Below are 57,671 nucleotides of genomic sequence, written 5' to 3'. Positions count from 1 at the left end.
ATGGGATTAAAAACCTTTGGTTTTGCCGGTGGCCGTGAAGATATTTGGCATCCAGAAAAAGACGTTTATTGGGGCGCAGAAAAAGAATGGCTTGCGCCAAGTGATGAGCGATATACCCACGTTGATAAACCCGATACCATGGAAAACCCATTAGCGGCAGTGCAAATGGGTTTAATTTACGTAAACCCAGAAGGGGTAAATGGTAAACCCGATCCGCTTAAAACCGCAGAACAAGTGCGCGAAACCTTTGCGCGTATGGCAATGAACGACGAAGAAACCGCAGCGCTAACGGTCGGTGGCCATACAGTAGGTAAAACGCATGGTAACGGCAAAGAAGAAAACTTAGGCCCAGAGCCAGAAGCCGCCGATGTGCACGAGCAAGGCCTTGGCTGGAATAACCATAAAACCCGTGGCATTGGCCGCGATACCATGACCTCAGGTATTGAAGGCGCATGGACAACCCACCCAACTAAATGGGACAACGGCTACTGTAAACTGCTGCTTAATTACGAGTGGGAGCTAACCAAAAGCCCTGCAGGGGCTCATCAGTGGGAGCCGGTTAATATTAAAGAAGAAGACAAACCCGTTGATGTGGAAGACCCATCGATTCGTTTAAACCCAATAATGACCGATGCCGACATGGCAATGAAGCTCGACCCAGCTTACCGTAAAATTATTGAGCGTTTTAATGACGATTTTGAGTACTTTACTGACGTATTTGCCCGCGCATGGTTTAAGTTAACCCACCGTGATTTAGGGCCAAAATCACGTTATTTGGGCGCCGATGTACCAAGCGAAGATTTAATTTGGCAAGATCCTATTCCTGCAGTTGATTACACCCTAAGCGACGCTGAAATAACCGAGTTAAAAGCGAAGCTACTTAATTGTGGATTAAGTGAAACCGACTTAATTAATACCGCATGGGATAGCGCACGTACTTATAGAGGCTCCGATCACCGTGGTGGTGCAAATGGCGCCCGTATTCGCCTTGCTCCGCAAAATAGCTGGCAAGGTAACGAACCAGAGCGTTTAGCCAAGGTACTTAGCGCACTTGAAACACTGCAAGCGAGTTTAACTAAGCCTGTTAGTATGGCCGATTTAATTGTACTTGGCGGCACCGCTGCGGTTGAGCAAGCGGCTAAAAAGGCAGGGGTTGATATAACCGTACCGTTTGCCCCAGGGCGTGGCGATGCTAGTGATGACATGACCGACGCAGAGTCATTCGAGCCATTAGAACCAATTCATGACGGTTTTAGAAATTGGCTGAAAAAAGACTATGCTGTATCCGCCGAGGAGCTATTACTAGAGCGCAGCCAATTGATGGGGCTAACCGCACCAGAAATGAGCGTATTACTAGGCGGTATGCGCGTACTAGGCACTAACTATGGCAATAGTGAACATGGTGTATTTACCGACAAGGTAGGCGTACTGAGTAACGACTTTTTTGTTAATTTAACCGACATGAACAACCGCTGGGAGCCTGCAACTAAAGGCGAGTACAACATAGTCGACCGCGCTAGTGGTAAAACTAAGTACACGGCTACGCGGGTTGATTTAGTGTTTGGTTCAAACTCAATACTCCGTGCATTGGCAGAGTTTTATGCTCAAGACGATAACAAAACTCGTTTTGTACACGACTTTGTCGCCGCATGGGTAAAAGTGATGAACGCCGACCGGTTTGATATTAAATAAACCTAAGTAAAATTTAAAAAGGAGCAGCAATGCTCCTTTTTTGTATTATTTAGGTTAAAGGTTAAAGGTTAAAGGTTACGAGCTGCGGGCTGCGAGGCGCGGGTAAATGCAATGCTTATAAAATCGCTGCTGCAGGATAGTAGTTGGCTTTTTTATTTCCTCTAAAAGCGCAGCGTCTCTTCGCCCTCTTTGTGAATAAATCACTTAAAAATTATTTGAACAAAGAGAAGAAAATGAGGAGAAAATGAGGAGAAAATGAGCAGCCAACAGGCTTCGAGCTGCGAGGTGCGGGTAAATGCAATGCCTATAAAATCGCTGCTGCAGGATAGTAGTTAGCTTTTTTATTTCCTCTAAAAGTGCAGTGCCTCTTAATCTCTGTGGTGAATAAATAACTTAAAACCTATTTGCACAAAGAGCAAAGAATGAGAGCAAATGAGCAAATAAAAAATACAGCTTTTCTTTGCCTTTTTTATAAATAAATTACCAATTGCGTTTTAATTGATACCAAGCATAATTCTTCCGAACCCCGAACCCCGAACCCAAACTACAGGCACAAAAAAACGGCGCTTAAACAAGCACCGCTTTTAAATGGTTTAGGCTATTTCTTTAACCTTTAACCTTTAACCTTTAACCTTTAACCTTTAACCTAGCTCTTAAGCTACTTTATTTTCTTCGCAGCTTGCTAGGTATTCGTCAAACGTACCTTGAAAGTCAATTACCTGCTTGTCTTTAATATCAACAATACGGGTTGCCAGTGACGATACAAACTCACGATCGTGGCTTACAAAAATAAGCGTGCCTTTAAAGTCTTTTAGCGCATTGTTAAGTGCTTCAATGGCTTCCATATCCATGTGGTTAGTTGGTTCATCCATTATCAGTACGTTAACGTCTTGCATCATTAACTTACCAAATAACAAACGGTTTTTTTCACCACCTGAACAGTTACGGGCTTTTTTATTTGAATCGTCTGCGGTAAACAATAAACGCCCTAACATACCACGTACCATTAAATCGTTGTGCTTAGCGGTACGCCATTGCGACATCCAATCAAATAAAGTTAAGTCGTTATCAAAGTCTTTGGTGCTGTCTTGTGGGCAATAACCAAACGTGGCGTTTTCTGACCACTTAACTTCGCCCTCGTTGCTTTTAAGCTCGTTAACTAAACAGCGTAAAAAGGTGGTTTTACCCACGCCGTTTTCGCCGATAACCGCCAGTTTAGCACCGGCTTCGAGTAGTAAATCACCACCAGTAAATAACGTTTCACCGTCAAACCCATGGCCAAGCTTGGTTAACTCAAGCGCTTGGCGATACATTTTTTTGCCCTCATCAAAGTTGAGTGATGGGCTCATACGACTCGATGACTTAACTTCATCAAGCTTAATTTTATCCATTTTTTTAGCGCGCGAGCTGGCTTGTTTCGCTTTAGAGGCGTTAGCACCAAAACGGTTAACAAAGTCTTGTAACTCGTCTATTTCAGCGCTCTTTTTCGCGTTTTCAGCAAGTAATTGCTCGCGTTGTAAGCCTGAAGCTTCAAGGTATTTTTCGTAGTTACCTGGGTAAATACGCAGCTCACCGTAATCAATATCGGCCATGTGAGTACATACCGAGTTTAAAAAGTGACGGTCATGGGAAATAATGATCATGGTGCATTTACGTTGGTTAAGCTCATTGGCAAGCCACGTAATAGTATGAATGTCCAAGTTATTAGTAGGCTCATCAAGTAGCAAAATATCAGGATTTGCAAATAACGCCTGTGCTAACAGCACACGTAATTTCCAACCTGGGGCTACGTTTGCCATTAAGCCATAATGAAACTCTTTATCGATACCCGCATCAAGCAGAATTTCTTCTGCGCGGCTTTCTGCGGTGTAACCGTCCATTTCAGCAAATACGCTTTCAAGCTCGGCTACTTTCATGCCGTCTTCTTCGCTCATTTCAGGCAAAGAGTAAATACGGTCGCGCTCTTGTTTTACTTTCCAAAGCTCCACATCACCCATAATTACCGCATCAACCACGCTGTATTGCTCAAACGCAAACTGATCTTGGCTTAGGTTACCTAATTTTAGCCCCGGCGTAATAGACACATTACCTGCACTAGGCGTAAGCGCACCGCTTAAAATTTTCATAAATGTCGACTTGCCGCAGCCGTTAGCGCCAATTAAACCGTAACGGTTACCGTTACCAAATTTAGCTGAAATGTTTTCAAACAACGGCTCTGCGCCAAACTGCATCGTAATATTTGCGGTGGAGATCAAAAAAAGTAATCCTAGAAAATTAATGGCAGGGTTAAGCTGCAGCAAGGCGCCGCATAAATAAACAAGCAATAGAGTAAATAATAGGCCGCGAATTATACAGATCCGCGCTTCAAGATGAAAGGTAAAAGAATAATCTACGGGTTCAGTAATTTGGGTAAATGGCTTGTATAGCGGATTTATTTTGCTTAATTAACTCATTTATAGCTTGTAACTCTATTTGGCTAATGGTTTTTTTACTTAGCATTAAATGAATAGAACTCTTATTGATGGCCGCCATATTAGTAACCGCTTCTATTGCTGGGTATTGGTTTATAAAATATTGCGCTGCTAGTTCGTCTTCAATTGCGTAATCAACTCTATTTTTATTGAGCATTGCAAAACGTTTCTCGGCGGTAGGCATCATAATAACGTTAGCGGGGTGGTTCTGTTTAAACAGCTCAAACGCAACGCCATAATAACTGCCACGGTTAACCGCCAAGGTTAAATCTTTATAAAAAATATCGCTAATGTTATTTAAATCAGGCGATTCGGTGTATTTATACAGGCGAACTACTTCATCACGATAGGCATCGCTAAAATAGGCAAAATCAGCTCTTGCTGATGTTTTACTCGCGGCAAAAATAACATCAATACGGCCTTCTTTTAATTCTTCAAAAGCGCGCGATGAGGTAGGCAGCAACATAAATTTTAAACAAAAAGATGAGCCGTTAAAAATCGTGTTTAACACGTCAATTTCAATGCCCGTCAGGTTACCGTTAACGACAATTACATAGGGTGGCCAATTGTTTTCATTTGTGCCTACTTTAAGTGTTTTAAAGCAAGCAAATACGTTACAGCTGCTAAGCAGTAATACAACAAAAGCGACTTTAAGCATTTTATTACTCGAGGCTACAGCGTTATCATCACTAAAGTATAAACCAGACTACAAATTTAGCCCGTTTTACATCAATTAAAGCAACAATGCTGGCTTCCTATGTTTTATCTAATAATGGCAAATACGTTAAATAACACTATCACTAAGGGGTTGGTACTAATCCTAACGACGCCCTATAAGCTTTAAGCTGTTTGTCGCGACCAATTTCATCGGTTAATTTATTCCAGCCGGCCTCAATGTTTTCAACCGTTTGGTCTACGGTTTGGGTGTGCCTTAGGTATTTAGCCACTTCAGTGTCGAGTATGTCTCTAAAGTAGCGGTTGTTTTCAAAAATTCTCAAATCAAGAATAATATTGGCGTTATTAACGGTTTTAGAAATAGAGCCCAAGTAAAAATGCAGCGTACTTTTACTCATGCCTTGTTTAAGCCAGTTTTTGTGGTTAACCAATTGAGAGGTACGATACGGGTTCATACCGGTGGCACCTATGGTCACATCTTCATTCGATTGCAAAGGCTGAGTAACATACGACAAGTAGTTATAAGCGAGGTTTTTTTTGTGTTTTGAGCTGGCATTATTAATTGAGCCTACCCAACCACCAAAAGCTGCATAAGGAGCATAATTAATATCGCCAATGGCAAACGGGCATAAGTTAGCATTGCAACGTTCAAGCTGGCCTGTTTTACGGTTTAATACCTCAGTAGCTCCGGGCAATATACTCACCCCAGTTTTGTTTTTCACTTTAGACTCAGGTAACACGGCCATAGTACCAATGTCGCCCCATTCAATGGCTAAGGCGCAGCGCCCGCTTATAAACGCATACCTTACATCATTGGTATCAAAGTTAAGCTCATCAGCAGAGCCAAATTCAGTGGTTTTTTTATAAATTTTTAAGGCTTTTTTAAAGGCATCGTTATTCACTAATGGCGCCATAGTTCTTGTATTAAAAAATATGCCTTGAGAAGTGCCTTTGCTTTGCAAAAAACTGCCCGCAATCGAAAGCAAAGACCAATACGATTGCTCATTGGCTTTTTTAGAAATACACGAGCCAAAATCGCCCTCGCCATCTCCGTTCATATCAACGCCATTTAATTGCTTGGCAATAGCAAGGTAATCATCCCAGGTTCTAGGTGGAGCCAAACCATATTTTTCTAAAATATCGAGGCGGTAATAAAGTAAATGTATATCACCATCGAGCGGAATCGAGTAAATTTGGCCGTTATATTTAGAGCTAAAGTCTCTAAAAAAACGCGATACATCATTCCATTCAATTAAAGAGTCGGAGGCTATGTAATTATCTAAACGCGCTAAGTAATTATTTTCTGCAAAATCCACCATCCAGAGTGAGGCATAGGCAATAATATCGTATTGGCTCGTTGGCGAGCTTAAATCTTTGTTTATTTCGTTATATAACTGGCCAAAAGGCACTTTGGTGACATTAACTTTAATACCAGTTTGTTGTTCAAACTCTAAGCCTCGTTGAATTAAAGGTTTACTAATGAGGGTGCCTAAATCAACTGTAAGCACATTGAGCTGGGTAGTGGCTTGTTGTGGTGTGCTTGGTTGGCTTTCTATTTTAGAGTGGGGCAGGGTAATTTGTGCAACGCATTGAAAAGCCAACATTAAGCTTATAACTAAAGCAAATACAACTCTCATAAAAAACTCAACCACAGCAATATGTAATTACTACTCTAGTCTATATTTTGCGGAAAGGGAAAAGGCAGGTAATTGTAAGCAATAAACAACGCCTCTAACTCACCACTGGCAAGTAGTTTTGCAAATCCGGCGTCAAAAATTTGTGCTAACTCGCGGCCTTTGGCGTTATCGGTAAAGGCAATGTATTGTTTTACAGGCACAATGTTTTCGATTTGATACTGCTGTGGGTCAAAATTCATTTTTGATAACTCAGTGGCGTTAGCAATCAGGGTTTGCTGCAGCGCTTTACGGTTATCTAAAAAGAAATCAAGCCTATCGAGCTTAAGCATCTTAACGCCTTCAATTCGCTGGGTAACCTGCTGCAAATCAATCGGCACATACAAATAATTATTGTAGTTAGCGCCCCTTAACGTACCCACCGATCTGTTTTGTAACGAATACTCGCCTTGCCAATTTTTAAACCGATCTTTTTTAAACATCGCCGACACAAAAGTAATATCGTAATGCCACACCGGAAAGTACAAGCCTTCCACTTCATTTTGCCTTGCGCTTAACATGGCATCAGCATTGCCATTGGCCGTCCATCGATAAGCACGAGACTGAGGTACAATCATAATATTAAGTTCAATCGATTGCGCAGCAAAAATTTTAGTAAGCATATCAACATAAAGGCCAGAGCCGTCTTTTTCTACCAGCCCGTCAATGGTGTCGGTAGCCAGTACAATTTTTTTAATATCGCTCGACGCCCAACCACTGCTAGGCACGCCTAAACAAAGCGCTAAAAGTACAGCTAATAACCACCTAAACCTAACATTCATTGTAAGTAACACCTCGGTACTTAAACACAGCAACACCAACAGTATATTCATACTAGAAAAAGTTGAATAACGATCTTATGGGTAAACATAGCACACTATAATGACCAATAAGTGAACGGTGCAATACGTGCTCATACTATTACACTGCAGGATAAATAACAGCCATGTTTTTAGTGTGGATTAAGGTAAGAGTTTGATTATTGCTACTCATTCAAATAGCGCCGAGGCGTTTATATAACTTTAATATTTTCAAAGATGTAGAGTTAATAGGTAAAAGTGTAAATAACATTGGTTTATAGCCGTTAAACAGTGCTTTTTTGTAATAAAAACATACTACTTAGGGCGTATATATTGCCGTAGCTCTATATTTTTAAATGTTGATACTGTAGATTAGTTATAAATGAATACCAGATTAATAAATAAACCAAGGAGCGGTGAATTTAGTGCCTACTAAAACACTCAATTACTACAATCAACATGCGCAAACCTTTAGCGATTCAACGCTTAATGTTGATATGTCGGCGCTTTACGCTGAGTTTTTACCGCTTATCCCTAAACACGGCCATATATTAGATGCAGGCTGCGGTAGCGCCCGCGATGCTATGTATTTTAAACAGCAAGGTTTTACTGTTAGCGCATTTGATGCAAGCGAAAATATTGTAAAGTTAGCCAGTAATTACTTACAACAAGCTGTAGAGGTTAAAACCTTTCAGCAGCTAAATTGTACCAATAAGTACGATGGCATTTGGTGCTGCGCCAGTTTATTGCATGTGCCAAAAGTAGAGTTACCGCAGGTGTTTTTAAAGCTGCAAAATGCCCTAAAACCAAACGGTGTTTTGTATGTGTCGTTTAAGTACGGCACGCAAGAACGCGTGCATAATGGCCGTGAATTTACTGACTTAAATGAAGATGGCCTAACCGCGCTAATTACCCACCACACCGAGCTTAAAATACTAAAACAGTGGCAAAGTGTTGATCAGCGCCCAGAGCGCGAGAGTGAAGTGTGGCTCAATGCATTATTAACGCGCAGCGAATTAATAAATGAATAGCTTTAACGAACAGCACCAATTGCAAAGTAATAAGCAGCAGCTTATTACGGGTGCCGATGACCCGCTATTACCTAATCTTGTACATGCAATAAATAATGCCACAGAGATTGAAATCACAGTGTCATTTATCCAACCCAGTGGCTTGGCTTTGTTATTTGACCCACTCAATGAAGCTTTACAAAGTGGCGCAACACTAAAGCTGTTAACCTCCGATTACCTTGATATTACTCATCCTAATGCGCTCAGAGAGCTAATGGTATTAGTGGATCGTGGTGCTGATGTGCGTATTTACCAAACACAGAGCAACCAAAGCTTTCACATGAAGTCGTATATTTTTGTCAAAACAAATGACACCAGCGAAATTATGTCTGGTTGTGCCTTTATCGGCTCAAGTAACATTAGCGCCAGCGCACTTACTAAAGGTCATGAGTGGAATTTTAGACATGATTACATGCAGCCAAAAACAAGCCAAGCAGCGCAGCAATTTTTAAGTATTCGGAATGCTTTTTACGCTATTTTCAACCACGAGTTTGTCAGCAATTTAAGCCATGAATGGATTAATAACTACATTGCTAGGCGCAAAACACAGCAGTTTGTAGCGGTAAATCATGCCGATACAGCGGAACAAATTATTGAACAAAGCGAAGCTAAAACACCAAGGCCAGCTCAAATTGAAGCGCTCAATGCTCTAGCGCAAACTCGCGCTGAGGGCTTTAAACGTGGCTTAGTAGTGTTAGCAACAGGCATGGGTAAAACATGGTTAAGCGCGTTTGATGTTAAACAATTCAAAGCTAAACGGGTATTATTTGTCGCGCATCGTGAAGAAATACTTGTACAAGCACAACGTACTTTTGCTGAACTACTGCCGCTTTCAACGGGATTCTATAACGGTAAACACCGCGACAAAAACGCCGACTGTTTATTTGCTTCTATTCAAACCATTGGACGAAGTAATCATTTAAAGCAATTTGCACCAACGGCGTTCGACTACATCATTGTTGATGAGTTTCATCATGCCAGCGCACGTGTTTATCGTCAGCTATTAAACTATTTTGAACCACAGTTTTTACTCGGTTTAACCGCCACGCCAGAACGAACCGACCAAGCCGATATTTTAGGGTTGTGCGACAACAATTTAGTATTTGAGCGAAACTTAACGCAAGGGATAGATCAAAAAACGTTAGTGCCGTTTCATTACTACGGCATTTGGGACGAAAACGTAAACTACCAGGCCATTCCATGGCGCAATGGTCGATTTGATCCCGCAGCACTAGAAAACAAATTTGCGACACAAAAACGAGCCGATCATGCGCTTGCACAGTGGCAACAATATAAACAAAAACGCACCTTAGGATTTTGTATTTCCACTAAACATGCCGATTACATGGCTGATGCGTTTAATAAAGCGGGTGTAAAAGCGCTATCAGTGCATAGCCAGTCAAAAGTACGCCGTAATGATGCACTAAAACAATTAGAACAGCGTCAAGTTGAAGTATTATTTACCGTTGATTTGTTTAACGAAGGGACTGATTTACCAAGTATTGATACCATATTAATGCTGCGCCCAAGCGACTCTAAAATACTATTTTTACAGCAATTAGGGCGGGGTTTACGCACACTCGAAGGTAAAACACATTTAGTGGTGCTTGATTTTATTGGTAATCACCACAGCTTTTTAAATAAACCCTATGCACTACTACATGAAACCACGCCAAGTGGTGTAGTGAAAAAGCTTAAAAAGCCAAATCTAGCTGATGGCTGTTTTATAAATATTGATTTAAAAGTCACCGACTTCTGGCAACAGCTAGCTAAGGCGCAGCGCACCACTGCGCTTGAAGATATAACACAACTTGCTGAGCAACTTGGGCATTTACCCACCTTAAGTGAGTTTTACTACCACTATGGGGATATAAAAAAGGTAAACAGCAATTACACTAGCTGGTTTGAGCTAATTGCTAAAACACAAAACATTGATGATGAGGCACAACAAGGTGCTGAGCAACTAGCGCTGTTCTATGACTTTTTACATAAGGGCATACAAACAACCAGTATGACCAAATGCTTTAAAGCTATTTTGCTTGAAGCTTATGTGGCATTAAATGGTTTTACCATTCCCCCAACAGTTGCAGAACTTGCAGCCATGAGTGCTAAAGTATTAGCGCGCCATCCAAATTTAAAACAACACGATTTATCAGCCAAAGAGCAGCAAGCTGCCGCTGATTCACAAACATGGCAAAGCTACTGGCGTAAAAACCCAATCAAAGCTTACACCAATAAAAATAAAGATGGCACGCAGTGGTTTACGCTAGAAAACGACACAGTAAAAGCCACGTTTGACGTACCCGCAGATAAACTCGAATTACTAAACAACGCCGTATTAGAGCTGGTTGAATACAGCTTAGCTAAATACAGCCAACGGCTAAAAGTAAACGTAGCAACAACTGAACAAAATACCGAGCAACAAGCTGACAATGTGACCCAGCTAGCGTTTAAAGATCGTGCCGATACAGCAGAAGAGAAAGATAACACATTAAAGCTGCCGTATTTTCCCAATATAAAAATTGCCTGTGGGCATTTTAAAACAGGGGATGAAAGCGATATGGAATTGATGGACGCGCCACTTGGCGCAGGTAAGCTCGACCCGCAAGTGCATTTTTTAGCACACGCATCGGGTAACTCAATGAATGGCGGTAAACACCCAATACTTGATGGTGATTTACTGCTACTTGAGCTTATAACGTCCGATAAAGCAGGATCGTTACGCGGCCAAATAGTGGCAATAGAACGAGATGATATAGGCGGGGAAGGGCAGTATTTACTGCGCAAAGTTAATAAATTACCCAACGGGCAATATGAGCTGATTGCTCAAAACCCCGATTACGAGGTAATGATTGCAGATGAAAGCATGCGAACATTCGCACGGTTTAAACAAGTGGTTGCAGAGTAGTTTGTAGTCGCGCTTTAACTTGTAGGCGCAGAGCTTGCTCGCGCGAAAAGCGCAGCTTTTAAAATTGTAGGTCGTGCCGTAGGTGGGAGTTTACCTCGCGCTTTTAAAGTGTAGGAATTGGCTTGAGCCGTGATTTTTACATGGTTTTGGGAAAAGGGATTAAAACCTCTATTCGAGGTTTTATCGCGTTGGCGATGGCAACCAAAGGGCGGCTGCCGCCGACCGCCCTTTGGAATCCCACGGCGCGCCCGAGGATCACACTGTGTCCTCAAGTTAAAAATTGATGTGAACGTAATCGCCGTGTATTCGCCATCCATGGCGAAGTCACGGCTTAACTTGCATCCATGCAAGTGATTACTCATCAATTTATAACTTTCGGGTGTGATCACGGGGAGTTGGAGTGTGTTGGTAGATTGGCTTTCTGAGGTAAAGATTTGTGACTATATCTAGTTTGTATAAGCGAGTAACTTTAATATGAGTAATGCATCATCTAAAAGCATTTTGCACGATGCGACACCCTCTTGGAATGGTTATAACTACCAAGGAAAAGTAGGCCTCTATGTTTGTTTAGTAAATATTCTTAATGAAGGCCGTGCAGGAGTTGATTTATCTGCTTTCGATACCTTCCTAGATGAGCACCATATTGAGTATGAATGGATTGAAGATTTTGCCATTAAAAGAGGTGAGGATTATTTATCTCTTCACCAAGTAAAACATAAAGGCGAAAATAAATTTAAAGACCATGTTGAAGCTATCGCAACAATTTTACATCGAAAGAATGGTGTACTGCCAGACACTGATATCTTTAAATACTTTACATTTAGAAGCAAAAAAAAAGGTGATAGTGCAGCTGAAAAAGAGAAGCTAAAAGCAGAAATAACTAAATGTATGCTGGTTAATGATAAAGGTTTATTAGATAGTAATTGGAAAGCTAATATTCAATCTGCCAATATTGAGTACCGCAGTAATCTTACAAAATGTATTACCGATTTTGAATCACTTTCGCAAAAGGCATTTAGCATCTCAACCACCTACTTTCATACTGCAGATGAAGTTGAACCACCTCTGGAAAGTATTACCAATATTGCAGGTATACCTAGCCATCTAATTCCAAATTTAGTTCAGCCGATGAGCCTTTCTTGCCAACAGGTTTTTCTTAGTTTTGATAACTCTAAAGTTTACAAGCTTGCACTATCTGATGATGCACTGAATCTGGAGCTAGATACTCTAATAAAGGAACTTTTAGCATTATTTCATCCTGGAGAAGCTTTTTCAGAAGAAGATATTAAATTATATAAAACAGCTTTATGTGCTTTGATTGATCAAAACTTAGTTATAAGACATAAACACATTAGAGATAAGCAGGATAATCACCTTCCTTACTTGCAAAGGACTAAGCCAAGTATTTCTTTTAATGAAATTGTACAAGAGTTAAAAAAAACTTATCGAGTTCAAGATGCTGCTTATTGGAATCAAGTTTGTCGAGAAAACTTTGAAAAAGCTTATAAAGAACAGCTTGATGAGCTCTATGATGACATTAAATATTCGACATCTGATGAAGATATCGAAGAATATCATCACTATATTGCGAGGTTAGAATCTGTGCGAATCAATATTATCGATAATTACTTTCCTAGCGAATGCGTCAGTTTCTTACGGAAAATATATCCTCATACCATAAAAAATACCAATATTCGTGAGTTTTATGAGGCAATATCAGAGCCACAAAAAATTAAGAGTGTTTTTCTAGATTTTATTCAAGAAGTTAAAAAACCATCAGGGAAATTAACACTTGCATGCAAAAATGACATTTTTGAATTTCAACCGAGCTGTATTGACTTCAATTTTACAAGGGCAAGGCGGAAAGATAGGGCGATAGATACAGTCAGGAAAGGGTTGGCTGACAATTATGGCAACCAATCGTTTATTCTTTCCAATGTTGATTACATTGTAGTTAACTCGACTGATGCTGAAGATGTTATTCCTGCAGGTATCGAGAAGATAACTCAGGTCGAAAGTTATGAACATACAAACTCAAATCTAAAAAGTTCAGACAAAATCACTCAACAGAAGGAAGTCAGCTTTATGGATAGTCGTAAAGCATTAGGAGAAATTAATGGATAAGTTATTTGATAACTTGATGGAACGACTTTTCATTGAATCTAACTTTTCTTTAACAAGATCAGAGTATGTTGAAGAAGATTATAAATGTTCAACTTTGCTTTATATTGGCCAAAATCAACAAGGCGATTATTTCATCTACCTCCAATTGCCTGAAAGATTACTGCCTTATGTTAACAATGACATTCAAATAAGATTAGCAGCGTTGATTAAAAATCAAGCTAATAATTTTGAGAAAATGACGGATGGTGAAGTGAAGATATCATCTTCATTTGATAAAAATGCAACTTTAATTATTTTCACTACGCATGTAGCCGGTGTTAATGAAAATGTAGTGAAGCAAGCTATTTCAATTGAAGAAGATCCTTACTTCTTCAAGAAACAAGTTTTATTGATATCTGATAAAGAGACTCCAACCCTTGCAATTAATTTTTCTGAAAATAAAGATAGTTTTATTGCTTATGTGCAACGTTTAATTTCAGATACAGAGCGGTTTAATGAGTTTACCAGTACTAATTTGTTTGGGCTAACTGATAAGGGAGTTGAATATTCCTTTATTGCTAGGCTTTATGAAAAAGTTCCTTTTTTGTCTTTAATGGTTACTCCTTCTAATCAGGAAGTCTTACAACAAAAAATAGATAATAAGTTAACTGCTGAGCAGTTAAGAGAGTGCGAAAAATTGCTAGATCTTGATTTAAATGATCTTGAAAGCTGGGTTACTGAACTTGTGAAGGAAGATAAAAGTAATGATTAAACTAGGAAGGATGCTAATTGATAACTTTAAATCTTTTAAAGAACCGGTTGAGTTTGATTTCACTGGTAATGATCTAGTTCTTTTTGATGGTCCAAATGGTTTTGGAAAGACAACAATTTTTGATGCTATTGAACTTTGTTTTACTGGAAAGATATCTCGAGTTAAGCATACTGACTCAAAGAACAAAGAAGATCATATTCTTAAGGGAGATAATAGTAAGTCAACGACTATTCAGTTAGAGCTTTTGGATGATACAAGTACCTTACTAGTTATTGGTATTCATATACCTGCAAATATCTCAGGCGAAGCAGGAAGGGTAGCAAAATATCAAAATGCCATTGAGCGTTTTGAAGCTGAGATGTGGCAGAATGAATCTGTTTTTCGTGAGTTAAGTAAAAAGAAGCTGGATGAAGGCAAATTAAATAATTTATTAGAGAATGAAAAATTAGAGAAAACTTTTACTTTGTTTAATTACATCCAACAAGAAGAGACGTGCCACTTCTTAAAACTTGATGAAAGTAAACGCCACCAAGAAATAAGTTACCTGTTTGGTACGATAGAAGAAAAAAATAAAGCAGATAAATTAGATGTACTTTCAGCCAAGCTGAAGAAAACAATAGATGACTATACTCCCTTAATCAAAAAAGAAGAAGGAGAGTTAGTACAGCTATCAAAGCCGACTACTGAGGCTGAAGATTCTGAAAGCATACTTAGCAGTGGGAAAATTGCTCTATTTAGTGATTTATCATCTAGCACTTTAGAGCAGCTTGAAGCTTATAAAAATAGTTTAGAGGGTGTTGAGTGGCTTATAAAAAATAATTCAGCTTATGAAAAGCTAAAATTTAATTATTTTTTGAATAAAATGACAACAGAGCGGACTGAACAACTCGAGAATTATTTAAAAGTTGGCTTAGTTGAAAATTATGAAGAGCTAACAAAAAAGCTAAATAAACATAGCTTGATTTGGCGCAAGGCGAAGAAAAAAGCTGATGTCTATAGTAAGTTAATTAGATTGTTTGATGATAAACCAAATAGCCTTAGCGAAGATATTTTAGATATTTACAAAGAAAATTTTTCTTCAAGCTATGATGTATTCACAACTGATATAGCTACATTTTTAAGCTTATCTAAGTCAAATAGTTCGCTGGGCTCTTTGCTTATTAAAATTGATGACAGTCGTAAAAATTTATTATCTCACTACAAAGAACATATTGGCTACGATGAAGCAAAAGAATATCAAGATATACCTTGTCCACTATGTGGTGATATGAAACCAACAGGACAAGCTTTACTTGATGAATATGAAGAACAATCGAAGTTTTTCTCTGATCAATTAGGAGATAATGACAAGTTACTTAAGATAATAACTGAAAAATTAATAACAGGCCTTATTGTCCCTTCTATTACTAAAATGCGAAACTACCTGTCTAAGTATAAAAATTACTTAAACTTTGATTTAAATCGTGTGAATAAACATAAAAATATAGAAAAGTCCGATTTCGAAAGTATGACTAAAATAAGAACATGGCTTGAATCCAATATTGGCGATTGCACACGTTTTATTGATAACAAACTACTTGTAGTTAATCAAAATTATGATGAAACCCAAGAGCAGCTCATTACTTTTATTAATAGTCATAAAAAGCAACTTTCAAATGAGCCGTTAAAAGAGTATCTACAATTAAAACAGGATCTAAAAACGTTAGGTTTAGAGTTTGATGAAAATGAAAAGTTGTCTATTGATTTGAATGATATTGACAGGGACTTTTCACTATTAACTCGATTGATTTTGCAGCAAAGCTCCTCATCTTACAAAGCAAAAAGTTTAAAGGTATCTCAATTAAAAGCTAAATTAGAAAAGTTAAAGCTAAAAAGGAAAGAAATAACGGCAATTAGTAAGGTCTATAGAGATGAAATTAAAGCTTATGAAAAAGGTGTAGCAAAACATATTGCAATACCGCTTTTTGTTTATAGCTCTAAAATATTACAGTCTCGTCCTGAGGGGAGCGGTATATTTTTAATTACTCCCACTAAAGGAAACGAAAAAGGCTTTATGAAGTTTAGCGCTACACCTAATGATAGTCATGATGCATGGAATACAATGAGTTCTGGGCAGCTGGCAGGTGTTGTTATCTCGTTTATGCTCGCTATGAATAAAGTTTACCCTTCTAAGTTATCTACTTTGATGATTGATGACCCAGTTCAAACTATGGATGAAGTTAACATGGCTTCTTTTGTTCAAATGATGCGATACGAGTTTCCTGAATTGCAAATTCTGTTATCAACTCATGAGAGTAAAGTCGCGAATTACTTTCATTATAAGTACAGTCAGGCCGGTTTAAAGTCTTTTCCTATAAATATGAAGAATAAGAGGCTGGAATCTATCAATTAAAATCACCCAACCGCTAATTTCGCAGCCTCATGCCACATGTCACTTGGCATGGGGTTGGTTAATTCCCACGTTATATTCATCGGCTGGCTGCCGTTGTGGCTTTGGTATTTAACCTCGCCGTAGTTTACAAACCCCATGGTTCGGCCGTTTTCGTCTTTGCCTTGTTCGCGCACAAACAACAGGATGGTTTTGCCTGTTTGTTGGTGTTGAATATAGCTTAGGCCGCGGCCGTGTTCTGGGCGGGCGCTGTTTTGCGTTTGCCAATGGAACAGAGTAGGGCTGATTGCGTAGTCGTGATACAGCGTGGTGGGCGAGTAGGTTTTTTCGCACTTGTTGAGTGTTACAAATAACAGCTCTAGGTTTTGGTTTTTAAATTCTAAAACGCCTTCGCGAGCGGTCGATTTTTTATCAAACGAGTGCGCCCCAAACGCGGCGAGTATTTGTTGGCGTGTGTAGCGGCTGTGTAATTTTATTGCGTGATTAGGTAAGCACGTTAAATCGCTTTCTTGCTGGTGAATGCGATTTATTAACAGCGTAATTACTTGCGCAAGTTCCTGCTGTAGCTCTTTGTGTTTAAGTGCCTGTAAGCTTTGCTCAAGCGTTTTAAAGTCTAAACTTGTGCCTGTGTTATCCCAAAAATTGTAATGCGCCATAAGCGCGTACTGTTGATTTTGTGGCGTTGGAGTAAAGCTAAAGTCGTTTTTACATAAATCACGTAAAAAGCATAAGTAACTGAGCGAGTCGCAGCCGAGTAATTGGGTGTTGATAGCGCGGTAATACGCGGCGTAAATATCGGCTTGCTCTGCGGGTATTTCATCACCTTTTAGCCAATGCCAGCCACCGAGCTTTCTATCTTTTGGTTTGTATATATCTTCCAGCGTGACTTGCGGGTTTATGCGTAAAAAATTACTGAGCGTAAGCGCATCATTAGTATGTTGTGAGTAGCTATTTATCAGCTGCTGTAAACGGCGTTTAGAGTTTATAGCTTGCTGAATATTTTTTAATATTGTTTGTTGTGTGCGCTTTTGTAGCTCTATACGGCAACCCAGCGGTAAATGCGGGAAGTTGTTTTCAATCTCGGTTTTTATCGGTTGGTTGCTTTTACCAATTAGCGCGCGGAATTTACTGGCAAAGTCGTATTCTGGACGGGCATTTCCTACAAAGTCGAGAACGGTGCAGCACTGTTTTTGACTGTTGTCGGGCAAGCGAAGGCCACGGCCGAGTTGCTGTAAAAATAGCGTTAAGCTTTCAGTTGGGCGTAAAAATAAAAGTGTATCGACCTCTGGAATATCGACCCCTTCGTTAAAAATATCAACCACGCAAAGTATTTGTATTTCGCCTTGGCGTAGTGCTTGTTGTTTGGCTGCGCGCTCATTGGTGTTTTTGCTGGTGAGTACATCGGCGTTTATGCCAGCTAAGTTAAACTTAGAGGCCATAAACTCTGCGTGCTTTTGGCTTACACAAAATGCCAAGGCTTTAATGTTGTGAACATTAGTCACTATATCAGCCAAGCTGGATATAATTTTGTTTGCGCGGCTGTTCTCGCCTGTATAAAGGTTACTTAGCTCGGTTATATCGTAACGGCCGCCTCGCCAAGTTATTTGGCTTAGGTCGGTGTCGTCATCTAATCCAAAGTATTGAAAAGGACATAAATGGCGTTGATTAATTGCCTCTGGTAAGCGAATTTCAGCGGCTATTACGCCACAAAAATCATCGAGTATATTTGCGCCATCTTGTCGCTCAGGTGTGGCGGTTAAGCCAAGTAATATTGTGGGCGTAAAGTGATTTAAAATAGCGCGATAACTTGCAGCGCTTACGTGATGTACTTCGTCTATTACTATGAAGTCGTAGTAATCATGCGTTAAATTGAGCGATTCAATTTGGCTGTTTAATGTTTGGATTGACGCAAATAATTGGTTGTAGCGTTGTGGTTTGTAGTTACCTACCCACAGCTCACCAAAGTCGTTATTTTTAAGTACACCACGGTAAGCACTTTGCGCTTGTTTAAGTATTTCTTCACGGTGGGCTACAAACAAAAAGTGTGTGTTTGGGTTTTTATCGTAAACGGTTTTAAAGTCGAACGCCGATATAATGGTTTTACCCGTGCCCGTTGCAGCAACCACTAAATTTTTAAAGCGATTATGCACGCTACGCTCAACGCTTAGTTTTTCTAAAATAGCGAGCTGATGGGTTTTTGGTGTTATATCAAAATAAAACTGGCTGCTTGCTTGGCCAACACCACGTTGTTCCTTGAGTGAATTAGTGAGCTTTTCTTTACATTCAGCTTTGCCTGTAAATAGCTCGAAATCTGGCGATTGCCAGTAAGTTTCAAAGGTACTTTTGGTTTTGGATATAATGTGCGGAATTTCTTGCGCGGTAATTTTTAAGTTCCACTCAAGGCCGCTGGTAAGCGCTGAATGCGATAAGTTAGACGAGCCAATATACCCAGTATGAAAACCTGTATTACGCATAAACAAGTACGACTTTGCGTGGAGGCGTTCTTGCTGATTGTTATAACTTAGCTTTACCTCGGTATTTGGTAGGTTTGCTAAAAACTCAACCGCCTTTGCATCCGTTGCACCCATGTACGAAGTGGTAATTACTTTGAGTTTATTACCGCTTTTGGTAAAGGCTTCAAGCTCGTTTTTAAATATGCGCAGCCCCGTCCATTTTATAAATGAGACAAGCCAGTAAATAGTGTCGGATGACTTAATCTCGCGCTTTAGCTCGGTTTCGAGCGATATTCCCGCATTCGCGCCGCTAAACAATTCACTTTGTGTAAGCCCTGTTAACGGAAAAATATCGTGAGAGTAATCTTTAAGATTTGCCGCAATAGGGTTTTGGGTATTAAACAACGCGGTGAGTATTCTGCCTTGGCTGTCGATAAGATTTTCATTGATCAGCTCGTCATCGCGAATATGATCTTTAAGCCAAAGCACAAGGCTGTTTGCGAGATTAATTTGCTCTTGTAAACGCTCGCTTGAATTAGGGATTGCATCGATTACATGTTCAACAAGCTTGCCTAAAAAGCGCGAAAGCCACGTAGCCGCCTCAGCTGATTCTAGTTGGCGTTCGCCCACATAAAATTGGTCACGATTTAAGTTTTGCTTAATTACTTGTGTAATTAACTGCTCGTAAATACCAATCTGTTGCATTAAATCGCTCCCTGTTTGCGAGCTTTCAGTTTACTAAAAAATGCAATGTAAACAAGCATTAACTCATTATTGAATTAAAGACCGCTGCCAAGAAAATTTCCCCGTCATTTTGCCCAAAAAGACTCAATTGATGAGTAATTAAATGCATGGATGCAATTAAAGCCGTGACAGGCATATGGATGTGCCTTACACGGCGGTTACGTTCATATCAATTTAGGCTTTGAGGAAAGTGCAAAATGCCCGGGGCGCCGTGGGGTTCCAAGGGGCGGTCGGCGGTATCCGCCCCTTGGTTGCCGTCGCCAACGCGACATTTTCTTTAGTTAATTAGACTATTTATTAATTTCTTCAACAGTTCTAATTACAGCTTTTTTTAAAGCGCTGCGCATAACTTCGTTAGTTAATTGATCCAATAATGTCTTATGGAGGACCCCCATACCCTCATTATTGGCCATAGTTGCATCAAATAATTCACGTGTAATTAATTCTTCCCCTAGCTTATTTACTAATGAAAGTGAAAAAGAAACATTTCTATTGCAGTCTAAAGTCCACGCACCATGACAATTAACATCAAAACTCATCAGGTCTGCAGAAATTAACATTTCAACTTGATTATTTATTGCAATATTACTTAGTAGTTTCGCTTCGCTAGATGCGGGTATTATGTCAATCTTTTTTGCATTTACACCTAATGATTGAAGTTCATCAATAAAGGCATTTCTTATAAAGTCGGCAACTCTAACAAATTCCTGTCCATCACTTGTCATGCCGATTGTTGCAGGGCCCATTCGCATAACTGCTTTTTCTGCTAATTCATCTTTAACAGTGGCAAGGTTTCTTTTATCTCTCCATTGGGTTACACCAATAGAGTCGATGTTTTTAACCTCTACACTTTCGATTGTTTTTTTATGGTATTCCACAGGGAATGAGTTTTGTATAGTACAACCAGATAAAATGGATAAGAAAGTGGCAGTTATAGTAAGTTTTTTTAACATATATTTATTTCCATATAAGGCTAAATATCGCACTTTTATCAAGTGCAAACCTAAAAAAGTTTAATTACTTACAATGATACACAAATTTTTATGAAAATAAGATCAATACTTTCAAATGGCTAAGTTATATTACAAATATAATAAACAGGTAAAAATTTGTAGGGGTCATTTCTATATAACTAAAAAGTAGATACAAACTCTCATCACAAACTGCTACAACAATCCCGCTCAGGCATGATTTAACAATTTGCTTAAACTATCTGTTTCTATTTTAGATTCAATCCTCTATATTCAGTCTAGGCGCTCAAATGAAAACAGCACTCAATTTAGGGATAAATAATGATTAAATGGATTTTATTGATACTACTTTGCCTATTTACTTCTCTCCCGCAAGCATACGAGCAATACTCGCAAGAACATTGCGATAGTATTGTAAAAGAACGTGAAACAATACGTTCACGGTTGCGTCAAAGCTATAAGGTGAAAGAAGGTGAGCGGTTAAAAGCACGGTTTAAATATTTGTTTGAAGAACTTGCAAAGCATTGTGATAAGCCCAAACAAACCAATCGAACATATCAACGCTCTTCGGCTTACAGCTCAAGTAACAATGCATTATTGCACACGCGGATGCCTAATATGAAATTGCATAGCGACAGCTATAGCGATCCCGAAAAGCTAGCTGCATGGTCTGAATTTTATACTTTACCAAAGCGATGCCGTTCGAAAGGAATGCAATCATCCGATTTCGTGTGGTGCAGTGAATACCGTGGTGAACAAAAGCGCTTATTTGAAGCCCGGTGGAACAAGCGACGATAAAGATGTTGAGCACAAAATGGCGCGTGCTATTTGTATTTATTGTGCTGTTAATTGCAGCGGCACTTATTGCTAATCACCTAACTGGGCGGGTATTCAACTACCATGATCCTATTGGCAGTGTACGGACTATTTACGAGGATTTAAAAGTCGAAATCGAAGTAGTTGAAGAAACAGAGCAAACTCTAATTAAACCCTCTGCAGGCTCGTTTACCACTAAAACAGTAATACAAAACCATTTACCACAAGCCGATACAGCGCGTTGTACTGATGTTTCATTAGGTGAAGTTAAATATAAGCGTAATGGCAATATTTACACTTGGACTGATAGCCATGGTGTGCCCCATTTTAGTGATACTAAGCCAGACTTTGCGGTTGAAACACTTGATACTGACTTTGTTGAGCCGCTCGATTACTTTGAATTAACGCTACAGGCCGCTAATTTACCGCCGTCGTTTACAGAAGAATTGCGGATAAAACTAAATACTGTGTTTAAAGTGTATGGCCAAATTATAGGGGCAGATGCATTAAAAAAGGTAAGGTTAAACCTGACCGTATTTGCAACACGAAGTCGTTACGAACAAGCGATTAAACAGCGCGGGGCAGATCTAAGTAATACAGATGGTATATATTTTCATGCTACTAACTCTGCGTTTATATATTATCGAAACGAACAAAGCGCAATGCGCACAGCAATACACGAAGCGGTACATGCTATAAACAAAGCAATACTAGGCACAACTCCTCGTTGGCTTAATGAAGGGCTGGCTGAATATTTTGAATATACCAAAAACAGCATGCAATTAGTCAGCATTGAACCTCACCTAAGTTGGATAAGTAACAAACACATAGCGCAAAGTGTTTTCACTATTAATTGGTTGATAGGTTTAGATAACAAATGGCAAACAGCTAATGACACTAAACTTTATGCGAGCAGTTGGGCGGCGATATATTTTTTAATGGACTCGAGCAAAGGCAAGCAGTTTTTAAAAAGCGTTATGTTAGCCGAGCAAAATTCACCTTGCAGTAAACTCACAGCTGAAACACTGGAAAGTATGTTGTATCAGCACTTTCCGCAGCTATCTAAAGACTATAAAACATGGTTAAACAAACCATTTATAAAGCACCGTTTTTAAAAAGATATTTAAAGCTGCGCTTTTCACGTCAGCAAGCTTAACGCCTACGTTGATAAAAAGCGCTAGGTTGTGTTTTCTGCCCGTCGCTCGCTGCTCGAAACCCGCTGTCTTCTCTTTGTGCATATATGGTTTTAAGTGATTTATTCACAAAGAGGTTATGAGGCGCTGGGCTGAAGAGGTAATGCAAAAGGGACTAGGCGATTTAAGCTCGCTGCTTTAAGCTCGAACCTCGAACCTCGAACCTCGAACCTCGAACCTCGAAACTCATTTCGTATCTATTTAAATAATATTGCAATCATATTAAATACCGCTAAACTAATCATTAGTTTATTAATGACCGATTAGGTAGTCATTTATGAGATCTGAACAAGCATTAAAGCTGGCGCGTCGATTGGGTGATTTAATTCGCCAGCACCGTACTTTACTTTATACCCAGAGCACGTTCGCTAAAATGATTGGTGTATCTCGCTCCACGGTACAAAAGCTTGAGCAAGGGGAGGTAGTAAAAAGCGATATATTGTTTGAAGCCCTTGTTGTACTCCAATTGCAAGGCTCATTGTTGGATGAAATTAACGAGCTTGCCGCAGATGTGGGCGGTTATAATGCAAGACAGCGTAAAAGCAATAAAACTCAGGTGATTAACGATGACTTCTGAAGCCTATGTATTTATTGACGGTTTAGAAGACAACCCGGTAATTTGTGGTTTTTTTAAGTTAAATACACAAACAGGCCGAGGTGAGTTTAATTATGGTAAAAGTTACCTTGCGCGCTCTGATGCGTTTGCGCTCGATCCGCTGCATTTACCATTACAGCCTGGCATCGTTAGTTATTCTGCCAATAAAGGTGTGTTTGGGGTGTTAAGTGATGCGGGAGCTGATTCGTGGGGGCGTAAGCTTATACTGTCGCTGCATAATACCAAACCAAAAAATGAGCTAGAATTTTTACTCGCAGGGTCTGGGTATGGTGTTGGCGCCTTGGTATTTAGTTTGTCGCGCAGCGCATCAAAACATAAAGCGAATAAAAATACATTAGCCGATTTAACCTTGTTGGATCAAGCAAAGGACGATTTGCTCGCCAATAAAACGATTTCACAAGAAGCAAAAAAAGCCTTTGAATTTGGCCAAAGTATGGGGGGAGCAAGACCTAAAACCTCTGTGAAAATTGACCAAAAACTTTATTTGGCAAAGTTTAATCGTCAAGACGATTTGTTTAATTTAGCTAGGGCTGAGCATGGCGCTATGTGTATGGCTAATGAATTGGGGATTCGCACTGCAAATACCCGTATTCATGAAACAGAAAATGGCGATGTTCTGTTAGTTGAACGTTTTGATGTAAGCGATGACTTACCAACTCATCACTTTTTAAGCGCCAATAGCTTATTACAAAAACCAAAAGTCGCGATAAGCGACTTAGCAACATACTATAGCTACGGTGAACTGGCTGAATTTATTCGCCACCACACAGGTGAGTTCGCTGCTGATGCTACAGAGCTCTACAAGCGAATGGTATTTAACGTATTTATTGGTAATACTGATGATCACAGCCGAAATCATGCATTTTTGTATCACTTTGCAGGGCAAACGTGGCGTATGAGCCCCGCTTATGATATTACCCCTATTAATAACTCAAAGCAGCATGGCATAGGGCTTGGTGATGATGGCCGATATGCTAGTATCGATAATTTACTGTCGCAAGCCAAACGCTTCGGCCTCAACAAGGCTCAAGCAACAAAAATAATTGCCGAGGTTGAGAGCTATACTCGCCAGTGGCCAGCGCACTTTAAACGTTTTGCTAATATCAGTGATATTGACATAAAACGCTTAGAAAGCGTGATACCCTCTATAAGTTAAAGGCTAATAAAGCAGTCATTAGTGGTTTAATGACTGATTAAGTAGTCATTTATTAATTGGCGCTTATATGAACCTTAAAGCGGGAATGAGAAGGCAGCGGGCTTCGAGCGACGAGGCGCGGGTAAAATGCAAAAGCCTATAAATACGCGATATAAAATTGCTGCTACAGAATAATATTTGGCTTTTTTATTTCCTCTAAAAGCGCAGCGCCTCATAATCTCTGTGGTGCATAAATCACTTAAAAAATATATAACCACAGAGAAGCGAATGAGGGTAAATGAGAAGACAACGGGCTTCGAGCGACGAGTAGCGAGCTTGCACAAATACTAGAACCTAAAACCTAGCTCGTAGCCCGAAACCCGCGTTCCAAACATAAAGCGCGCTGCATAAAGCCCTGCCTACAGGTTAGTCGGCCAGGGCGCTATTTGTGGGTTGATAAGCGCCATTATCTAACGCATCAAAGTAGGCTTGATAACGGCCGTTTTGTTTAAATTTAAGTAATTGCTGGTTAAATATTTCAAGCCGCTGTTCACTGCGTGGGTTATTTTTAGGGAACATCATAAAGCTTTGGTTTACCAACAAAGCTTTGGGGTGGTGATTAATAGCGCTGAATAGGTCAGGTAATTTACTCGCTAATGTGAAATAGCCTACGCTTTGCTCTTCGGCAAAGGCGTCGATTCTGCCCATAGCTAAGCGTTTAAAGTTTTGCTCTGTGGTACTTACTCGCGACATATCGAATAAGCCTTCATCGGCTGCTTTATCAAAGTCTTTGCCGTAACTGTAGGCAAGCCCACCACCGAGTAATAAGCCTTTTAAATCGTTTAGATTTTGCCAATCAAAAGGGCGTTGTTTATGATAAAAAAATACAAAACGCTCGTTTAACACTGGCTCACTGTAAAAATAATCCTCAGTACGTTGTTGTTCAAACATCCATACGGCAGTGGCTGCGTACTTATCATTAATGGTGTCGTGGTAGGCACGCGGCCACGGTAAAAAGGTAAAGTTAACTTTAATGTTAGCTTGTGCAAATATATCGGTAATTAAATGCGCAACCACGCCTTTGTGAGGCAGCGATTCGCTTAAAAAAGGCGGCCATTCGCCTGTACTTATATTTAAAGTAGCATGGTGATTAGGCGCTTTGCTTGAGGGTTGTATTGCTTCAATTGCGTGCGTGTAATGACTGGTAAAAGCCATCAGCAAAAAAGATGCGATATAAATACGGTATCTTAATTTAGCTGATAACATAACATGCATGTGTATAAGTCTCTCCTTCTATTAAATATACCCTTTTTGGATATAAAGCGGCTTTGAGCGTTGCTTAAAAAACAGGCTATTTTAAAGGCGTTAACTGAATGTAGGCTTAAGGGCTATACCGTCGCTTTACAGACTTATTTTAAGATTTTTATGTTACCGCGTTATTCTTTTGTTTGCATGTTTTTTGCGCGTTCTTCTGCATCGATGAGTGCTTGTGATTTAGGCGCGCGTTTTTTTTCTTCTATTTTTGGTTTTTGTGGTGAATTTGGATCCCAGCTTTCATCAAGCGATAAGTTAGCAAATGGATTGCTGCTTTGTGATGAGTTATCGGGCTTACTTGGCTCTTCAGGGGCAACCTTTACTTGCTCAGGCATTACTTTAGTTTTTTTAGTTGGTAGTGGCGCGTCGGGATCGAAAGTGCGTACTTCTGGCTCTTTAAAGTCGTGTTCAGTGGTTGAGCTTAATGATGAACGCTGCGTTTTTGCAGGATGGAAATCAGCTTGTGGCTGATGGGGTACAATGGGTTCAGGTGCGCTGTGTGAAGGCTTTATAGGCGCTTCTTGTTGTACCTTTTTGATTGGCTGATTTATAGGATTACGCTGAATTTTGGTTTGTTTGGCTTCGGGGTCAAAATCTCTTACTTGTGGCTCGGCAAACTCTGTTGCATTTTTTATCCGCTCTAAGGTTGCTTTAGCAGCTGCTTCAAACTCTGCCGTGTTAGGCTCCGGCTTTATTTTCACTGTATTAACTCGACTAGAATCAGGCTCTTTACCCTTGCTTTCGACGGCTGGGTTTTGCAGATCAGAGCCAGTCACCATTCGCTCAGTAACAACACTGTGAGTTTGATCATTGTCGTGACTTGGGGACATTTGCAATGGTATGCCAGTATCAGCCGTTTGTTTATTTTGCTTAATATTGCGCAGGCGCATTAATACCACAACCGTAATTACCACAATTAACAATAGTGCCACACTTGGTAATACTAGCGAGATTATATTAGCCCCTTTGGGCATTGAAGAGGCAATAACGGCTGTTTGCTCGCTGGCTTTTATAGTGATAGGTACGGCGGTTTGTGCAGGCTCAACGGTGGCTTTTTTTACCTCTGGTTGCGTATTTTCCTCAGTGTTTGATAATTCACTGGCCGGTATTTTGCCGGGCTGTGCATTTTTTTCAGAAGCGCTGCTTTGTTCAGCCGCTGCTGTTACATTGACTTGTGACTCATCAGGTGCTGTTGTGGTTGATGCTACTGGGGCATTTTTTTTAGCTTGCTCTATAGTTTGAGTGGCGCTTTTTTCGATTACATTATTTTGGGGTCCAGTTGCACTTTGCTCAGTTGCAGCGTCTGGGAACGTTGACTGTAAAGTGGGTTCTGTTTGTTGTGATTTTACAACCTCCGGGGTCGATTGTTCAATAACCGGCTGCGGTTTAGGCTTTGGTACTGGCAAAGTGCGTGCCGCTTGCGGATCACTGCAGTTTTTTTCAAAGTCTCGCGCAGCATTACGGTATTTACGGCTGGCTTTATTACTGCTGTGTTGCTGCATTTCTTGTTTTATAAGAATACACATAGCTTCGTTATAAGCGGCACTGCTGGCACTATAAAACAAAGCAAAACAAAAAAGTAAGCAACTCAGTAACGGTTTCATAAAACTCAAAAGTGGTTAAGCATCAATGCCCTAATCTTAAGCGTAAAGTGAAAAATTATCTAGGGTTTAGCAATTTCGCGCGCTAAGCCTAAATTAGTCAATCACCATTAAGCTGCGGTACTCGTCGTAAGCAAATTGGTCAGTCATGCCGCTAATGTAGTCTTGAATTAACCGACAGCGATAATAAAATTCATAGGCGGCAAAATGATCGGGCTCTTCTTGCATCGCATTTATGGCATGCTGATAGCTACTTAAATGCTTTTTAGAGAGCTTTTTAACGAGTCTCGATTCTATTAATAAGCGGTTGTCGCCATGCAATGCACGTTTAAAGTCATCGCTACTCAAAAGCAGCAAAGGTTTATAACAATCGAGTAGGCCATTAATAATACGGTAGCCTTGCAGTTCGAGCTTTTCGACTTCTTTGTGCGAAAATACATGCTCAAGCGCGACTTGTTTGAGCGCTTGGGTTGCTGCATGCAGGTAGCTGCGATCTTCTAATAATGCATGGTTAAAGTCGCCATGATAAATTGGCTCTATGTTTTCAATAAAGCGTTTTGCGGCATGGTTTACTAGCGGGTGCAGTAATGACACGCGTAAATAAATAAAAAACTCACTATTAAAATTAAAGGGCTGTGCTTGTGCCCGTTCTATGGCGTAGTTTATAGCGTCGTCCACAAAGCTTTGGTGTTGGGTGTCGTTAAGAGCGAGGTTAATTAATGCTTTTTGATACTGCTTTTTTAGTTGCTCGCATAATAACTGTGTGGTGATAATGTCTTTTTCTACGGCGTCTTCTATGTCGGCAAGGCAATAAGAAATATCGTCAGCGGCTTCCATAATATAACTGGCAGGGTGACGGCAATAGGGCTCCATTTTCAGCTCAGTTTGCAGTGCTTCAACAAAGCTTTTTTCACTGTAGTAATACCCCACTTTTTTCATAATGTAGTTTTTATTTTGAGGAATATCTTGCTTCGCTAAACTTGCTGGACGGGTGTATTTTAAAATAGCGGCAGTTTGGCTATAGGTTAAATTTAGGCTCAGCAAAGAGTGAATAATGCGTATGCCTTGAGCGTTGCCTTCAAAGCTGCAAATATCTTGGGCTAAATGTTTAAAAATAACGCCAATGCTGCTGTTCGTTGTTTGGCAACGCTCAGGCGTAATGCTGGCTAAATTAGCATTAAACCAATTATTAATAGCCGCTTCGCCAAAGTGACCAAACGGCGGGTTACCTATATCGTGCATCAGGCAGGCCATTTCTACTAGGGTTTCTAGTGGGCGCTCTAAACCCGACAAACCATATTCTTTTTGTTGCTGGTAATTTAAATTGGCAAAAATGCGCTGCACAATAAAGCGGCCAACTTGCTGAACTTCTAATGAGTGAGTTAGGCGCGAACGCACAGCCGCGTTGCGCTCCAGCGGAAATACTTGGGTTTTTTGTTGCAGCCGACGAATGGCTGCACTATTAATAATTCGGCCACGATCGCTCTCAAGCGCCATTTGTAAATTGGCAGTGGTGCGCTGCATACGTGCAGGGGTTACTTTGCTACTGAAGTTGATCATGGTAATCCTTTTTTATGTGAATTAAGCACTTATTAAACGCACGATTATTTATTTTTAATAGTTTGCTTTAATTTATCAGCATGTATCATAAAGTAACAACTTGCTTTAGTATTATTTTTTATAAAATTAACATACATCTAGGTATTTAAAATGAAGTTGTGGATCACTAAGGTAATGTGTTTTTGCCTTTTATTGGGTGTGAATAGTGCGTTTGCCGCTAAAGAGCAAACGGTTGTTATGATCTCTATTGATGGCTTGCGTTGGGATTACATTGAAAAGCACGGTGCGCCTAATTTAAAAGCAATGGGTGAGCAAGGCGTAAGAGCGCAAAAAATGCAGCCTGTTTATCCTACTAAAACGTTTCCAAATCATATTTCGGTGATCACCGGTTTACTGCCAGTTAACCATGGCATTGTAGATAATAAGTTTTGTGACAAAGCGCGCAATAATGAATGCTACAGCATGGGGAAAGGACAAAAAGACAGTACCTGGGTACGCGGCACGCCACTGTGGAATTTAGTTAAAATGCATGGGCTTAAATCGGCGGTATACTTTTGGCCTGAGTCGGATGCACGCTTTAATGGTATGACGCCTGACTATTACTTTCACTACTCTAAACAAGGTGACTACCAAGACCGAATTGATCAAATCATTCAATGGTTAAGCTTACCTAAAGCACAGCGCCCACGTTTTGTGGCGAGTTATTTTTCGTTAGTGGATAGCATGGGGCATGAATATGGCCCTGATGCGGTTCAAACGCGTGATGCCGTTAAACAGCTAGATGCGCTGATGGGGCAATTAAAAACCCGCTTGAGTAAGTTAGAGCAAGAGGTAAATCTGGTGATTGTGTCTGATCATGGTATGGCACAAGTTGAGCCTGAGCAGAGCATTGTTGTGAGCAGCTTACCTAAAGATGATAATTTTATGGTTGTTAATACCGGTCCTCGATTACTTATTTATACTAAAAGCGATGCTAAAAATGCAGATGTAGAGGCTTATAAAGCCCGTTTACAACATGCAGCAAAAGGACGCTACACGGTACTAACAGAGGAGCAGCTTGCAGGGTATCACTATAATAAAGGCACTCGTGTGGGCGATATTGTGGTACAAACGACAGCGCCTGCGGTATTTAGCAATAGTGCGAAAGTGCCTTACTTAGGAACGCATGGCTATGCCTATACCGATGATATGGCAGCAACATTTATTGCTACCGGGCCGGCGTTTAAAAAAGGGATGAGCATTGAGCGAGTGAATAATTTAGATATTTACCCTGTGCTTGCTAAGGTGATGGGTTTAAAGCTAATGAGTAAAGTGGATAGCGATGGTAAAACCTTACTCCCTGCCATACAACAGAAAATGATTAATCATTAAAAAAGAGCGCCGAGGCGCTCCGCAAGGGAAACTTAATTGGTTAGCATGGGTAATTTACCCATGCTGATATTGTTATTTAAGCTGAATTTTGAGAATACATTTATTATTCAGCATTGAGCTTATTTAAAGTTAGCGATACTGGTTTTTGTGTCGGTAACGGTACGAATGGCGTAAGACTGATTGGTCACCCCAAATGGAATACCGTTTACGCTCCAGTTAGGGTTTGAGAAATAGTCGTACTGCGTTGCACTGCCAAATACAAATGGGTAGGCCATAATACTGGCAAATTCATTTTGTACACCGTGCCCCATACCATCAACGTATACACCACCGGCTGTATCGCCTTGCTTACGTGAATGCGCTAAACCTTGGTTATGACCAAGCTCATGAACAAAGGTTGTGGCTCCACAATCGATTGCGGTGATTGAGTACATACGGCTGCTCATTGAGCTGTATAAATTACCATTTGTGCCTTGGCCAACCCATGCTAAGCCACATGAAATTAAACCGTTACCTGCACTTTGGCCTGTACCGAGTACGGCAACCATGTCGGCTTTCCAATCATTGCGTAAACCATCTACGTAACTACTATTTGTGACGGCATTTAACCAATCTTCAGAAGGGGTTACTGCATAGTCACCTAAATTTTGAGTCCCAACTAAACGTAGCGTAATGTCAACGCCATTTTGGCTGTATACCTGGTTACTAAAAGCAATAAGCTGATTAATTTTGGTATTGATATTACTGGTAGCTGCTGCAGATTGGTCGGTATATAAAATACCGATATCAATGGTTTCTGCTGACACTGTGCTGGCCGCACATAGCGCCGTTGCAATAGCGGCTGTTGAAATTACTTTTTTCATTGTTGTATTTCCTTACTTTTTACGATTGCAGTGTTTACTGCTAGGTCTTGTTGCCTGCGTTGACAGGTTTGTTTAAAAAGAGGGCGTGTTTTCAGCACGAGGTGCAAATGGGTCTATGTCATCCGCATTTTTTGGTGCAGGTTCACCAACCTGATGCTCTATATGTGTTTTATATAGGTCACGCTTAGCTGCAATCCAGCCATATTGACCTTTACTTTCAAGAACATAATTACCACTTGGGGCTGTAAATTGACCGTAAACCGCATCATTGCCAACGGTTAATATGGTGGTGTGCATTGCGCCATTGGCCCCAATAACCTGACCAACAATGCTTTTATCGCCGTTACTGGCATGGGTTACATTGGTTATTTCAGCGCTGTAGGTTTCTGCGGTTTGTGGTATTGCAAGGTCAAAATTATCACCCGTTTTGAGGGTTTTTAGCGCCGCTAGATCAAATTCTATGTAGGCTTCATTTTGTAAATCGGTAGGCAGTACTTTTGCCGCTTTAAGTATTTCTTTGGCCTTGGTTGAAGGTTTATTGATTGCGTCAAATGAGTTTTCAATAACGGCTAACTTTGCTTCTGAGGGGGCGGTTTTAATAGGGTCTTTACTCATATCGATTGGCAATGGCTTACGTGTTTGTTTTGCAAATTCAGAATCAACAGGAACGATATCAATAGCAATGGGCGCTTCTACCTCATCGACTTTTTTCTGATTATTAAGCAGCTTATATATGGCAAATACAGACAAAGGAATAGCGATAATTAAAACAATGTAACGTTTCATCTGTTTCTCTTTTAGGGTAATTGGTGAACTAATTGTTAGGTTTTATATTGAGAATAGGATGAGATCAAATTTAAATTGTAACCATAAAGTGTTAACGGGTGTTTTTATAACTCATTGTAAGTATTTGCTTTACCTTTTTTAGGTATTTGTTTTTGATTTAATAAGTGTGGTTTTTTGTAGTAATGACGCACCCTGTGGCATGTTTTTAGGTACGCATGTGTTTTTTAAATTGCAATGATTTTGAAAGACAAAACTGACCAATAATTTTTTTTAGTAACGTGATCATTTTTCATTATTCATTATTCAAAATTGCAAAGTATAAATAGGCAAAGTATGTTGTAACATTAGGGTTTCTTAATGAGGGAATTATGGCAGGGACTGATCAGTTACTTAGTCGCACTATGGCGGGACTTGTTGCCGTTATTATTGGTTTTTCAAGTTCAATAGCATTGATTTACCAAGTGGTGATCACTTTAGGTGGCACACCTGAACTAGTGGCAAGCTGGATATTAATGCTGGGCTTGGTAATGGGCAGTACCTCTATTGTGTTGTCGTTTTATTATAAAGTGCCTATTTTAATTGCATGGTCTACCACTGGGGCTGCATTACTAATTTCAAGCGCGCAAGGCTATAGCCTACATGAAGCGATAGGTGCATTTATGCTCTCAGCCTTATTGGTGCTGGTGTCGGGAATAACGGGGTGGTTTGAAAAAATCATGAACCGTATTCCCAGTGAACTGGCTTGTGCCATGTTAGCGGGGGTATTAGTCACATTTGGCATTGATGTGTTTAACTTTATGAACGATATGCCATTAGTTATTGGTTTAATGGTGGTGGTGTACTTTATTGGTAAGCGCTTTTTTGCCCGTTTTGCGATGCTAAGTGTGTTTCTAGCGGGTATATTTTTAGCGTGGTATATGGGCAATATCGATACCAGTACCGTGCATTGGCAAGCCAGTAGTTTTACTTATATTTCACCAAGCTTTAGTTTGCAGGCATTTGTAAGTATAAGTATTCCTTTATATATAGTCACTATGACCTCACAAAACTTACCCGGTTTCGCTATTTTGAAAGCGCATAATTATAAGGCGCCTATATCATCGTCATTAACTGTGACCGGGTTAATAAATTGTGTGACGGCTCCCTTTGGTACCTATTCTATTAATCTAGCAGCCATAACAGCGGCTATTTGTATGAGCGAAGAGGCCGATAAAGACCCTGATAAGCGTTATTGGGCAAGTATTGCTGGTGGCGTTTTTTACATAATTATGGCGTTATGTGCGGCTATGTTAGTGGCAATTGTGGCAAGCCTGCCACAGGCCTTAGTATTGGCGCTGGCGGGTATTGCTTTGTTTGGCACTATTGCCAATAGTTTGCAGCAGTCTTTGCATAGTGCTGAATATACTGAAGCGGCCATTATTACTTTTTTAGTCACGGCCTCAGATTTAACTTTATGGTCGGTGGGCTCTGCCTGTTGGGGAATAATTGCCGGAGCAATTACATTAATAGTGACACGTAAGCGCTAAGCGCAGCTTTGAGTTATAAGTTGTCAGCTATCAGAAAGTGATACAAGAGAAAGCGCGAGATATACTCGCGCCTACAAGCTTTCACCGCACTTGGCTAATCTCCAGCTGAACGCTGAGAGCTAAAACCTAACCGCTGCTCTCTTTTTTATAGCATTGGCTTTAACACATCAAACATGGCGTCGATGTGATCGTCACGATCATTTAGGGCTGCAATGTATCGGTATTTTTCGCCGCCAGCTTCTTCAAAAATTTCTCGGTTTTCACCTTCTAATTCTTCAAGTGTTTCAAGGCAGTCGGCGCTAAATGCAGGGCTGATAATTGCGATATCTTTAACTCCTTCGCTAGGTAAGCTCTCAAGAGTTGCATCTGTGTATGGTTTTAACCATTCAGCTTTACCAAAGCGACTTTGAAAAGTAGTGATCACTTTATCTTTGTCTAGCCCTAGTTTTTCAACCACTAAACGCGTGGTTTGTTGGCAGAGGCAGTGATAGGGGTCGCCATTATCCAAAAACTGTTTAGGCATACCGTGGTATGAAAACACCATTTTTTGTGGCATTCCGTTTTTTTCTAAATCTTCGCTAATGCTGTTAGCGAGTGACTCTAGGTAGGTTGGGTTTTTGTGATACCCATTTACAAAGTGCAGCTCTGGCACCCAGCGCCATTTTTTTAATACATTGGCAACCGCATCAAATGTGGAGCCTGTGGTTGGGCTTGAATACTGCGGGTAAAGTGGCAGCACAATAATACGGGTTAAACCTTTGTCTCTAAGCTCTTCAAGGCCCGCTTCGATTGATGGATTACCATAGCGCATCGCCATAACCACTTCGGTGTTGGTATAGCCATGCTGTTTTAATAAGGCATTTAATTTAAGGCTTTGCTGGCGTGTAATGTGAGTCAGCGGCGAGCCATTTTCGGTCCATATACTTTTATATAATTTAGCTGAGCGTTTTGGGCGAATACGCAAAATGATGCCGTGAAGAATGATCATCCACACTATACGTGGTATTTCTACAATACGCGGATCTGACAAAAACTCACGTAAGTAAACACGTAACGCGCTTGCTGTGGGGGCATCGGGGCTACCTAAGTTGGTTAATAAAATACCTGTTTTTTGGTTAAAACGCCCGTCGTGGGGATTATCGGTAACGGCAGAAAATCGCGACACTGTGTGCTCCTTCAAGCAATATATTTGAAAGTAACTATTATGGCTTAGTATAACGAATAAAAGAGCATTTTAGATCAATCATTTAGCCGTTTTAACCATAATTCTAAACGGAGTCGGCTTTTTGGCTTCGAGTTGCTGTAGTTTCACAATCGATTTTGAATTGAAAACGTGCCCTTTAGGTAAAAGCATAATACCTGTATGGCTGTGCAGTGAGTTTGCCAGTGTCATACTCTCTTCAAGTTCTTGAGCGCAAATTACTTTAATCGAGCCAATAGACGTGTCTGAGGCCATAAGCTGTACATGACTTGCCTCAAGCGATTTTACTATTTTTGGATGATATAAGCTGCCACTACCAAGCTTAATATTATTAAGTGCCACCTCATGACGCATTTTTGTAGTTAATAATGGATCGCTTTGCTCATAATGCTCCCAGTAATCGCGAGCAACGCTGAGCACCATAGCCCCAATGGGAATATCGTTTTTAGCAAGCCCTTTGGGTATTCCTTGGCCGTTGTAGCGTTCGAATTGATGATAAATTGCATCAGAAACATCGCTTAAATGCGTTGCAGGCATGAGCATTAATTGTGAAATACTCGGGTGGGTGTAAAACGTTTTGCGCTGTACTTCATTGAGTTCGTTAATAGGTTTGTTGTAAAGCTCAGGGTCCATAGCAAGTAAACCAATTTGAGCTAAATACCCTGCAATAGGCGCAAGCGTGATACTTCTTTGCGATACATTAAGGTAACGCGCTATTTGCGTGCATGTGCCGGCAATGTTCTCGGCTCTTTTACCATCGAGATACGGATTTGCATTAATAAAATTATAAAGTAGTTCAACAGTAGATTGATGCTCTCGTTTTTCACTTTCATTAGCGACTTCAAGTTTTTTCAGCACGCTTCTAATTTGTTTTGTTCGCTTGTCGACGAGTTGTTTTAAATTAGTATTAAGTTCTTTTAGCTGCTGATTTTGTTGATTTACTTGAAGTTGTAAAATTTCATTTTGTTTTTTTAGTCTAAACTTTTCTACACCCGATTGGATAACGCTAATTAAGTGATCATTTTGCCAAGGTTTTTGCACATAGGCATGAATGCCTCCTTCGTTAACCGCACTTATTGTTGACTCTAGATCGGAAAAACCAGTTAATAAAATACGCTGGCTATCGGGAGCGATTTTTCTCGCTTTAGCTAAAAACTCCGCCCCACTCATATGTGGCATACGCATATCACTAATAACGACGTCAAATTCCTTTGCATGCATTTTTTCAAGTGCATCTTGGCCACTGGTTGAAACACTCACATCAAATTTATATTGGCGTAATAAACGAACTAAAGATTTAAGCACATTGGCTTCATCATCTAAGCATAAAATACTCGGTGGTTGTTGATTTAATTGCTCTAATGGGTCAATGTCCGTCATTTTTTTACCAATAAGAAAGTGTATTAAATGGCTAAAGTTAGTCTAAGCTTTGCTTGTAAACAACTGATTTATTTAAGCCGTATCAAGATACTGTACTTTAGCAGTACGTAAATCACAGCGGATAGGATTAAATACCATAGCGCAGTACCTTGGTTTGCAAATATTTTAACTATATTACTCTTAAAGTTAACGATGATTATTACAGCTTACTTACACAAAATCAGTGCTGTAAATAGAGCTTATTCAATCGGTTTGTTAGCATTTAAAATAGTGAGTACATCGTCAGTTAATTTGGGTTTTTTAGGTAAGGTAATATAAAAAACAGTACCTTGGTTTAACTGGCTTTCAACTCGAATTTGACCACTATGCTGCTCTATAATTGCTTTGCTTATAGCCAGCCCTAACCCTGTGCCTTGGCCTATTGGTTTTGTAGTATAGAAAGGGTCAAAAATTTTATTTAATTTGTCCTCATCAATTCCACTGCCATTATCGGCAATAGTTATATAGGCATTTTTTTTATCGGCTTTAGTGGTAATACTGATCACTCCAACCTTGTCGCAAATGGCTTGAGCGGCGTTAAAAAATAAATTTAAAAATACCTGAGAGAGCTGGGTTGAACGCCCTGTGATGATAACGGGTTCGGTGTTGTAGTTTTTTTCAACGTTGGCGTTATATTTAATTTCGTTCCAGGCAACACGTAATGTGTTATCAATGAGCTCGGTTATATCAATATCGCCAATTTGGGTTTGATCCGGATGAGCAAATTGCCTTAACCCTTGAACAATCTCTTTAACTCGATCAGCCCCTTCAGTCATTTCAGCAATGATATCGCTTGAGTCTGTTTGTAATTCATCAAATTGGTAATGCTGTAGTGTATTTACTAATGTTTGCTGCGTTATGGCTTTTTCTGCTTTGAGTGTGTTAATTAAATGACTAAATTGCTCAAGGTTGTAAGCCAAATTTTGGATATTACTGACAATGTAGCTTAAAGGGTTATTTATTTCGTGTGCAACGCCTGCCGCCATTTGCCCTAACGAAGCCATTTTTTCAGAGTTGATTAGCACTTGTTCAATGTTGCTTTGTTTTTCCTCCATTTCTTTTTGTTTCACAAGTAAATTTCGTTTTTCAAATTGTGAAATCGTATTCCCTGCAAAACTGACAAAGCGTTGCATTAAAGTAATATCGTGCTGATTAAACGCGCCAATTGTTTCAGAAAAAATATAGAGCTGGTAGCTTTCTGTACTGGTACTTACTGGGGTGGTGAGCATTGCATGCTGCGAATGCCAAAAAGGATCAGTTACTTGCCAATCAGGAAGTTGGTGTAAGTTAAATACATTTTTAATGTCTCTATTGGGTTTATTTAGTGCTTTGAGTTGGGTAATTATTTCATCACTTTGTGGGTGCGATGCTGTAATTAACGTCGTGGTTTCATTGCTGGGGTTTATTTTAATTAAAATAGCCGCAGAAAAAGCAATGGCTTGCTGCAAAATATCAAAAAACTCAGTGAGTAAGGTTTCAGTTTTGTCGTTCTTTAAAATGGCATCTAAGCCATTTAAGATCAGGCTATTAAAGGCACGGTTTTCTTCAAGTGCTAAATTATGAACTTGTAATAAGTGTAGCTTTTCTAACAGTATTTCATTGCTACTCATTCAGGGCCACCAAAGATTTCGCATGAAATCATTAAATTACCATGTTTACTTGTTGAATCGCTGAATGTGCCGAGCTCCCCAAAAGTAAAGCCCATAATAAATGGGGTGTTGGGTAATTGTGCTGCAATAGACTCTTTAACTTCTTGCATGGCGTCTTTAATTGACAGCATACAGCCTCCGCAAAAAATGATAATGGCGCCGGTAATATTTTTTATGGCATGGAGTTCTGCCAATTTAGTTAATGAGGTGACAACCATATCACCTCGTTTAATTAATTGCTCTGGGCTTCCCGAAGCTAAATAAATAGTATCGCCAACGCTTAAATTTGAAAATAATTCTAGCGTGCCATTTTCAGCTACCGCTGGATGACTTAACAGTAATCGAGGGATTTCATCATTTAAAGAAAGGGCGCTTGCCAATGGGGTCATTGTTGATTGAGCAAGGATATTTCCTGAAGTTAAGGCGTTTAAACCTATGTTTTTTCGCCACTGATTATAAACATCAAACGCGGGCTGGTTATCAATTGTTTTTAATAAACGACCATCCACGTCTGTCACTGTACCTTGCTGGTCGGTTTTATCGTAGCCTGAACTATAAAAGCCGAATGTTTCTACACTGGGGTATAACACCGCAATAATAAAACCTTGTTGGTATACATTTTCAGTATCGCTAAAACACCACTTTGCTGAAATATCGTTGTCGGCGCAACTTCCTCCAAAAACAGGTATACGCTGCCCGATAGCATCTTGAATTCCCTGCAAAACCAGCTCCTCATTACCTGGGACTTGAAAGCACCAGACCATTTTTGGGGCGAGGCCTGCTTGGCCTGCATTAGCAATGGCTTTAAGTACGGTTTGAGCAGCATTTTCTCTTAGATTATCGGCTGCATTACAACTAGCAACACCATAATGCCCATTTGAGTCTATAATCGAAAATAAACTAATACTTTGCTCATTTAATGATAAGGTTTGGTTGGTTGATGACCCAAGGCATGATGAGATGATTAAACAATTGTGAGTGTTTTTTAAAAAGCCTGGCTGGTTATTAAAAAGGTATTTAATAGTATCGGTTGTAGCAAAGCCGAGCAGCAAATCTGGGTTGTTGTTTGTGAACTGACTTACAGGTTGGATAAATTTATCTATATCGCTGCCGTGAGAGTGAAAAGTATCAATGGCGAACATAGATGCCCCTTATAAGTAAAAAATTGCCACAGCGATAGATATTTTTAGCTATTAAAAATAGCTTGAAGTTCAATTTAGACTATTATTAGGTGGCGTGTGAAAAACAATCAATATCATAAAGCGTATGTTAATGATAATTTAAAATCAAGAAATGCATAATTAATAGAAAAAGTATAAACCTAACTAGGTTTTTAGTTATTGTTATATGAGTAATAACATTTTTTCAAAATAGCGTAGTAAATTAGAACTCTTCTTGGGGTGTAAATAGTGGCTTTGCGAATTTTATTAGTAGACGATGAACTTAATGTATTGAAATCTTTAAAGCGAGTACTTGTTCGTTCTGGTTATGATGTAATAACAGCATCCACTGGTTTTGAGGCGCTTGAAATCTTAGCAGCTAATCAAATTGAGATAGTCATTACTGATTTTAGAATGCCACAAATGAACGGCGCTGATTTATTACGCCAAGTTAAAATTAATTGGCCCGATTGCGTAAACTTAGTGCTAAGTGGATATGCTGATTTTAAGTCTGTGGTTGAGTTATTAAATCAGGGATTGGTATTTCGTTTTTTAGAAAAGCCATGGGTCGATAGTGAGCTACTTGAGAACATTAGCGAGGCGCAAGTAAAATATGAACAGCGCCGAGCTAAAAGAGTAAGAGAACAGTTATTAATGGGTAGTATGTCGGCATTAATAGAAATAGACAATGACGGCATTATTAATCGTTTTAATGCACCGGCCGCTGAAATCATTCCTGATATTCATTTATACGAAAACAAACACCTCGCCAATTTAGATACAGCTCAAAATAAAGCGGTAAGCCAGTCTTTTATTGACAAGCAAAGCAGTACACTTTTTATTAATTATGCACGCGCCTTTGATCTAGCTAAAAGCGAAGAAGTTATGATTGAGCGTTATTTACATGACGATTTTTGCCAGCTTTTAAAGTTATCAATTAACGCAAGCAGCATGAGTAATATTTTCCAACTTACCAGAACACCATCAGTGGTGACTAACGAGTCTGACTTTTATCATCATTTAGCCCTGTGTGAAGCGAATAAAGAATGTTATGCCTTGGTTTATATAGGTATTGCGCAGTTTCAATTAATTAATGATTTGCTAGGGGGCGAAGATGGCAACCACCTTATAAAATTGGTTCTAGAGGTGCTGAAAGGCGTATCAGAAAAAGCGGTCAAAGTTCTTCATAAGAGCGCCGATCGGTTTGTATTATTTGTTCCTGAAATTAAATCTGATAGTGAAATTTTAACCGTTCTAAATAAGGCGATGCATGATCTGAAAAAAGCACTCCCTAGTAAATATATCGATGCCCAAGTGCAGCTTTATGGTGTGTATGGGTTGTTTCCTGAGGATAGTTTAGAGGGAAAAGAGCTCGTTAATCAAATGCAGTTGACGATGAATTACCAAGTAGGTGATCAGCAGCGTATTTGTTCTCGCTTTGATCCTCAGCTGGTAGCCGATTATAAAAAGAACTTTGAATTAAGCCGTTTACTATTAACTGCGGTAAATAAAGATGAGCTGTCATTACGTTTTCAACCAAAAGTTGATATTAAAACAGGGTTAGTACTTAGTGCTGAGGTGCTCATTCGCTGGTATGAGCCAAGTAAATATGGCTGGGTTCCCCCTGCTCATTTTATCCCGATTGCTGAATGCGATGGTCAAATTATATCAATAGGGCGCTGGGTTATTTCTCAAAGTTGTAAAACACTAAAATATTGGGGGGATAACAATATAGGTGTGAATGTGTTGGCTGTTAACATATCTGCGAGGCAGTTAAAAGATGATCCCGACTGGATTGATTACATGCTCGAGTGCTTAAGTCGCAATAATTTAGAGCCATCACAGTTGGTTTTTGAGCTAACAGAAACCTATTTAATAGAAGATTTTGCTACCTGCGAACAGCAATTAATAAGACTAAGGGCTTTGGGGTTTAGGCTATTGATTGATGACTTTGGCGTGGGTTATTCATCACTTGGCTATCTTTCTAAGCTGCCAGTAGATGGCGTTAAATTGGATAAAGCGCTGATTACTGATATTGAATCGTCTTTAGCAATGCAAAGTATGATTCGTAACATTACACGTATGTCACATGATCTAAATCTTAAAGTTGTTGCTGAGGGAGTAGAAACAGCCTATCAATGTGAATTAATTAAAAAGTTAGGGTGTGACTACATACAAGGCTATTACTATAGTGAGCCTTTAGAGCAGGATGATTTTTGTAATTATTTAAACCATTTTAATTCTCAAGGTGCGCAATGAGTTCGATAGCGGTCGTCATATTAGACGATGATGCTTTTTTATTAAAAGTATTACAAAGGACTATTCATCGAGCCTATCCAGAGGTTGATATAATGACAACCTCTGATATTGATGAATTTTGGCAGCTGCTAAACACTAAGCAAGACTTAGATTTAGTATTAAGTGATTATTTAATGCCGCAAATGAATGGATTGGATGTTTTAGAGCAATGCTCTTCACAAAACCCCTACCCAGTCAGAGCATTACTTACTGGTGATATGACACTGAGTACCATGATGCGACAACCTAATGTTGTGCATGCTTATCTTGCTAAACCGTTTAATGAGGCAGACATAACCGCACTTTTTAACAATGTGGCGGCGTTAAAGTCGTTACCCTTTGCTTTTAATGTGCGCAGGCAGTTAGGGGCTATGATCAGCTTTCCTGTTTATCCTCTTATTTTGAAAGAACTCAGAGAGTTAGTACAAAGCGATGAATTTGATTTGCATGATATTGCCCATGTTGTTTCTCAAGAGCCAATAATAACTGCTAAATTGTTGCAACTTGCAAACTCATCTTATCTTGGGTTTGTAAGGCCAACATCGTCAATTGATGAAGCTGTGTCGAGGCTCGGAACAACGATATTAATGGCTATCACCACTTCTTTATTAGTTGCCAAAAATTTTGAATCGTCTATTCCTGCTGATGTTCATGAAAAACAGCTGGCTATAGCCGCCAATTATGCTAGTTGTGTTAAGCGTTTTGCTAAGCAGGCAGGTTTTAACTTACATGATCAAGAACTATTATTTTCAGTGGCGTTATTGAGTTTTGTTGGCAAAATTATTTTGCTGTCTCAAGGGGAAAGTGAAGCGTCTTTTGAGTATGAAAAAGCCGTGAGTGAAGAATATGCTAGTTCTAACTTTATTTCGGCCTATGTTTTAAAGTTATGGGGATACGACACGAAAATGTGTAGCTTATTAATGAGTTGCCATGATTTAGCCGCCACTGATGATAATGAGTTAATTCCGCTTAATCATACGTTATTTATTGTTAGGCAAATTCTTTTTGATAAACACTCCCCCATGCAGTTACGCGCATACTGTGACTCAAAAGGTGTAGACCCTCTACTTTGCCATCTAATTAGTGAATTTGATTGGCATAGTTATACCTCTTAAATAGGCCTGTATAAAATATTGTTTAAAAATGGACAGTACTACATAACTACCTATGTATAGTTTTTCTGAGTACCCTTTCTTACCTTTAGTATCTACTTTAGTCTTATAAAAACCGCATAAAACCTCATTTGGAGTGTGTTTTTTGCTCATTTCAGAGTGAAAAATATACAAAACCGTTATTTTCACTAGTTATGAATAAAACCTCAATATTAACATTGTATTAACTTTTGGTGCTGTGATATTAAATTGCTGCTTTGGTTGTATTTTGAGCTTCTATAGGTGTTATTTTCCTGTTTTTAAAGTTATTTGCATTCTTATGCTAATTTTATCAAATTTTTTGTTTCTTTTTGTTTGTGTATGTTGCTAGGATGTTGGCAATGGGGTACAGGAATATACCCCACACACATTATAAGAATACACAAAACAGGGTCATCATTATGTCAACATATCGTTTAAACACTTTGGCTGTAGCGGTTGCTTTTGCTTTCAGTGCACCAAGTATGGTTAATGCACAAGAAGCGCCTGCTAAAGCTGAAAAAAATATCGAACAAATATCTGTGTTAGGGTCGCGAGTTTCTAACCGAACAGCAACAGAGTCGTCATCACCTATTGATTTAATTGACGCGGATGATTTAAACAAAGGCGGCTTTACCGAGCTTGGGCAAAGCTTACAAGCGACAGCGCCATCGTTTAACTTTTCTCGTACACAAGTTTCTGACGGTTCCGATTTATTTCGCCCAGCAACATTACGCGGTTTACAGCCAGATCAAACGCTGGTTTTAGTCAACGGTAAGCGCCGCCATAATCAATCTATTTTTGGTTTAACTAGTACCGTGGGCGGTGGCTCTGCGGGGACTGATATGAATGCGATCCCGCTTATTGCCTTAAAAGGGGTTGAGGTTTTACGTGATGGTGCGGCGGCGCAGTACGGCTCAGATGCGATTGCGGGGGTTATCAATTTATCACTTAATAACTCAACAGATTTAACCACAGGTTATGTGCAATACGGTGAAACGGCAGAAGGCGATGGAGAAACAATTTCAGCCGGTTTAAACCGTGGCTTTGAACTAGGCAACGAAGGTGGATTTATTAATTTATCGCTTGAGTATCGCGATGCAGATAAAACCAATCGTGCCGAGCGAGATACCGGTGGTTCACTTAATGTCGCACCAGGTACTTTATCGGACGAAGTTCGTTGGGGACAAGGTAATGCAGAGAGTGAATTTACTTCGGTATTTTACAATATGGCATTGCCAATGAGTGAGGGCGAGCTTTACTCATTTGGTGGTTATTCTGAGCGTACTGCACTAGGTAACGGCTTTTATCGTAACTTTAACGAAGCATCTAAAAACGTGATTCAAGTCTATAGCGATGGATTTTTACCGCAAATAGACAATGAAGCACAGGATATCTCTGTTTCAATCGGTTTTAGAGGTGATATTAACCCTGATTGGAATTACGATGTATCGGCGGTATATGGTGAAAACCAATACGACTTTACCTCACGCAATACATTAAATGCCTCTTATGCTGCTGAGTACTTATTTAATAACCCAGGTGCAAGTGATGCCGATATTGCTGCAAATGCAGGACCAACTGAGGGGTATTCGGGTGGCTTTAGGTTTGACCAAACAACATTCAACGCGGATGTGAACGGGATTGTTGATATTGGCCGCAGTGAGCCTGTGTACGTGTCAATTGGTGCTGAATACCGTAAAGAAAACTATGAAATTGTACCCGGTGAAGAAGCCTCATACGCGTGTGGCACTGCTAACACAGATACTTCATACCCATCAGTGAACGATCCGAATCAATTTGCACAATGTGGTTTTCAAGCTTACAACGGCCTTCGCCCTGAAGCATCAAATAAAAGTGATCGCGATAGCTACGCCGTTTATATTGACGCAGAAACCATGGTTACCGATGCGTGGAATGTTAGCGGTGCACTTCGTTACGAAGATTTCTCTAATGCGGGTGACGACATAATTGGTAAAGTAGCCACGCGTTATGAATTTAACGATGATTTTGCGGTACGTGGTGCGTTATCAACGGGTTTTAGAGCGCCATCATTACAGCAAAGCGGTTACACTGCGTTTACCACTAACTTAGGTTCTGACGGCACATTAAGCCAGTCTTTTACAGCAACAACAGGCTCTGCATTTCCAGCTGCATTAGGCGTTAATAACTTAAAGCTTGAAACATCAACGAACTACAGTGCGGGCTTTGTTTATGATGTAACCAGTGATTTATCGTTAACGGTGGATTTTTACCGTGTAGAAATTGAAGACCGTATTACATTAGGCAGCTTGTTATCGGCTGATGATGTGGCATTTAGTCCTGATGCAGTTGCCGCGCTACAGGCAACGGGTGCAGTACAAGCGAATTACTTTTCAAACTCAGTGAATTCGACAACGCAGGGTGTTGACATTATTGCGTCCTATCGCACTGATTTATATGACGGTAATTTCTCTGCTACGTTTGCCGGTAATTTAAACGAAACTAAAATTGACAGTGTTAATGCAGCACCGGGTATTCCTGAAAATGTAGCACTTGATGATATCCAAAGTAGCTTTTTAACTGATGGGCAGCCGGGCGAACGTGCAACGTTAACGTTTGATTATGAGCGTGACGCGTATAGCTCAATGATCCGCTTTAATTACTTTGGCGAAACCGATGTGAAGTACTTTGGTAATGACCATATTGAACTTGCAACAGATGGCTCATTTAAAGCAACCAGTACGGTAGAATCAGCCGTATTAGTGGATTTAAATGTAAGTTATCAAATTAACGATATGTTTGCTCTATCGGTAGGTGCAGACAATGTATTTGATGAAACACCGGATGAATTAGGCGATGATGAAGTATTAAACGCTATTTCGAATGGGGCATTTAAATATCCGTTACGAGCCGTACCCTATGGCTTTGATGGTCGCACTTACTACGCAAAAGTAAGCTTTAGCTTTTAATTTTATAAGCTAAATAGGCGCCGTTATAAACGGCGCTTTTTTTATGGCTAAAATATATTTAAAACAGCATTAAAAATGATTGCATGCTTGAAAATTAAGCATACAATCGCCATCAATAACACTGTGGGGTATGTATCCCTCGTTATACTCATTTTATTAATAGGAAAAAATAAATGGCGAAAAAAAGCAAAACAAAAGCGGGTAACAAATCCGCAGTAGACACTGGGCGCGGCGTGATAAAACACAACGCATTGGCAGCACTGGTGACCTCTAAAGTATTTAAACCGCAAGTGGTTAAAGCCAAAAAAGGTAAAGGCTCGTTTAAACGCAGTAACAAACATGCAGGACAAGAGTCCTATTTAATCGCGGCTTAAATAGCACCGATCAAATAGGGCTTTTGTTGCGAGTTGGCTAAGTGTTTGTTGAAATAAGGCGGGCTTCGGGCTTCGAGCATAGAGCTATGCTTCATAATTTTAATCCTGGGGCGATGTAAAATCGCTGCTATCGGCCTATGTTTGGCTTTTTACTTCCTCTAAAGCGCAGCGCCTCATAACCTCTTTGTGAATAAATCAGTTAGAAGATGTTTGCACAAAGAGAAGAGAATGAGGAGAAAATGAGCAGACAAAAAATACGGACTTTTGATTGTATGCATCTAATTATACTTAATAATTTTAATTCTGACGCGATATAAAATCGCTGTTACCGCTTTATATATGGCTTTATATTTCCTCTTTCAGCGCAGCGTCTCATAACCTCTTTGTAAATAAATCACTTAAAACATGTTTGCACAAAGAAAAGTGAGTGAGGGTTAATGTGAAAATATAAAAACAGGAATGCTCTTCCCGTAGCTCTTAGCTCGCTATCAAAACATGAAGGGCGCGGTAGGTTTTAAACCTATCGCGCCTTTTTATTATTTAACTAGCATCCAGATACCGGCTGCTATCATAAATAGGTTTTCGGTTAGTGAAATAAAGCCAAGCGGTACATTGCTATCGCCGCCAACACAGGCACATTTAAGTTCGCGTTTGTCTATATACACGGCTTTAATCACGGATATTGCGCCGACACTACCAATAAACAAAGAGATAGGTGCAACCAAGTAAACTGGAAGTGCTACAATCATGGCCACGCCAACAAAGGCTTCTAAAAATGGATATACATAAGCGTAAGGAATCACTTTCATGGCGAGTAAGTCGTAAGTGATAAAGGAATTTGAAAAACTGGTTAAATCTTGTAGCTTTTGAATGGCTAGTACCGCCATTGTTAATGCCACGAAAAGCTCAAGTGTATACATGCTTAATCCTGCACCGCTCAACGAAAAGGCTAAACTGAGCAACAAGGTAACCGCAAAAATCGCTATCACAGGGGTATAGGTTGTACCTTGCTGACCGGCAGGGGATTTATTAAAGTACTCTCTGAGTTCATCATAACCACCGATACGCTCATCATCTATAAATGTTTGTGGTGTTGTTTTTACATCGTATTTTTGTTTGAAGGTATCGGTATCGGCTCTTGAGGTGAGTAAATGATCGTCTACTTCAAAGCCTTGACGTTCAAGTAAATCTTTAGATTTTAAACCAAATGGGCAAATATGTTCATCGGTTGCCATTCTATACAATTGGGCTGACTTGGCCATATTTTACTCCTGTATATTTATGCCAATTTGCAATAATATTTAATCATTTTGAGGGGGCAGATTAGACGCTAACAGCGTTAAAAACGTCTCATTTAGAACAACTCAATAACGAAATTTTTTGCCTTGCTATCGACACGATTTTCCTCCCTCAAAATAGCTCAGTTAATTAAGCGAATTGGTATTAGAGGGGTTAACTGAGTTATATAACCTTGAAAGATCAACAGACCCTAAGTGTAAAATTTACAACATGTGCCGTTTTATTGTTAATAAACTCAGTGGTACAGGCTATGCGTTCAAAAATCAGGCCGCTTTTAATGCTTTAAGCGCTGAAGGGGGACTTGCAGCGCGTGCCAGCTAATTAATTATAAAGCTATAGGAGGGGCTGTTGAATCTCTGACAACCAGTTCTGGTGTGTATAGTTTAATAATATCGCGGTCATTGCCATTACGAATTTGAGCTATCAGTAAGCTGGCTGCATCTTCAGCAATTTTATTATTTGGCTGATGCGCTGTAGTGAGCTTTGGCCAGGTTTGACGCGAGAATGGACTATCCTCAAACCCTGTTATAGAAAGTTCACTGGGTATATCAATGTTCATTAATCTGGCTGCAAATAACGCACCGGCGGCTATTTCATCGTTACATGAGACAATAGCGGTTGGCCTGTTTTGTTGATTAATGAGTGTTTTAGCACCTTCAACCCCGGATTCAAATGAGTATTCGCCATCAATAATTAAGCTAGGGTCTATAGTAATGTCGTATTGTTTTAAAGCCGCTTTGTAGCCCTCTAAGCGCTCTTTGGTGGAGTTATGTTCGCTGCCACCGGCTAAAAAGCCAATGCGCGTGTGGCCATTATTTATAAGGTGTTCGGTAATTGATTTAGAGGCGAGGTTATCGTCAATCATAATACAGGGCGTTAATGTATCGGGGGCGTCGTGCCCCGATAAAATACGCACAACTTTTAGGTCAAGCTGTGTCAGCTTTTCAACAAAATGTGGCATCTCTGAAAATGGCGGCGTGAGTAAAATACCGGCAATTCGGGTGCGTTTTATCATGCTGGTTATTTCGTCAATAATATGTGCTTCTTTGGCATCGCATGGGTGGATAAGTAGTTCAAACCCTTGCTTTTTACACGCATCTAAAATGCCGTTTTGCATATCTATAATATAGTAGGCATTTGGATTGTCGTAAATGTAAGCAATGCTGTAAGCTTTTGTTCCTGCGAGACTTCTTGCAGCAAGGTTAGGCTGAAAGTTCAACTTTTTAACCGACGCCATGACTTTCTCACGGGTGTTGTCACGCACCGAGGTTTCGTTATTTATTACTCGTGATACCGTTTTTATTGATACCCCGGCATCTTTTGCCACGTCGTTTATTGTTGTTCTCATAGGCTTAATAGACCTTTACATATCATTTTGGGTACTAATTTATCTTTATCGGTTAACAACTACAGCAAAAGCAGTTAACAGTGCTCGGTTTTTATTATTTGACGGCTAAATTATAAAGACATCATTGAATATTAACAGTTAATTTATACGCCTTTCTTGTGAGAATGGTAGATAAAGTTTTAGGTAATAATTTAGTAATATTTAAATTTAATTTAAATACAATAGTTTAAAAGAATATTAAGCACATACATGTAAATTTTTTGTATCTTTTTTGCCCTTCTGTGTAGCTATAAAAGAAAAAAAAGGATACATTAACAACTTGATGACAGCGTTGTCATAAATTGGTGCGCGCTGTTAATTATTATTTAAACCCTAAGGTAGCGGATTGTGTGCGCTAAGGTGGCAATTGCTAGATGTGAATAGTGATTGATTTAAAAGCGGGATTAATTTAAGTACCTGAAAGAGATACTTGAGTGACTAAGTTAATAACAACAGAGGGAAAGTAGCGAATGAAGATTAAATCATTACTGACAGCATGCTGCTTAGCACTGGGTTTGAGTGCGTGTCAGGGCAATGTTGATGAACAAAATACGGTATCGGTTCAGCTAAGCCCTGCAAACGATAGCGCCGTAGAGTTACTTGCTAAAACCTTACAAATAAAATATCAGCAGGTTGATAACCGTCCATCAGCACAGTGCGATCCAGATATAGAAAACGGTCACTGTTTTAAAGCGTATTTACATTTAACCGCCAACTCGGCGATTAACGTTGACCAATGGAAAATTTACTTTAGTCAAATTACACCTATTCAAACCGCGGTTAGCGATGAATTTACTATTAAACGCGTTAATGGCGATATTCATGTCATTGAGCTTAAAGACGGGTTTACTGGCTTTAAAGCGGGTGAGACTAAAACGATTACTTTTTATGCGCACTTTTGGTCATTATCGCAAAGCGACGCAATTCCTAATTATATAGTTGTTAATAATAATGACACCGCTAAAGTGATTGAAAGCACAAAACCTAAAATTGACCCAGAGACAGGGTTAGAGGTGTTGCCACATGTTATGCCTTACACCGATTATGAACGTCAGTTTAAACGTACCGCGAATGATAAAACGCAGTGGCTTAGCGCTGAACGCTTGTTTGAGCGCAATGAAAAATATGACTTTTCTGCTTATTTAACGTCGCAAAATCAAGTGAGCAATGTGATTGCTCAACAAATTATTCCGACCCCACGTTTTAGCGAATTTAGCCAAATTCAAACGCTAGATATAAGCCAAGGGCTTAATATTAACTACTCAGGAATAGATAAAACACACTTATCTGCCGCAACACAAAGGTTAGCACTACTAGGTATTAATATAAGCGATGATGCAGCGGCTATTAAGGTCACACTTAATACAGTAACTAAAAATGATGAATTTGAAGGCAGCTATAAGTTAGCGATTAAAGCTGATGAAATTGTGATTAATGCCGCTGATGAAGCGGGCATTTTTTATGCTTTGCAAAGCTTAGCGAGTTTGTATCAGGTTAACAGTAATATGTTACCAGTGGGAGAAGTAATTGATGCACCGCATTATCAGTTTAGAGGTGTGTTGGTGGATGTTGCGCGTAACTTTCGCGACAAAGGCTTTATTTTAAAGCTGCTTGATCAAATGGCGGCTTATAAACTTAATAAGCTGCATTTACATTTAGGTGATGATGAAGGTTGGCGTATAGAAATCCCATCACTTCCTGAACTTACAGATATAGGTGCAAAGCGCTGTTTTGATCAAAGCGAGCAACAATGTTTAATGCCACAGTTGGGTGCAGGGCTTGATACTTCTAGTGCAGCAAACGGCTATTATTCGGTGGCTGATTATCAAGAAATACTTAAAGCGGCGAGTGCGCGTCATATTCAAGTGATTCCATCACTTGATATGCCAGGGCATTCTCGCGCTGCAATTAAAGCCATGCAAGCGCGTTATAATAAATACATAAAACAAGGCGATAAACAAAAAGCCGAGCAGTTTTTACTCTATGATCCGCTTGATACAACCGTGTATTCGTCGGTACAGCACTATAACGACAATACAATTAATGTGTGTTTAGACTCATCGTATGCGTTTATTCGTGAAGTAATGGAACAGGTAAAAGGCATACACAGTGATGCACAGCATCCGTTAACCCGTTATCACATAGGCGCCGATGAAACCGCCGGAGCGTGGGTTGACTCACCAGCTTGTGCTGATTTTATTAAACAAAATAAGTTAGAAATTACTGAAGCGAGTCAGCTGGGCAGCTATTTTATTGAACGTATTGCGAATATGTTGGCTGATATGAATATTGAAACCGCTGCATGGAGCGATGGTTTATCGCATACTAATCCAGAGAATATGCCAGAGGTTGTACAAGGTAATAGCTGGGATTTATTAATGTGGAACGGCCATCAACGTGCCCATGAATTTGCTAATAGAAATTGGCAAGTGGTACTCTCGTCGCCAGATGTGCTGTATTTTGACTTTCCGTATGAAGCAGACCCACAAGAGCACGGCTATTACTGGGCTTCAAGGCATATAAATACCGAAAAAATATTTCAGTTTATGCCAGATAATTTACCTATTCATGCTGAATTTTGGCTCGATAGAGAAGATAAGCCTTATGTAGCTGATGACACGTTAAAGCATGATGAGCAAGGCAAGGTAGTATCAGCGCCTTTGGCAAAAGATAAACGCTTTATTGGTATTCAAGGGCAGTTATGGAGTGAAAATACGCGCACCAATAATATGGCCGAATATAAGCTCTTCCCACGGTTATTATCGTTGGCACAAAGAGCATGGCATAAGGCAGATTGGGCGGTACCGTATGATCACAATGGCTTTGTTTATAGCCAACAAACAAATCGCTTTAGCTCAGCATTAAAACAGCAGCGCGATCAGCAATGGCAGACTTTTGCAGCCACAATGGGACTAAAAGAATTTCCTAAGCTAGAAATGGCTGATGTGCATTATCGTCTTGCAAATGCGGGCGCAAAAATTGAGAACGGCATGTTGTACGCCAATATTGCCTACCCTGGTTTGGTAATTGAATACAAACAAGGAAGCGGCCAATGGCAAACCTATAAACAACCCGTCAAAGTAACACAAGATGTATGGATTCGCTCTAAGACTCCATCAGCAAGTCGTGTAAGCAGAAAGCTCAAAGTAACGCACCGATAAGGTGCGTTTTCCTTTAAATTATTGAAGATGAAAGAAGTTATTTATTTGTAAATAAAAATAATGACAACGCTGTCATTTGTGCTAGTATAAGATTCATACAGTATGACAGTCCGGTTTTATTTTCAGTGTTTTGCAAAACGGTCGAACAAATTAAGAGGCAAAAATGATCACCAACAATATTAATAACAATCAACTCTTTGTGGGGATCGATGGCGGTGGCACTAAATGTAAAGCAATTATCGTCAATAGCTGTAATGAAATAGTAGGCACCGGTGTGGCAGGCCCTGGTAACCCGTTACATGGATTTAGCCAAGCAACGCATTCCATTGAGCAATCAGCGCGTTTAGCCTTGCAAGATGCAGGACTCAAAGAGACGCCTTTATCTGCATTAATCGCAGGGGTTGGCCTAGCGGGAGTTAACTTACCAAGTTTGCATAATCAAATGACCCAGTGGCAACACCCATTTAAAACTATGCATTTAACGACTGATTTACTCATTGCTTGTATGGGCGCTCATCAAGGTAGTGATGGCGCAGTGATGATTGCAGGTACTGGCTCGTGTGGATTTTCATACGTTAATGCTCAATCGTTTATGATTGGTGGTCATGGTTTCCCACACGGTGATAAAGGCAGCGGTGCATGGATAGGCTTTACTGCTTGTCAGCAGGTGTTGTTAAGCCTAGACAAGTTAATCCCAAGTGGTGCGCTTACTAATTTGATTATGAAGTATTTAGAAGTGCGTGATGCAATGCAACTAGTTGAAGTGATTGCGAATAAACCCGCCGCCTTTTTTGCGCAACTTGCAGGTTGTGTTTTTCAATCAGCACAAGCAAACGATGCCATTGCGATTGCCATTTTAAAAGAAGGTGGCGCGTACTTAAGCGATATTGCACGTCAATTATTAGATAAAAACCCACCAAGGCTTTCGTTTATCGGTGGCTTATCAGCCGTGATGACAACATGGTTAGATCCAGACATTCAAGCTATTTTATCAGCCCCATTATCGTCACCAGAAATGGGGTCTGTACTTTACGCTAAACAACAGCACGTTAATTACAGCAGCCAGGAGTTATGATGTTTAACACCCTAATGGAAAAAGAAGCGGCGCAAACGCCAAATGTTATTGAAAAGCAAATTATTGCCAACCAACCTTTAGTGGAAAAAATTGGTCATAAGCTTCGCGATATGGCCCCTAAGGTGGTGATGATGATTGGTCGCGGTTCATCAGATCATGCTGGCGTTTTTGGTAAGTACTTAATTGAAATTGAAGCCGGTGTACCGGTCAGTTCAGCAGCGCCATCAGTGGCGAGTGTATATAGTAAAACATTAAAGCTTGAAGGCGCTGTGGTGATTGTAATTTCTCAATCAGGACGCAGCCCAGATATTCTCGCTCAAGCAAAAATGGCGAAAGAGGCGGGCGCTTATTGTATTGCACTGGTTAACGATGAAGCGTCACCATTGCAAGACATAGTAGATGATTTTGTCCCCCTTAAAGCCGGTGATGAAATTTCGGTGGCGGCAACAAAAAGTTACTTAGCCACGTTATCGGCATTGGTACATATTGTTGCTAATTGGACGCAAAATGAGTCATTATTACAAGGGCTTAAAGAGCTGCCTAGCGCGCTTGATGCAATGATAGACTCGCCAACTCAGTTACAGCCTAGTGAGTTTGCAAACATTAAGAACATGGTGGTATTAGCCCGTGGTTTAGGGTTTTCTATCTCAAAAGAAATGGCACTTAAGCTTAAAGAAGTGTGTGCTATTCATGCTGAGTCATTCAGTAGTGCAGAATTTTTACATGGTCCGGTAACCTTAGTTGAGCAAGGGTTAGTGATTTTAGATTGCTCGGTTGATGATGAAACTAAAGAGTCACATCAGCAGCAAATTGCTGAGGTTAAAAAACGCGGTGCACACGTGATTAGCCTTAATCAAAACGGTATTAACGTACACCCTCGATTAGCGCCATTTTTAGTATTGCAGCGTTTTTATCTTGATGTGGCAAAAGTAGCGTTAAGCCGTGGTTTTAACCCTGATGAGCCTAAGGGGCTTAAAAAAGTAACAAGGACATTATAAATGTCAGTAAAACGTATTCATGTAGCAGAGTTTTTTGATGGCGAGCAATTTGTTAACGACAAAGTGTTGAGCATTGATGCGGGTATTATTACGGCAATAGATGATAACGTGCAACAGGCAGATGAGCACCTAACGGGGTTAGTTGCGCCAGGCTTTATTGACTTGCAAGTGAATGGTGGCGGTGGTGTATTGTTTAATCGTACTAGCAGTGTTGCTGGGGTTAAACAAATGCTGCTGGCACATGCCAAGTATGGCACAACTGCCATGTTGCCGACTTTAATTACTGACACGGTTGAAGTGATGCACCAAGCAGCCGATGTCATTGCTGATGCTATTGCTTTGCAGACTCCCGGTATTATTGGCATTCACTTTGAAGGCCCGCACTTATCTGTTGCAAAAAAAGGCGCTCATAGTGCTGATTATATTCGCCCTATTTCTGAACAAGAATGGCAGGTATTATCTCGCCAAGATTTAGGTAAAGTGGTGGTAACAGTTGCACCTGAAAATGTTCTGCCAAGTGATATCGCTAAAATGCGTGAGGTAGGCATACACGTTTGTTTAGGTCATACCAATGCAAGCTTTGCTCAAGCTCAGCGCGCGGTTGATGCTGGCGCAACCGGATTTACGCATTTATATAATGCTATGTCGCCATTACAGGGGCGTGAGCCAGGTGTTGTAGGCTGTGCATTATTAAACGATGACACCTATTGCGGCCTAATTGTTGATGGGCATCATGTTGATTACGCTGCATGTCAGCTTGCGTTAAAAGCAAAGCCAATGGGTCGTGTTTTTTTAGTCACTGATGCGATGCCACCAGTGGGTACGAATGACACCGAATTTGCTTTTTTTGACCGTACCGTCACCTTAGATAATGGTAAGCTCACCTCTACCACGGGTGAACTGGCAGGATCTGCGCTTGATATGGCAACCGCAGTAAGAAATACAGTAACCCATTTAAAGCAGCCATTAGCGCAAGCGCTTAATATGGCAAGTTTATATCCTGCTCAGTATTTACAGTTGCCCGCCACACACGGGCGATTAATACCGGGCAGTCCAGCAGATTTTGTACAATTAAACACACAACAACAAGTCATTAGCACGTGGATTGGCGGCGCTCAGGTTTGTTAACAACATAATAAATATAAATAAAGGAAAATAACATGACAACCAATGTTATGGATACGTCCAAAAATAGTAGCGTGGTTCCAATGGCCATTGTTGCGGTATTATTTTTTATACTGGGCTTTGCTACTTGGCTAAATGGCTCATTAATGCCGTATTTAAGTCAAATTTTACAGTTAACTCCGTTTCAAGGGTCGTTAATTTTATTTTCCTTTTATATTGCCGTCACCTTTACTGCGCTTCCCTCGGCCGTGTTAATTAAAAAAGTTGGCTATAAGAACGGGATGGCGCTTGGCATGGGGTGTATGATGTTAGCGGGTTTACTGTTTATTCCTGCTGCTATGTCACAGTTTTTTCCTCTGTTTTTATTAGCCCAGTTAGTGATGGGCGCAGGTCAAACTCTATTACAAACTGCGGTTAACCCGTACGTAGTGCGTTTAGGGCCAGAAGAGTCGGCTGCTGTGCGTATTAGTATTATGGGTATTTTAAATAAAGGCGCAGGGGTTATTTCTCCGATGGTATTTACCGCCTTAATTTTAAGCAACTTTACCGGTACGGTAGGCACAGAGCTTAGCCAAGAGCAAGTTGATGATATGGCCAACGGCCTTATTTTACCTTACTTAGGCATGGCCATATTTATTGGTGTATTAGCTTTTGCGGTTAAAAAGTCGCCGCTACCTGAACTTATTAATGATGAAGTTGAAGCAATAAACGATAAGGGTGAAATTCGTGAAACACTCTCTCATCCAAACTTAGTGTTAGGCGCTATTGCGATATTTTTGTACGTGGCGGTTGAGGTTATTGCAGGCGATACCATCGGTACTTTTGCACTATCGCTGGGAGTCGAAAAATATGGGGTAATGACCTCATACACTATGATGTTTATGGTGTTTGGTTATATTTTAGGTATTTTACTTATCCCTAAATTTATTTCTCAGCAGAGCGCTTTAACCGCATCGGCTGTATTAGGGATTGTTATTACATTATGTATTTTACTGCTCGATGCACAGTCGTTTGTTATTGCCAATGCGTTATTGGTGCCTTTAGGCGGCGCTAATTTGCCTGATGTTTTACTGCTGATTGCCTTTTTAGGCTTAGCAAACGCGATTGTTTGGCCTGCGGTGTTCCCACTAGCATTATCAGGATTGGGTAAACTTACTAGTACTGGTTCTGCGCTTTTAATTATGGGGATTGCCGGAGGTGCATTTGGTCCCGTTTTATGGGGGCTACTGAGTGGCTTTACCTCGTTACAAACAGGCTACTCGGTGTTGTTACCTTGTTATCTATTCATATTATTTTATGCCGTGAAAGGCCATAAAATGAAAAAGCAATAACCTCCACCAGCTATCCCTAGCTCAGTGCACTTTGCAGTATAAAGTGCACTGATTATTTGGGCTATTTATCAGCTTAATCGCGTTACTTTAAGTTTTATCCTACCGGCATTTGCACCATAAAAACGACTTAAATCATTAGCAAATGGGCAAAACTCTCCCGATTTTTTAATGGTTATTTCAACGCCTTCGGCAATTTCAAAGGCATGTTCATCGCTTTGACCAATCGTACCGATTAAACTAAACCACTGCGCTGTAGCTAAACGTCTAAATGGCTCAAGCAATGCCATGGGGATTTCTTTAACGCCGAGTTGCACGTTATCGCGATGCCACCCAGAAGGAGAGCACTTTATACCATCGTCATACCAATATTGATTAGGATAAGGTGTAAAACGGTAGGTCGCACCTTGGGCAAGCATTAAGCCGGTGGCGTTGTAGGCTTCACTGGCATATACCATCACATCTTGGCTTTGGTTTATGCTAAGTAAACTCATATTTTGGTTGGCTAGCATTATATGGGCACTCAGTCCCATAAAGTTTAACGTGCTGTCGTCGCTGTAAATCATTTTATAATGTAATTTTTTTAATGATTCAGGACGATAGCTGGTTAGTTTATTAATTCGCTGTGCAACACTGTGATGTATTAATGGGGCGACGTGGCTGATTTCATCGTCAATTAATACACAGCACTGCCTATCAACAAGTTTAAAAAATGGGTTTAGCCAAAAGTAATTTTGCTGATGACTTAACGCCAGTGGATCGGGAATAACAGTCACATCGTCTTGGGCAACCAAGTTACTCTCAGGTAAAAGGTTTTCGTAATCGATGTCATGACTGGTTAGCAATGAAACTGACAGTGGCTGAGCAATGAGCCACTCAAGTGCATAACGCAAGCAAATATCGGCAAGTCCATCGCGATAGTAGCCGCCTCCCACATCAGAATGGGCTCCTGCAAACCACAGCTCGGTAATGTTAGCTTGCTGGTTCATTAACGTCGGTTCAAACGCGCGACGTTTTTCATCAAGCGCTACACAGTGCAGCGCCTCAGAGACATTACTGGCAATGGTGTGATTTTCAAAAATAACATGCTCTGCACCCCAAGTGGCTTTACTCACTTTTGACATGCCAATTGAGGCCACTGTATCAAACACACATAAATACACCTTTTCATGTATGAGTGGCTCTAAGCACTTTGCAAATCGCCGCGCTAATGCAGCGCCTCTGCTAAAGCCGGTAAGTAGGAGGGTATCGCCGCTTTGATAATGCTGTTTAAAATCATTAATAGCTTGATTTAAAATGCTGGCTACATCGTCTGAACGTGGGGCGAGTGCTTGATTTAAAATTCGTTTTAAACGACTGCCTTTAGTGCCTATGCCTTGGTAATAAAAACTTAACTGTTTGGAAAATGGGGTGGTGGGAGAATCATCAAGTTTACCACCGAGCAATAAGTGTAGTTTTAAAATATTAGAAATACTGGCGTCTTCTTTAAAATGCTCTGTACTAAACTGATCTGCGTCTCGGGGTTCACTGCCGGTACCGTCAAAATTAAAAATAAGCGTTTTATCCGACATAGCCTGTTTCCTTAAAATTTTTGTGTACTTTATATAGCTAATA

Annotated in this window: 39 protein-coding genes (1 of these 39 running past the window's edge); 21 read left to right on the top strand and 18 right to left on the bottom strand. The window is 40.0% G+C overall.

The window, feature by feature from the left end; all coding sequences use genetic code 11:
* Window positions 1-1,692 carry the 3' portion of a catalase/peroxidase HPI gene (gene katG / locus QL984_RS11940; RefSeq protein WP_138764052.1) on the top strand. It extends 489 nt beyond the left edge of the window, so only the last 1,692 of its 2,181 coding nucleotides appear in the window; the start codon falls outside the window, past its left edge; its stop codon occupies window positions 1,690-1,692.
* Between the two features lie 653 nt (window positions 1,693-2,345).
* Here the strand turns inward: katG and QL984_RS11935 are convergent.
* From QL984_RS11935 to QL984_RS11920, 4 genes are all read right to left on the bottom strand, one after another.
* Window positions 2,346-3,947 (bottom strand): ABC-F family ATPase, encoded by a 1,602-nt coding sequence (locus QL984_RS11935; RefSeq protein WP_024601143.1) that lies wholly within the window; start codon window positions 3,945-3,947, stop codon window positions 2,346-2,348.
* A gap of 142 nt (window positions 3,948-4,089) precedes the next feature.
* Window positions 4,090-4,821 (bottom strand): transporter substrate-binding domain-containing protein, encoded by a 732-nt coding sequence (locus tag QL984_RS11930; RefSeq protein ID WP_138764724.1) that lies wholly within the window; start codon window positions 4,819-4,821, stop codon window positions 4,090-4,092.
* A gap of 142 nt (window positions 4,822-4,963) precedes the next feature.
* A complete protein-coding gene (locus QL984_RS11925; protein ID WP_138764725.1) occupies window positions 4,964-6,475 on the bottom strand; it encodes an extracellular solute-binding protein in 1,512 nt (503 codons plus the stop codon).
* A 35-nt stretch (window positions 6,476-6,510) separates the two neighbouring features.
* The gene (locus QL984_RS11920) at window positions 6,511-7,293 is read right to left on the bottom strand and encodes a transporter substrate-binding domain-containing protein (RefSeq protein ID WP_290172802.1); all 783 of its coding nucleotides are present in this window, start codon (window positions 7,291-7,293) and stop codon (window positions 6,511-6,513) included.
* Window positions 7,294-7,736: 443 nt separating this feature from the next.
* Here QL984_RS11920 and QL984_RS11915 point away from each other — a divergent pair, with 443 nt between their 5' ends.
* The 5 genes from QL984_RS11915 to QL984_RS11895 all read left to right on the top strand — a co-directional run bounded on the left by QL984_RS11915 (window position 7,737) and on the right by QL984_RS11895 (window position 16,556).
* Window positions 7,737-8,342, top strand: coding sequence for a class I SAM-dependent methyltransferase (locus QL984_RS11915; protein WP_138764727.1), 606 nt, complete (start codon window positions 7,737-7,739; stop codon window positions 8,340-8,342).
* On the top strand, window positions 8,335-11,289 hold the full coding sequence (locus tag QL984_RS11910) for a DEAD/DEAH box helicase family protein (RefSeq protein ID WP_138764728.1): 2,955 nt from the start codon (window positions 8,335-8,337) through the stop codon (window positions 11,287-11,289). Before QL984_RS11915 ends, QL984_RS11910 begins: the two co-directional genes overlap by 8 nt.
* 474 nt (window positions 11,290-11,763) lie before the next feature.
* Window positions 11,764-13,413: an ABC-three component system protein gene (locus tag QL984_RS11905; protein ID WP_138764729.1), complete on the top strand. Its 1,650-nt coding sequence runs from the start codon at window positions 11,764-11,766 to the stop codon at window positions 13,411-13,413.
* Window positions 13,406-14,164 (top strand): ABC-three component system middle component 1, encoded by a 759-nt coding sequence (locus QL984_RS11900; protein ID WP_138764730.1) that lies wholly within the window; start codon window positions 13,406-13,408, stop codon window positions 14,162-14,164. The genes QL984_RS11905 and QL984_RS11900 overlap by 8 nt, the downstream gene beginning before the upstream one ends.
* Window positions 14,157-16,556: an AAA family ATPase gene (locus QL984_RS11895; protein ID WP_138764731.1), complete on the top strand. Its 2,400-nt coding sequence runs from the start codon at window positions 14,157-14,159 to the stop codon at window positions 16,554-16,556. Before QL984_RS11900 ends, QL984_RS11895 begins: the two co-directional genes overlap by 8 nt.
* Window positions 16,557-16,558: 2 nt before the next feature.
* Here QL984_RS11895 and QL984_RS11890 read toward each other — a convergent pair whose 3' ends face one another.
* Both QL984_RS11890 and QL984_RS11885 read right to left on the bottom strand, forming a co-directional pair.
* Window positions 16,559-19,711 carry a DEAD/DEAH box helicase gene (locus tag QL984_RS11890; RefSeq protein ID WP_138764732.1) on the bottom strand — a complete coding sequence of 1,051 codons (3,153 nt, stop codon included), beginning with the start codon at window positions 19,709-19,711 and terminating at the stop codon, window positions 16,559-16,561.
* A 329-nt stretch (window positions 19,712-20,040) separates the two neighbouring features.
* Entirely contained in the window at window positions 20,041-20,703 is a 663-nt protein-coding gene (locus QL984_RS11885) for a hypothetical protein (RefSeq protein ID WP_036955386.1), read from the bottom strand.
* A 339-nt stretch (window positions 20,704-21,042) separates the two neighbouring features.
* On the opposite strand from QL984_RS11885, the gene QL984_RS11880 reads away from it, so the two are divergent.
* The 4 genes from QL984_RS11880 to QL984_RS11865 all read left to right on the top strand — a co-directional run bounded on the left by QL984_RS11880 (window position 21,043) and on the right by QL984_RS11865 (window position 24,502).
* Window positions 21,043-21,519, top strand: a complete 477-nt coding sequence (locus QL984_RS11880) for a hypothetical protein (protein WP_138764733.1) — start codon at window positions 21,043-21,045, stop codon at window positions 21,517-21,519.
* A gap of 2 nt (window positions 21,520-21,521) precedes the next feature.
* On the top strand, window positions 21,522-22,652 hold the full coding sequence (locus QL984_RS11875; RefSeq protein WP_290172801.1) for a DUF1570 domain-containing protein: 1,131 nt from the start codon (window positions 21,522-21,524) through the stop codon (window positions 22,650-22,652).
* Between the two features lie 355 nt (window positions 22,653-23,007).
* The gene (locus QL984_RS11870) at window positions 23,008-23,307 is read left to right on the top strand and encodes a helix-turn-helix transcriptional regulator (RefSeq protein ID WP_004589614.1); all 300 of its coding nucleotides are present in this window, start codon (window positions 23,008-23,010) and stop codon (window positions 23,305-23,307) included.
* Complete coding sequence (locus tag QL984_RS11865) at window positions 23,297-24,502, top strand: HipA domain-containing protein (RefSeq protein WP_290172799.1); 1,206 nt, start codon at window positions 23,297-23,299, stop codon at window positions 24,500-24,502. Before QL984_RS11870 ends, QL984_RS11865 begins: the two co-directional genes overlap by 11 nt.
* Before the next feature lie 405 nt (window positions 24,503-24,907).
* Here QL984_RS11865 and QL984_RS11860 read toward each other — a convergent pair whose 3' ends face one another.
* The 3 genes from QL984_RS11860 to dgt form a co-directional block, all read right to left on the bottom strand.
* Window positions 24,908-25,756, bottom strand: coding sequence for a transporter substrate-binding domain-containing protein (locus tag QL984_RS11860; protein ID WP_013462869.1), 849 nt, complete (start codon window positions 25,754-25,756; stop codon window positions 24,908-24,910).
* 161 nt (window positions 25,757-25,917) lie between these two features.
* The gene (locus tag QL984_RS11855; protein ID WP_138764389.1) at window positions 25,918-27,399 is read right to left on the bottom strand and encodes a hypothetical protein; all 1,482 of its coding nucleotides are present in this window, start codon (window positions 27,397-27,399) and stop codon (window positions 25,918-25,920) included.
* Window positions 27,400-27,492: 93 nt separating this feature from the next.
* Entirely contained in the window at window positions 27,493-28,956 is a 1,464-nt protein-coding gene (gene dgt, locus QL984_RS11850; protein WP_016899096.1) for a dGTPase, read from the bottom strand.
* 150 nt (window positions 28,957-29,106) lie between these two features.
* Here dgt and QL984_RS11845 point away from each other — a divergent pair, with 150 nt between their 5' ends.
* Window positions 29,107-30,327, top strand: a complete 1,221-nt coding sequence (locus QL984_RS11845) for an ectonucleotide pyrophosphatase/phosphodiesterase (RefSeq protein WP_128583678.1) — start codon at window positions 29,107-29,109, stop codon at window positions 30,325-30,327.
* 119 nt (window positions 30,328-30,446) lie between these two features.
* Here the strand turns inward: QL984_RS11845 and QL984_RS11840 are convergent, their stop codons facing one another.
* Together QL984_RS11840 and QL984_RS11835 are read right to left on the bottom strand one after the other, a co-directional pair.
* Window positions 30,447-31,190 carry a zinc-dependent metalloprotease family protein gene (locus QL984_RS11840; RefSeq protein ID WP_024602595.1) on the bottom strand — a complete coding sequence of 248 codons (744 nt, stop codon included), beginning with the start codon at window positions 31,188-31,190 and terminating at the stop codon, window positions 30,447-30,449.
* A 72-nt stretch (window positions 31,191-31,262) separates the two neighbouring features.
* A complete protein-coding gene (locus tag QL984_RS11835; RefSeq protein ID WP_290172798.1) occupies window positions 31,263-31,976 on the bottom strand; it encodes a hypothetical protein in 714 nt (237 codons plus the stop codon).
* 368 nt (window positions 31,977-32,344) lie between these two features.
* On the opposite strand from QL984_RS11835, the gene QL984_RS11830 reads away from it, so the two are divergent.
* A complete protein-coding gene (locus QL984_RS11830) occupies window positions 32,345-33,502 on the top strand; it encodes a benzoate/H(+) symporter BenE family transporter (RefSeq protein WP_290172797.1) in 1,158 nt (385 codons plus the stop codon).
* A 145-nt stretch (window positions 33,503-33,647) separates the two neighbouring features.
* Here the strand turns inward: QL984_RS11830 and hemH are convergent, their stop codons facing one another.
* The 4 genes from hemH to QL984_RS11810 form a co-directional block, all read right to left on the bottom strand.
* Window positions 33,648-34,667 (bottom strand): ferrochelatase, encoded by a 1,020-nt coding sequence (gene hemH, locus QL984_RS11825; RefSeq protein WP_138764386.1) that lies wholly within the window; start codon window positions 34,665-34,667, stop codon window positions 33,648-33,650.
* Window positions 34,668-34,745: 78 nt separating this feature from the next.
* Entirely contained in the window at window positions 34,746-36,083 is a 1,338-nt protein-coding gene (locus QL984_RS11820; protein ID WP_138764385.1) for an HD domain-containing phosphohydrolase, read from the bottom strand.
* 239 nt (window positions 36,084-36,322) lie between these two features.
* Window positions 36,323-37,732, bottom strand: coding sequence for an ATP-binding protein (locus QL984_RS11815; protein WP_138764384.1), 1,410 nt, complete (start codon window positions 37,730-37,732; stop codon window positions 36,323-36,325).
* Window positions 37,729-38,913: an FIST N-terminal domain-containing protein gene (locus QL984_RS11810; RefSeq protein ID WP_138764383.1), complete on the bottom strand. Its 1,185-nt coding sequence runs from the start codon at window positions 38,911-38,913 to the stop codon at window positions 37,729-37,731. Before QL984_RS11810 ends, QL984_RS11815 begins: the two co-directional genes overlap by 4 nt.
* Before the next feature lie 267 nt (window positions 38,914-39,180).
* Here QL984_RS11810 and QL984_RS11805 point away from each other — a divergent pair, with 267 nt between their 5' ends.
* The 4 genes from QL984_RS11805 to arfA all read left to right on the top strand — a co-directional run bounded on the left by QL984_RS11805 (window position 39,181) and on the right by arfA (window position 45,684).
* The gene (locus QL984_RS11805; protein ID WP_138764382.1) at window positions 39,181-41,190 is read left to right on the top strand and encodes an EAL domain-containing protein; all 2,010 of its coding nucleotides are present in this window, start codon (window positions 39,181-39,183) and stop codon (window positions 41,188-41,190) included.
* Window positions 41,187-42,344, top strand: coding sequence for an HDOD domain-containing protein (locus QL984_RS11800; protein WP_138764381.1), 1,158 nt, complete (start codon window positions 41,187-41,189; stop codon window positions 42,342-42,344). Before QL984_RS11805 ends, QL984_RS11800 begins: the two co-directional genes overlap by 4 nt.
* Window positions 42,345-42,781: 437 nt before the next feature.
* Window positions 42,782-45,310 (top strand): TonB-dependent receptor, encoded by a 2,529-nt coding sequence (locus QL984_RS11795; protein WP_138764380.1) that lies wholly within the window; start codon window positions 42,782-42,784, stop codon window positions 45,308-45,310.
* A 173-nt stretch (window positions 45,311-45,483) separates the two neighbouring features.
* The gene (arfA, locus tag QL984_RS11790; RefSeq protein WP_016899107.1) at window positions 45,484-45,684 is read left to right on the top strand and encodes an alternative ribosome rescue factor ArfA; all 201 of its coding nucleotides are present in this window, start codon (window positions 45,484-45,486) and stop codon (window positions 45,682-45,684) included.
* A 536-nt stretch (window positions 45,685-46,220) separates the two neighbouring features.
* Here the strand turns inward: arfA and QL984_RS11785 are convergent.
* Complete coding sequence (locus QL984_RS11785; RefSeq protein WP_016899119.1) at window positions 46,221-46,946, bottom strand: glutaredoxin; 726 nt, start codon at window positions 46,944-46,946, stop codon at window positions 46,221-46,223.
* 362 nt (window positions 46,947-47,308) lie between these two features.
* On the bottom strand, window positions 47,309-48,331 hold the full coding sequence (locus QL984_RS11780) for a LacI family DNA-binding transcriptional regulator (protein ID WP_016899123.1): 1,023 nt from the start codon (window positions 48,329-48,331) through the stop codon (window positions 47,309-47,311).
* Between the two features lie 509 nt (window positions 48,332-48,840).
* On the opposite strand from QL984_RS11780, the gene QL984_RS11775 reads away from it, so the two are divergent.
* The 5 genes from QL984_RS11775 (at window position 48,841) to nagP (ending at window position 56,060) form a co-directional block, all read left to right on the top strand.
* The gene (locus QL984_RS11775; protein WP_138764379.1) at window positions 48,841-51,531 is read left to right on the top strand and encodes a family 20 glycosylhydrolase; all 2,691 of its coding nucleotides are present in this window, start codon (window positions 48,841-48,843) and stop codon (window positions 51,529-51,531) included.
* A gap of 163 nt (window positions 51,532-51,694) precedes the next feature.
* On the top strand, window positions 51,695-52,606 hold the full coding sequence (gene nagK / locus QL984_RS11770) for an N-acetylglucosamine kinase (protein WP_138764378.1): 912 nt from the start codon (window positions 51,695-51,697) through the stop codon (window positions 52,604-52,606).
* Window positions 52,606-53,604 (top strand): glucosamine-6-phosphate deaminase NagB-II, encoded by a 999-nt coding sequence (nagB-II, locus tag QL984_RS11765; protein WP_138764377.1) that lies wholly within the window; start codon window positions 52,606-52,608, stop codon window positions 53,602-53,604. The genes nagK and nagB-II overlap by 1 nt, the downstream gene beginning before the upstream one ends.
* Complete coding sequence (gene nagA, locus QL984_RS11760) at window positions 53,605-54,732, top strand: N-acetylglucosamine-6-phosphate deacetylase (protein ID WP_013462892.1); 1,128 nt, start codon at window positions 53,605-53,607, stop codon at window positions 54,730-54,732.
* 32 nt (window positions 54,733-54,764) lie between these two features.
* Window positions 54,765-56,060: an N-acetylglucosamine MFS transporter NagP gene (gene nagP, locus QL984_RS11755; RefSeq protein ID WP_138764376.1), complete on the top strand. Its 1,296-nt coding sequence runs from the start codon at window positions 54,765-54,767 to the stop codon at window positions 56,058-56,060.
* A gap of 68 nt (window positions 56,061-56,128) precedes the next feature.
* Here nagP and QL984_RS11750 read toward each other — a convergent pair whose 3' ends face one another.
* On the bottom strand, window positions 56,129-57,628 hold the full coding sequence (locus QL984_RS11750) for a DUF2235 domain-containing protein (RefSeq protein ID WP_138764375.1): 1,500 nt from the start codon (window positions 57,626-57,628) through the stop codon (window positions 56,129-56,131).
* Window positions 57,629-57,671 lie beyond the last annotated feature (43 nt).

The organism is Pseudoalteromonas sp. APC 3495, assembly GCF_030407645.1.
GTDB classification, from domain to species: Bacteria; Pseudomonadota; Gammaproteobacteria; order Enterobacterales; family Alteromonadaceae; genus Pseudoalteromonas; species Pseudoalteromonas tetraodonis.
The sequence above is the reverse complement of the archived record's forward strand: the minus strand, read 5'-3'. Positions and strand labels throughout refer to the sequence as shown.

Bases quoted from the DNA above. Each gene is read 5' to 3' on its own strand.
- QL984_RS11930 (WP_138764724.1), bottom strand. From the start codon at position 4,821: ATGCTTAAAGTCGCTTTTGTTGTATTACTGCTTAGCAGCTGTAACGTA.
- QL984_RS11925 (WP_138764725.1), bottom strand. From the start codon at position 6,475: ATGAGAGTTGTATTTGCTTTAGTTATAAGCTTAATGTTGGCTTTTCAA.
- QL984_RS11920 (WP_290172802.1), bottom strand. From the start codon at position 7,293: ATGAATGTTAGGTTTAGGTGGTTATTAGCTGTACTTTTAGCGCTTTGT.
- QL984_RS11910 (WP_138764728.1), top strand. From the start codon at position 8,335: ATGAATAGCTTTAACGAACAGCACCAATTGCAAAGTAATAAGCAGCAG.
- QL984_RS11905 (WP_138764729.1), top strand. From the start codon at position 11,764: ATGAGTAATGCATCATCTAAAAGCATTTTGCACGATGCGACACCCTCT.
- QL984_RS11900 (WP_138764730.1), top strand. From the start codon at position 13,406: ATGGATAAGTTATTTGATAACTTGATGGAACGACTTTTCATTGAATCT.
- QL984_RS11895 (WP_138764731.1), top strand. From the start codon at position 14,157: ATGATTAAACTAGGAAGGATGCTAATTGATAACTTTAAATCTTTTAAA.
- QL984_RS11890 (WP_138764732.1), bottom strand. From the start codon at position 19,711: ATGCAACAGATTGGTATTTACGAGCAGTTAATTACACAAGTAATTAAG.
- QL984_RS11885 (WP_036955386.1), bottom strand. From the start codon at position 20,703: ATGTTAAAAAAACTTACTATAACTGCCACTTTCTTATCCATTTTATCT.
- QL984_RS11880 (WP_138764733.1), top strand. From the start codon at position 21,043: ATGATTAAATGGATTTTATTGATACTACTTTGCCTATTTACTTCTCTC.
- QL984_RS11875 (WP_290172801.1), top strand. From the start codon at position 21,522: ATGTTGAGCACAAAATGGCGCGTGCTATTTGTATTTATTGTGCTGTTA.
- QL984_RS11870 (WP_004589614.1), top strand. From the start codon at position 23,008: ATGAGATCTGAACAAGCATTAAAGCTGGCGCGTCGATTGGGTGATTTA.
- QL984_RS11865 (WP_290172799.1), top strand. From the start codon at position 23,297: ATGACTTCTGAAGCCTATGTATTTATTGACGGTTTAGAAGACAACCCG.
- QL984_RS11860 (WP_013462869.1), bottom strand. From the start codon at position 25,756: ATGCATGTTATGTTATCAGCTAAATTAAGATACCGTATTTATATCGCA.
- QL984_RS11855 (WP_138764389.1), bottom strand. From the start codon at position 27,399: ATGAAACCGTTACTGAGTTGCTTACTTTTTTGTTTTGCTTTGTTTTAT.
- dgt (WP_016899096.1), bottom strand. From the start codon at position 28,956: ATGATCAACTTCAGTAGCAAAGTAACCCCTGCACGTATGCAGCGCACC.
- QL984_RS11845 (WP_128583678.1), top strand. From the start codon at position 29,107: ATGAAGTTGTGGATCACTAAGGTAATGTGTTTTTGCCTTTTATTGGGT.
- QL984_RS11840 (WP_024602595.1), bottom strand. From the start codon at position 31,190: ATGAAAAAAGTAATTTCAACAGCCGCTATTGCAACGGCGCTATGTGCG.
- QL984_RS11835 (WP_290172798.1), bottom strand. From the start codon at position 31,976: ATGAAACGTTACATTGTTTTAATTATCGCTATTCCTTTGTCTGTATTT.
- QL984_RS11830 (WP_290172797.1), top strand. From the start codon at position 32,345: ATGGCAGGGACTGATCAGTTACTTAGTCGCACTATGGCGGGACTTGTT.
- QL984_RS11820 (WP_138764385.1), bottom strand. From the start codon at position 36,083: ATGACGGACATTGACCCATTAGAGCAATTAAATCAACAACCACCGAGT.
- QL984_RS11815 (WP_138764384.1), bottom strand. From the start codon at position 37,732: ATGAGTAGCAATGAAATACTGTTAGAAAAGCTACACTTATTACAAGTT.
- QL984_RS11810 (WP_138764383.1), bottom strand. From the start codon at position 38,913: ATGTTCGCCATTGATACTTTTCACTCTCACGGCAGCGATATAGATAAA.
- QL984_RS11800 (WP_138764381.1), top strand. From the start codon at position 41,187: ATGAGTTCGATAGCGGTCGTCATATTAGACGATGATGCTTTTTTATTA.
- QL984_RS11795 (WP_138764380.1), top strand. From the start codon at position 42,782: ATGTCAACATATCGTTTAAACACTTTGGCTGTAGCGGTTGCTTTTGCT.
- arfA (WP_016899107.1), top strand. From the start codon at position 45,484: ATGGCGAAAAAAAGCAAAACAAAAGCGGGTAACAAATCCGCAGTAGAC.
- QL984_RS11785 (WP_016899119.1), bottom strand. From the start codon at position 46,946: ATGGCCAAGTCAGCCCAATTGTATAGAATGGCAACCGATGAACATATT.
- QL984_RS11780 (WP_016899123.1), bottom strand. From the start codon at position 48,331: ATGAGAACAACAATAAACGACGTGGCAAAAGATGCCGGGGTATCAATA.
- QL984_RS11775 (WP_138764379.1), top strand. From the start codon at position 48,841: ATGAAGATTAAATCATTACTGACAGCATGCTGCTTAGCACTGGGTTTG.
- nagK (WP_138764378.1), top strand. From the start codon at position 51,695: ATGATCACCAACAATATTAATAACAATCAACTCTTTGTGGGGATCGAT.
- nagB-II (WP_138764377.1), top strand. From the start codon at position 52,606: ATGTTTAACACCCTAATGGAAAAAGAAGCGGCGCAAACGCCAAATGTT.
- nagA (WP_013462892.1), top strand. From the start codon at position 53,605: ATGTCAGTAAAACGTATTCATGTAGCAGAGTTTTTTGATGGCGAGCAA.
- nagP (WP_138764376.1), top strand. From the start codon at position 54,765: ATGACAACCAATGTTATGGATACGTCCAAAAATAGTAGCGTGGTTCCA.
- QL984_RS11750 (WP_138764375.1), bottom strand. From the start codon at position 57,628: ATGTCGGATAAAACGCTTATTTTTAATTTTGACGGTACCGGCAGTGAA.